The organism is Diaphorobacter sp. LI3 (assembly GCF_022807955.1).
Classification (GTDB): Bacteria; Pseudomonadota; Gammaproteobacteria; order Burkholderiales; family Burkholderiaceae_C; genus Diaphorobacter; species Diaphorobacter nitroreducens.
The window spans coordinates 4109158-4165409 of the sequence record NZ_CP094346.1 but is presented as its reverse complement, the minus strand read 5'-3'; the positions used below and the strand labels follow the sequence as shown (position 1 = coordinate 4165409).

The window sequence follows — 56252 nt, the reverse complement described above, 5'->3', positions numbered from 1 at the left end:
CTTGGCGTCGTCGAGCGCGGCCTGGCTCGCATACAGCACCAGCTTGCCGGTACGCGAAAAGTCGCAGGACAGCTGTTCAGTGGCCAGCATCTGCTCGAAGCCCTGGCGGCTGCGCGCCGCCAGGGCCAGCAGCGTGGCCGTGCCGTGCTCGGAGGTGCGGCGGTTGCAGGCGCGCAGGAAATCCAGCCCCCAGCGCCACTGATGTGGGTCCCACCGCGGGCGCAGCTTGAGCGGCGAGTCGGGCGCCAGCACCAGCTTGGGCAGCTGTGCCCAGATGCCGGGGTCGGCCAGGGGCTGTACGTAGCTGTAGCTCAGCTGCGCGCCATTGCCCCCGCTGGTCCCCGCGCCGGGATGGGCCTGATCGACGACTGTGACCTGAAATCCCCGGCGCTGGAGTTCGTAGGCCGTCGCCAGGCCCACGATGCCCGCGCCCATGACACATACATGCATTGCGAACTTTGGCAGATTGCGGATTGCCCCAATGTAGGGCGGGCGCCGGCAATTGAACAATGCCAATCCAGGCGCGGGACATGACGGAAAGTTATGCCCCGGCCCCGCCCCCGGTTCAGGGCTCGCGGCGGCAGTGCATGACTTTTGTGCATACCCCCTACCATGAACGGCATTGTTCAAGTGGCTGCATGCTTCCTACAGTAGCGCCGTGACCTGTCGTGACAAACCACTACCTCGATAAAGCAAAGGAGACACCATGAAACCCACCACCATCCTCGCCGCAGCACTGGCTGCCTGCGCACTGGCCGGTACCGCCGCCCAGGCCGACACCCTCAAGAAGGTCGCCGACATGGGCAAGATCACCGTGGCCTACCGCGAGGCCTCGGTGCCGTTCAGCTACCTCGCGGGCTCGGGCGGGCCCGTGGGCTTCTCGGTGGAGATCAGCAATGCCATCGTCGATGCCGTGAAGAAGGAGCTGAACAAGCCGGCCCTGAAGGTGGACCTGCAGGCCGTGACCTCGCAGAACCGCATACCGCTGCTGCAAAACGGCACCATAGACATTGAGTGCGGGTCGACCACGAACAACACGGTGCGCGGCAAGGACGTGCAATTCGCCATCAACTACTTCTACACCGGCACGCGCCTGCTGGTGAAGAAGAATGCCGGCATCAAGAACTGGGCCGACCTGGCGAAGAAGAAGGTCGCCAGCACCACCGGCACCACCAACGCCCAGGTGATACGCAAGTACAGCAAGGACAACAACCTGGACTTCGACATCGTGCTCGGCAAGGACCATGACGACGCCATGCTGCTCGTCGACGCCGGCCGCGCCGAGGCCTTCGCCATGGACGACATCCTGCAGTTCGGCCTGAAGAACAACGCGCGCAATCCGGCCGACTGGGACGTGGTGGGCGATGCGCTGCAGGTCGAGCCCTATGCCTGCATGATGCGCAAGGACGACCCGCAGTTCCAGAAGCTCGTCAACGGCGTGATCGGCGGCATGATGAAGTCGGGCGAGTTTGAAAGGCTGTATGCCAAGTGGTTCACCGCGCCCATCCCGCCGAAGAACCAGGTCATAGGCCTGCCCATGAGCCAGGAGCTCAGGGACAACCTCGCGGCGCAAAGCGACAGGCCTGCCATGTGAGTGCGCACGGGCTGCTGCGGGGCGGCCCAGCGTGAATAATGCGCGCTGCCCCTCTGTTGAAAGAACCGCCCATGCTCGCTCGCCACCAAGACCCCATCGCCGCCATCGCCACCGCCCCCGGGCGCGGGGCCGTGGGCATCGTGCGCGTGTCGGGCCGGGGTCTGGCCGCCTTCGTGCAGGGCCTGCTGGGGCGCACCCTGCAGCCGCGCCAGGCACATTACCTGCCCTTTCCCGACGCCGCCGGCCAACCCATAGACCAGGGCCTGGCGCTGTACTTTCCCGCGCCGCACAGCTACACCGGCGAGGACGTGCTGGAGCTGCAGGCCCATGGCGGCCCCGTGGTGCTGCAGCTGCTGCTGGCGCGCTGCCTGGAGGCGGCCACGGGCGGCGTGCTGGACCGCCTGCGGCTGGCCGAGCCCGGCGAGTTCACCGAGCGCGCCTTCCTCAACAACAAGATCGACCTGGCCCAGGCCGAGGCGATCGCCGACCTGATCGACGCCAGCACCGAGGCGGCCGCGCGCGGCGCCAGCCGTTCGCTGTCGGGCGACTTCTCGCGCGAGATCCACACGCTGCGTGACGCGCTGGTGCACCTGCGCATGCTGGTGGAGGCCACCCTGGACTTTCCTGAAGAGGAAATCGACTTCCTGCGCAAGGCAGACGCGCGCGGGCAGCTATCGAATTTGCAGCAATCGCTGGCCCGCGTGATGCAGCGTGCCGGCCAAGGCGCGTTGCTGCGCGAGGGCATTAAGGTGGTGATCGCCGGGCAGCCTAACGCGGGCAAGAGCTCGCTGCTGAACGCGCTGGCAGGGGCGGAACTGGCCATCGTCACGCCGATCGCCGGCACCACGCGCGACAAGGTGCAGCAGACCATCCAGATCGAGGGCGTGCCGCTGCACGTGATCGACACGGCGGGCCTGCGCGAAAGCGACGACGAGGTCGAGCGCATCGGCATCGCCCGCGCCTGGGACGAGATCGCGGGCGCCGACGCGGTGCTGTTCCTGCACGACCTCACGCGCTGGGGCAGTGCGCAATACCAGGACGACGACGCCGCCATTGCGCACACGCTCTCCAACCGGCTGCCCGCGGGCGTGCCGGTGGTCGACGTCTGGAACAAGGCCGACGCCGCCCCGCAGGCGGCGGCGCCTGCGCGCGAGGGTGAGAGCCAGGCGGTGCTGCTGTCCGCGCGCACCGGCCAGGGGCTGGATACGCTGCGGCGGCAATTGCTGCAAATCGCGGGTTGGCAGTCGGCTGCGGAGGGCGTGTACATCGCCCGCGCGCGCCACATCGAAGCCTTGCGCGCCGTGGACGCCCACCTCATGGAGGCGGCCGCGCAGCTGGAAAGCGACGGGCCGGCGCTGGACCTGCTGGCCGAGGAGCTGCGCCTGGCGCAAAACGCCCTCAACACCATCACGGGCGAGTTCACGTCCGACGATCTGCTCGGTGTCATCTTCTCCAGCTTCTGCATCGGCAAATAGCCGGCGCGGCGGGCGCGCAACGCCATGTGTAAGTAAGGGTAATGAGTGCTTGTGCAGATGACGGCGGCGCGTTACCGTTCGCGCCCGATGAATGCCATCACCGCTCCCTCCTCTAAAGTCGACCTTTCGGGTCTGATCCAGGCCATCACCCACGCGACGGCGGACGACAGCATGAACAACGTGCTCACCGCCGAGCAGTGGGATTGGCTGTCCGCCTACCTGTTGCCCATCAGCATCCCCTCGGGACAGGTGCTGTTTGCCAAGGGCACCAACGACCGCACCTTGTACCTGGTGGAAAGCGGCTCGCTCAGCGTGCACTTCGAGGACGAGAAGCAGCGGCTGCGCCTGGCCATCGTCGGCCCCGGCTCGATGGTGGGCGAGGGGGCGTTCTTTTCCCATCAGCCCCGCAGCGCCACGGTGCAGGCGGGCGCACCGAGCAAGCTGTGGAGCCTGCCGGCTCTGCGCTTTACGGAACTTTGCAATCGCCAACCGGCGGTAGCGCTGCACTTGGCGATGGCGGCCGGCGCCGTGCTGGCCAAGCGCCTGGGCAACCGCCGCCGCCGCATCGCGGCGACCTGAGCGCGGCGCGCGAGCGCCACGCTTTGTGACCACAGCGCCCATCGCGGCGCGGCCGATCCTGCAACTGTCACGCCTCGGCCGAGGCGCGCGCAGTACACTTGCCGACGTTTTTTAAGCGCTTCTTCGCGAAGGCAAGCATGTCATTGTTCAGCTGGTTCACCCGCAAATCCAAGCCTCCGGTCGCGCGTGCGCGCCCGGCACCCGCCGCTGCTGCCCAGACCAACGGCGCGGCCCCGGCGCGCGCAGGCAAACCCCTGCTGGAGCCCCAACCCGCCGCGGCCCCCGAGCCCGCCACAGGCCGCAAGAACGAACGCATGGAGCGCCGCGAGCTGCTGTACACCGTGGTGCGTGACGCCATGGTGCGTGCCGGCGTGCTGTCGGCGGGGTACAAGTTCAAGGTGCTGTCGCTGGACCAGCGTGGGGCGCAGTTCCTGGTGATGATGGACTTGGCGCCGGAGTACGGGCGGGACATGGCGCGGCTGGGCGAAATCGAAACCCTGGTGACGCAGACCGCCCGTTCTCGTTTCGACATCCTGGTGACTGCCGTGTATTGGCGCACCAACGACCAGATCAGCACGGGCGTGCAGGTGCGCACCCCGGCCCAGGCGCCCGCGCCGCAGGCTTCTGCCGCCCCCGCATCGCCCATCATTTCGGGGACGCCCCGGCCCGCGGCTGCCGCGTCGCAGGGAGCGGCACTACCCTCGCGTCCAGCGCCGCTGGTGCCACCCGCGCCCGCGCGCGCGGCGCCGCGGTTCGAGCCCATCGAGGCCGACGAGGTGGCGGCGTTCAAGCAGGCGCACACCAGCGCTGTGGCGCGTGCACCCGCGGCCGCGCCGGCTCTGGGTGTTACCACGCGCAGCGGCCCGCTGCTGCCGCCAAGCCCCGCGCCCACGGGGTTCGAGGACACTGTCATGCCGGGGCAGGACGGCCGGTCGTCCGACCTCAGCTCCACGCAATACGGCGACCTGCGCTGAAGAACCGGCTGCGGGGACTGCAGCAGCCCAGCGGTCTAGTGGCCGCTGAAGTCCACCAGCGTGTACAGCGGCAGTCCGCTGGCACGCAGGCGTGCCGAGCCGCCGAGTTCCGGCAAATCCACGATGGCGGCGCCCTCCATGACGGTCGCGCCCAGTTTTTCCAGCAGTTTCTTGCCGGCCATCATCGTGCCGCCGGTGGCGATCAGGTCGTCGATCAGCAGCACCCGGTCGCCGGGCTGGACCGCGTCCGCGTGCAGCTCCACGGTCGCGCTGCCGTACTCGAGTTCGTAGGTTTCCTCGACGGTGGTGAAAGGCAGCTTGCCCTTCTTGCGGATGGGAACGAAGCCCACATTCAACTCATAGGCCACCACCGCGCCCAGGATGAAGCCGCGGGCGTCCAGTCCGGCCACCACGTCGGGGCGCAGCACGCGGTCCATGTAGCGGTGCACGAAGGCGTCGATCAGCACGCGGAACACTTTGGGGTTTTGTAGCAGGGGCGTGATGTCGCGGAACTGCACCCCCGGCGCCGGCCAGTCAGGGACGGTGCGGATGTGCTGGCGCAGGTAGTCGTTGACGCTAAGGGCTGTCATGGGTGGGGCAAAAGAGAGAACGATTCGGATGTGCAGACCCTGCCGGGCACCGCCAGGGCGCACAGTGTAATCAGCCGCGCAGCAGCTTCTCCTCTGCCAGGCCCAGGGCGGTGGGATGGCCGGACAGCACCAGCGTGTCGCCTTCGGCCAGGGGCGTGCGGTCGTCGGGCGGGGACATGGCGCCGCTGGCGCGACGCACGTTGACCAGACGCACGCCGATGGCATGCAGGGGCAGGTCGGCCAGCGGCTTCCCCACCACGGCGGCGCCCGCGGGCAGGGACAGGGAGTACAGCCGCTCCTGGTCGCGTTCGGACGGCGTGTCGTCGTCCGCCCCGTGGAAGTAGCCGCGCAGCAGGCCGTAACGTGCATCGCGCTGGTCTTGCACCAGGCGCAGCACGCGGCGCATGGGCACGCCCACCAACGCCAGTGCGTGGCTGGCCAGCATCAGCGAGCCCTCGATGGCCTCGGGCACCACCTCGGTGGCGCCGGCCTCCTGCAATTTCTCCAGTTGAGAGTCGTCCTGGGTGCGCACGACCACGGGGAGCTGTGGCGCGTGGGTGCGCGCATGGTGAATCACCTTGAGCGCGGCGGGAGTGTCCAGGTAGGTGACGACCAGGGCGGCCGCACGCGCCAGGCCCGCTGCCTTGAGCGCCTGCAGGCGCGTGGCGTCGCCGAACACGACCGAGTTGCCCGCGGCGGCGGCCTGCCGCACGCGGTCGGGGTCCAGGTCCAGCGCCATGTAGGCGATGCCTTCGCGCTCCAGCATGCGTGCCAGATTCTGCCCCGAGCGGCCGTAGCCGCAGATCAGCACGTGCCCGCTGGTGTTGATGGCCTGGCGCGCGATGGTGGTCACCTGCAGCGACTGCTGCAGCCAGTCGCTGGCCACCAGCTTCATGACGATGCGGTTGCTGTACTGGATGAGGAATGGCGTAGCCAGCATGGACAGCACCATGGCCGCCAGCACCGGGTTCATCAGTGCGGGCTGCAGCAGGCCGTGGACCTGCATGAGCGACAGCAGCACGAAGCTGAACTCCCCTGCCTGCGCCACGTACAGCGCGGTGCGCAGCGATACGCCCGTTGTCGTCCCCAACCCGCGGGCCAGCGCGACGATGATGGCCGTCTTGATCAGCAGCGGCGCGGCCAGCAACACGAGCACCAGCGACCAACGCTCCACCAGCACGTGCCAGTCGAGCATCATGCCCACCGTGATGAAGAACAACCCCAGCAGCACGTCGTGGAAGGGGCGGATGTCGGTACCCACCTGGTGCCGGTATTCGGTCTCGGACACCAGCACGCCGGCGATGAAGGCGCCCAGGGCCAGCGAGAGGCCTGCCAGTTCGGTCAGCCAGGCCAGCCCCAGCGTGACCAGCAGCAGGTTGAGCATGAACAGTTCGTCGCTCTTGCGCCGCGCCACCTGCGTGAGCCACCAGCGCATCACGCGCTGGCCGCCAACCAGCAGTACCGCCACGAGTACTGTGGCCTTCAGCAGGGCGACCGCCAGCGCCGTCAGCAGTTGCTCGGGCTCGGACCCCAGCGCAGGCACCAGCACCAGCATGGGAACCACGGCCAAATCCTGGAACAGCAAAATACCCAACACCCTGCGCCCATGCTCGCTCTCCAGCTCGCCGCGCTCGGACATCAGCTTCACGACGATCGCTGTACTGCTCATTGCCAGCGTTCCGCCCAGCGCCAGTGCGGTCTGCCAGCCCATGTCCCACACGCCGCCGGTCAGCCGCGCCAGCAGCAGCAACCATGCGGAGAAGGCCGCCATGCACGCCAGCACCTGCAGCAGGCCCAGGCCGAACACGTGGCGGCGCATGGCACGCAGCTTGGGCAGGTTGAATTCCAGGCCGATGGTGAACATGAGGAACACCACTCCGAATTCGCCCAGGTGGCGCACGCCTTCGGAGTTCTGCGTCAAGGCCAGGGCATGCGGGCCGATGAGGATGCCCGCCGCCAGATAGCCCATCATCGGCGGCAACCGCAGGCTGCGGCATGCCACCACGCCCAGCACGGCGGCCAGCAGGTAAAGCAGGGTCAGGGCGAGAGAGGACATGTTTCATCGTAGCCGAGCCGCAGGTGGGCCGACCGATAGAATTCATCCATGCCTGTCGCTCCTGCCGCTTCCTCGTCTTTCAATGCCGAACAGGCCCTGCGCCTGGGACGCGAGACCGTCCGCACGGAGGCCGAGGCGCTGCATGCCATGGGCGAACGCCTGGGCGGCGGCTTCGTGCAGGTGGTGCAGCGCGTGTTGGCAACCACGGGCCGCGTGGTGGTCATGGGCATGGGCAAGAGCGGCCACGTGGGGCGCAAGATCGCCGCCACCTTGGCCTCCACCGGCACGCCCGCGTTCTTCGTGCACCCTGCCGAGGCCAGCCATGGCGACCTGGGCATGGTGACCAACGGCGACTTGGTGCTGGCGCTCTCCAACAGCGGCGAAAGCAGCGAGATCACCGTGCTGCTACCGGTGCTCAAGCGCCTGGGCGTCCCGCTGATCGCGATGACGGGCGGGCTGCAGTCCACCCTGGCGCGCCACGCGGACCTGGTGCTGGACTGCAGCGTGCAGCGCGAGGCCTGCCCGCTGAACCTGGCGCCTACCACCAGCACCACGGCGCAGCTGGCCATGGGCGACGCGCTGGCGGTGGCGCTGCTCGACGCGCGCGGCTTTCGCCCCGAGGATTTCGCGCGGTCGCACCCCGGCGGTGCGCTGGGCCGCAAGATGCTGACCCATGTGCGCGACGTCATGCGCGCGGGCGCCGACGTGCCGCACGTACCGCCCGATGCCAATTTCAGCACCCTGATGCGCGAGATGAGCGCCAAGGGCGTGGGCGCCACCGCGGTGGTAGACGATGCGGGCCGGCCCGTGGGTATCTTCACGGACGGCGACCTGCGCCGGCGCATCGAGGCCGGCGTGGACCTGCGCGAGACGCGCGCCCAGGACGTCATGCATGCCAGCCCGCGCACCATTGCAGCCGATGCCCTGGCGGCCGATGCGGCGCAGGCCATGGAGCATCACTCGATCACCAGCGTGCTGGTCACGGACGACGACGGCGTGCTGGTGGGCGTGGTGCACATCGGCGACCTGATGCGAGCCAAGGTGATCTGATGTCCCCGTCCAACGCCACGCCGCTGCCCCCCCTGCAACCGGCCCTGCAGTTCGATCCGCAACTCCTGCTGCTGGCGCAGCCGGTGCGCGTCGCCTTCTTCGACGTGGATGGTGTGTTGACCGACGGCGGCCTGTATTTCTCTGAAGTGGGCGAGACCCTCAAGCGTTTTCATACGCTTGACGGACACGGCATCAAGCTGCTGCAGCAGGCGGGCATCACGCCCGCGGTGGTCACGGGGCGTGATTCACCGGCGCTGCGGCTGCGCCTGAAGGCGCTGGGGGTGATGCATGCGCGTTTCGGCACCGAGGACAAGCGCCCGGCGGCTGAGTCCATCCTGGCCGAGCTGGGCCTGTCGTGGCCGCAGGCCGCCGCCATCGGAGACGACTGGCCCGACCTGCCGGTGATGCGCCGTGTGGCCTTCGCCTGCGCGCCCGCACAGGCCCACATCGAGGCCCGCGCCGTCGCCCACCATGTCACCGCCGCGCCGGGTGGTGCGGGTGCGGCGCGGGAGTTCTGCGACCTGCTGCTGGTCGCCAGTGGCCGTTACGCCGGTCTGTTGGCCGCGCATGCCGCATGACCTCACGCCTACACCTGGCGTGGGAACGCCTTTCGCTCTACCTGCCCGTGCTGCTCATGGGGCTGCTGGCGCTGGGCTCCTGGTGGCTGGTGCGCAACGCGCCGCGGCCGCAGCAGCCGGCGCAGGAGCGCCCCGTGAGCCACGAGCCCGACTACTACATGCGCGACTTCGCGGTCAAAAGCTTTGATGCCACGGGCCGACTGCAGAGCGAGATCCGCGGCACCCTGGCGCGCCACTACGCGGACAACGACACGCTGGAGATCGACCAGGCGCGCATGCGCTCGGTGAACGAGGAGGGGCGCGTCGTCACCGCCCGTGCGAATCGTGCCCTGTCCAACGGGGACGGCAGCGAGGTTCAGCTCTACGGCAATGCCATCGTTACGCGCGAGGCGTCTGCCCCCGAAGGCCGCGCTCCGGTGCCGCGGCTGGAGTTCCAGGGGGAGTTCCTGCATGCATGGGTGAATGAAGAGCGCGTGCGCTCCGACCAGCCCGTGACACTCAAGCGCGGCGCCGACACGTTCACCGCCGACAGCATGGATTACGACAACCTGGAGCAGGTCATGCAACTGCGCGGCCGCGTGCGCGGCACGCTGATGCCGGCACCCGTGCGCCGTTGACCGAGATGGCGCGTTCGGCTTCGCAAGACCGCCCACTGGTGTTGATCACTGGAGCCTCCAGCGGCATCGGCCAGGCGCTGGCCGAGCGCTACCACCGGGCAGGGTGGCGGTTGGCCCTTGTGGCGCGGCGCGTCGATATGATCGAATCTTGGGCTAGGGCAGTAGGGATAAGCGCGAACAGCTATGAAACATATAGCGCAGATGTAGCACAGCCTGACAGCGTCATCGCGGCGTGCCACGCTTGCCTGGAGCGTCAAGGGCTGCCCGATGTGGTGGTGGCCAACGCGGGAATCAGCGTCGGGGTGGACACGGCGCAGCGCGGCGACCTCGATGTCATGGCGCAGACCTTTGCGACCAACAACCTGGGCATGGCGGCCACCTTTCATCCGTTCATCGATGCGATGGTCCGCCGCGGCAGCGGGCGGCTGGTGGGAATCGGCAGCGTGGCGGGTGTCCGGGGCCTGCCTGGCCATGGAGCTTATTGCGCGAGCAAGGCGGCGGTGATCAGCTACTGCGAGAGCCTGCGGGGGGAGTTGCGCGGCACCGGCGTGCAGGTGGTGACGATCTGCCCGGGCTATGTGGATACGCCGCTGACGCGGGAGAACCGGTATGCCATGCCCTTCCTGTTGCCGCCGCAGGCTTTTGCGGACCGCGCGTTCCGTGCCATTGAGGCGGGGGCGACGTACCGGGTGATTCCCTGGCAGATGGGCGTAGTGGCCAAACTGCTGCGCATATTGCCGGATGCGTGGTTCGACCGGCTGCTGGCGGGACGGCCACGCAAGCATCGCGCGGGCCAGGGCCGATCTTCCAATCCCTGAGGCCTGGAAGGACAAAAGGCTCCCGAGGGAGCCTTGTGATGGTGGAGCGCACTTTTACCCGCGCCTGCCAAAATCAATATCCGTTGTTGCCGCCACCGCCGTAGCCGCCACGGCCACCGCCGCCGCCACGTGGACCGGAGCCGTAGGGGCTGCGAAAGCCGCCTTCGCTGCGGCCACCACCACCGCCGCCGTAGCCGCCACCACCGCCGCCGTAGCCGCCACCACCGCCACTGCGGCCGCCGCCGTAGCCGCCACCCCCACCAAAGCCGCCGCCACCGCTGCGGGGGGGGCGCGCTTCCATGGGACGGGCTTCATTCACGACAATGCTGCGGCCGCCGAGGGACTGGCCGTTCATGCCATTGATGGCCTCTTGGGCCTCGGCATCGCTGCCCATTTCCACGAAGCCAAAGCCTTTGGAGCGGCCGGTGTCGCGCTCCATCATGACCTTGGCGCTGGTCACCGCACCGAACTGGCTGAAGGCTTGCTCCAGATCTTGGTCACGCACCGAGTACGGCAGATTGCCGACGTACAGTTTGTTGCCCATTAAGGGACTCCTCAAAAACAATGGAATGAGCGACGGAGTCCCGAACCCGCAGCCAGTTAATCACAATGACGCCCTATGCGCGAAAACTGACGGATCACCGCAACCTCTACGAGGCAATACCCTCGTCAAAACATTATGCGCCAGAACCTTTGTAAAGATGCAAGGGGTTTTCAACGCACGTGTCGTCAATCTGACGCAAAAAAAAGGAGCCCTAAGGCCTAGCCGTTCCGTTAAGGTGTTGCTAAGCCCTTGATTCAAGCCCCTCTGCTTCGGCACGAGGGGCTTCGTTTCTTTGGTCGCTATAAGGGACATGCTGAATTTCAAGCCCCTTTCCCTAGGCGTCGCGCTCGTGTGTGCCGCCAGCTTCCTCACTGCCTGCAACGACGAGCCCGCTCCGGACTTCAGGGGCAGCACTCCCGTGGCATACGGCAATCGGACTGTCTCTCTGAGCGTTGAGGCTTGGCGAGACAATGGCAGCCAGCCTTGTCGTGTCCTTATCAGAGGCGCTGAAGTAACAAATTGGGTCAAACCAACCGGTATTCTGCCGCGGATGACCCTAGCCCCGGCAGTAGTGCTGGCCTGCACAGGGCGGAGCCCGTACCTTTCCTCGGTGAGCGGCGAGGGTGAAGGGGGTGTAGCCGAATGGGAAGAGTCCTCGGGGCCTGAATCGGGAGCCCCCCTCTCTGTCTACCAAGTGCGAGTGAGCTCCCTGACTGCGGACCAAGCTCACCTCGAACTACGGGTCCTACGCGGCAAGTGACTCGCTTGCGTGAGCCACGGGGCCGGAGGGCTTGAGCGACCGAGCGGCAGGCGCGCGGCGTCTTTCGGGCGGTTCGGGAGTGAAATAGATGATGTCTTCGGGCGCTATGGGTCCGCGCGCCAGCCCCAGCCGCATTGCCGGCGTTTTCCCGTCCCGGCCAACCTCGCAGTAGTTGAAGTACGTCCGGAAGATGCCGAGCACCTTCACCAGGACTTCGGGGTTGTAGGCGCTCTTCCCGAACCAGAGACGTCGGTCGGTGTTGGCGCTGGCCACCGCGCGTTCTGCCAGCGTGAGGCCTCGCCGGACCTGCATAAAGAAGCGGTCGACAGCGGTAAGGGTGGCTTTCAGGTGCAGTAGCGCCTGGTGGCTAAGCTGGAGCCGACGCTTGTCCGGTTCGGTTTCGACCGGGTCGATATCGGTCAGCCAGCAAACGGATTTCTCAGGCTCACGCATCTCCGATATGGGATGGCGGAACCAGCGGTCCCCCCACTTGCCGATGGCAACCATGCGCGCCAGTTCTTCCTCGGCAGCCAGAAGTTCTGCAGCCTCAGGGGTTACCCCGTATTTCTCCGCTAAGCGCGCCAGACGCCGCTTGGTTGCACCAACCAGCGCGCGCTTCATGTCCACTGACATATCTTTGAGCACCTTGACATAGAAAGCGTCAGCCGTCCGGTCCAGAACCCTTTTCGGCACGGCCGTCAGAATGGCCGCACGTATGCCCGACTCCTGGTCTGTGAAGAAGCGAATCTTCTTGGCACGGCAGAGCAGTCGAGTGACAAGCTGGATGTGGGCGTACATCACCACTTGCTCATGCAGCAGCATGCCCTTTACGGGGGCACGGGATGAGTTCGCGGGGCCTTCACCATCTTCTATATCGGGGCGACCTAAGGCTGCGTCGTACGTCTCTTCGATGACCGATTCCATAGGCTTTCGGGAGGTACCTCCGCGAGGCGCCGCCCTCTCAGCCGCAGCATTCCAATCAGCCGGTAGCCAGACTCTCGCGTAGCGGCGAAACGCTCTGGCAAGTGCATGGTCGCCAAAGCGAACCATGTCCTTCTCTACGTCAGCAGAGTCCAGCGCAGGGTCAAAGTTGACGTTGACCCCGAACACATAGCCCGTAGCCTGGTCGGCCGTTGCAATGGACAGCAAAAGTGTGTTCTTTCGCACCTTCTTAGAGTGCCAGTTCACCACCAGCTTTTGCCGGTCAACCGACAGATATCTTGAGCCTAGGTCGTCGCGTCCCATGAGGGTTCGCTCACGCTCGCCGGCGAACATCTGGGCCTGCTCATAGAGGAAGTCGATGCGGTCGTATAGCTGGCTGGGGGAGATATCGAGGACCTTGATGATGCGCCGCAGCGGCATGGCGTTCATCAGATGCACCAAGATATCGCGATTGGAGTGACTGCGACGTTGGCGCTTGGTTGACCGGCCGCCGAAGGAGAACGCCTTCTTGCAGCCGACACACTTGAACCGGGGAGTTCCGTGGGCGTTGGTGCCGAAGCGAGTCACATTCTCAAGGGATGGCGCCCCCTCCGATAGAGAGCAGGCCTCGTTCGGACACTGCGGGAGTACTGGTTCAAGGTACTCCGACATGCGCATAAGCTCCTCGGCAATCGCCAAGTTGCTCTGCATAGGGGTGATTTCCTCGCACAGGCGGCACTTCAGTGCCGGCTGGTCCTTACCGGTAGCGACCACGGTGTAGTCGCCTGGGCCAACGGAAGAAGCTGGAGTACCGGCCCCGCCTCGGGCAACCGCAAGCTTGGGCGGTACGCCGAAGTTACCGCACTTGGGGTTCTTGCAGTGATTGACTTGAATACCCGCCGCGGCCGGCGGAAATCTAGGCGGCCACTTAGTCGGCTTTACTGAAGTTGGATGAGATTTTTCCTTGGACAAAGAAACGCCCTAGTCGTTGACTAGGGCGGAATTTTGAGCCATTACAGCTTTCTTAGCAACACTTTAACAGAACGGCTAGGCCCTAAGGCTCCTTTTTTGACTCAGCGGAATATCAATAGCTGGAGCGGCCGCCACCGTAGCCGCCGCCATAACCACCGCCACCGCCGCTGCGGCCACCGCCGTAGCCACCACCGCCACCAAAGCCGCCGCCGCTGCGGGGCGGGCGGGGTTCCATCGGACGGGCTTCGTTGACCACGAGGTCGCGGCCGCCGTAGTTCTGGCCATGCGCGCCCTGGATGGCGGCCTGGGCTTCAGCGTCGCTGCCCATTTCGACAAAGCCGAAACCCTTGGAGCGGCCGGTGTCGCGCTCCATCATGACCTTGGCGCTTTGCACGGCGCCGAATTGGCTGAAGGTCTGCTCCAGATCCTGGTCGCGGAAGGTATAGGGCAGGTTGCCCACGTAGAGTTTGTTGCCCATGATCGGACTCCTAGAAAAAACATGAAATGCGATGGAGCCCGACGCAATCAACAAACCTGTGACGACTTCAAAGACGCGAAACTGACCAGACACCGCAGCGTGCACTTCCGCATGGCAGAACTGCACGGCCATTATCAAGCATTGCCATAACCCCAAAGATGTCGTAATTGCGCGCCTGCAACACTTTCCAGGGTAACTACTGTGTCTAGCTGGGCAAAAAGGTGCCTTCTTCGACCGGATACAATCCTCCGCTGTCTTTGGGGAGTAGCCTGCCCCGCGCGAGTCCGCTGCGACTGCGACGCGAGAGGATGCATGCATCAACAGACTTGGGGCCCTTGGGCGCCATGGTGCATGGGACCCGCTGCCACAGCGGGTCGGGCGAGACCATTGACCGCGTACCGATCCATCAGGCCGGAGTCGGAGCGTGGTCAATGCTGTCCGATGTACTTCCGGCCGGAATCCTATTACGACCGCCCCATGGAAGCCTTCCTCGTCTCCACCGCCATCGTCACCCTTGCCGAGATGGGTGACAAGACCCAGCTGCTGTCGCTGGTGCTCGCCGCACGCTTTCGCAAGCCCTGGCCCATCGTGCTGGGCATTTTCGTGGCCACGCTGGCCAACCACGCGCTGGCAGGCGCGGTGGGGTCGTGGGTGACCACCGTGCTGGGGCCGCAGGTGCTGCGCTGGGTGCTGGGTCTTTCCTTCATTGCGATGGCGGTGTGGATGCTGATTCCCGACAAGCTGGACGACGACGGTGACGGTGCGGCGCCGCGCTTCGGCGTGTTCGGCACGACGCTGGTGGCGTTCTTCCTGGCCGAGATGGGCGACAAGACGCAGGTCGCCACCGTCATGTTGGCTGCGCAGTACAGCGCCTACCTCTGGGTCGTGGCGGGTACTACGCTGGGCATGATGCTGGCCAATGCGCCCGTGGTCTGGCTGGGGGATCGGCTGGTGAAGAAGGTGCCGATCCGCGTGGTGCACTTGGTGTCTGCGTTGATCTTCCTGGTCTTGGGCCTGCTGGCGCTGTTTGCGGGAGATGCGACGCCTTTGGCATAATGGCCCGCAGACGCGCCGATTTGCACCGCTTGCGGGCGCTTTACAAATCCAGCTAAAGACGTGACCGATCGACACGCCTGCCACCCCAGCACGCACCCGGACCCGGCCTCGTTGTTTAGCGAAGCCGGGTTTTTTCATGTCGTTCATCGCCACACCGCAAACCATGCACTTCGCCGAGCCCCTGCCGCTGCAGTCGGGGGCCTCGATCCGCGACTACACCTTGGCCTACGAGACCTACGGCACGCTCAACGCCGACCGCTCCAACGCCGTACTGGTATGCCATGCGCTCAATGCCTCACACCACGTCGCAGGCAGCTACGCAGGCCAGCCCAGGAGCGAGGGCTGGTGGGACAACATGATTGGGCCGGGCAAGTCTGTCGATACCAACCAGTTCTTCGTCATCGGCGTCAACAACCTGGGCTCGTGCTTCGGGTCCACGGGGCCCATGCACCGCCACCCGGACACGGGCGAGGTCTACGGTGCGGACTTCCCCGTCGTCACGGTGGAGGACTGGGTCGATGCGCAGGCGCGCCTGCTGGACCGCCTGGGCATCGCGCAACTGGCGGCAGTAATGGGCGGCAGCCTGGGCGGCATGCAAGCGCTTTCCTGGACGCTGCAGTACCCCGAACGCATGCGCCACGCCGTGGTCGTGGCCAGCGCCCCCAACCTCACGGCCGAGAACATCGCCTTCAACGAAGTGGCGCGCCGGGCCATCGTCACTGACCCGGACTTTCACGGCGGGCACTTCTACCGCCACGGCGTGATCCCCAAGCGCGGGCTGCGCATCGCGCGCATGATCGGCCACATCACCTACCTGAGCGACGACGTGATGAACGAGAAGTTCGGGCGCCAGTTGCGCGAGGGCATGGACCTGAAATACAGCACGCAGGACATCGAGTTCCAGATCGAGAGCTACCTGCGCTACCAGGGCGACAAGTTCAGCGACTATTTCGACGCCAACACCTACCTGCTCATCACGCGCGCGCTCGACTACTTCGACCCCGCGCGCCAGCATGGCGGCAATCTGGCGCAGGCGCTGGCCGTGGCGCGTGCCAAGTTCCTGCTGGTGAGTTTCACCACCGACTGGCGCTTCTCGCCCCAGCGCAGCCGCGAGATCGTGCACGCGCTGCTGGAGAACCGCCGCGACGTGAGCTACGCCGAGATCGACGCCCCGCACGGGCATGATGCGTTCTTGCTTGATGACCCGCGCTACATGAGCGTGGTGCGCTCTTATTTCGATAGTGTTGCCAAGGGGCTGCAGGGAGGACAACCATGAGCGACCACGCCACCATGCAAGCCATTGCGCGCCTGGTGCCCGAAGGCGCGCGCGTGCTCGACCTGGGGTGCGGTGATGGCGCGATGCTGGACTACCTGCAGCGCGAACGCGGCTGCAGCGGCTACGGCATCGAGATCGCCGACGCCAACGTGCTCGCCTGCGTGCGCCGCGGCGTGAACGTGATCCAGCTCAACCTCGACGAGGGGCTGGCGATGTTCGGCGATAACAGCTTCGACGTGGTGCTGCAGATCGATACGCTGCAGCACCTGCGCAATGCCGAGGTGATGCTGCGCGAGACTGCGCGCGTGGGCAAGAGCGGCATCGTCGCCTTCCCCAATTTCGCGCATTGGCCCAACCGCGTGTCGGTGCTGCGCGGGCGCATGCCCGTCACCCGGCGCCTGCCCTACCAGTGGTACGACACGCCCAATATCCGCGTGGGCACGTTCAAGGACTTCGAGGTGCTGGCGCACAAGAACAAGCTGCGCATCCTGGACGCCTTCGGCCTGCAGGACGGGCGCGAGGTGCGCTGGCTGCCCAATGCGCGTGCGGGTACGGCAGTGTTCCGTTTCGAGCACGACTGAGTAACCGTCTTCGAAGTCAAGCGCAATGAAGCGACTTGTCCCAAGGTTTTCCAGTGCGCACCATGGCGTTGAGCGTGGTGAGCAACTTGCGCATGCAAGCGACCAGGGCGACCTTGGGCAACTTGCCAGCGGCCTTCAGACGCTCGTAGAAGGCCTTGATGGCCGGGTTGTAGCGGGTGGCCGTGAGCGTTGCCATGTACAGCACGCGGCGGATCTCGAAGCGCCCGCCTTGTACGCGCCGCCTGCCCTTGCTGCCGCCGGAGTCATTGGCCATGGGCGCCACGCCCACCAATGCAGCGATCTCGCGCCGGTTCAGCCGGCCCAGCTCTGGCAGCTCGGCAATCATCGTGGCACTGGCCACCGGGCCGACTCCCGCAGCCGACTGCAGCAGCGTGTCGAGCTCCCCAAAGTGCTCGCGCACATGCGTGACCATCTGCTCTTCGATCTCATCGAGCTGCGCCTTGATCGCCGCCTCGATGGCCTCGATGCTGGCGTGCAGCTTCTTGGGCGTGATCTGCAGCCGTTGGCGCTCCGAATGGAGCATGGTCAGCAACTGGCGCCTGCGCGTGACCAGGGCCGCGAGCCACTGCTGGCGCTCATCGGCCAGGGGGCGCAAGAAGCGCTGCAGATCGTCGCGGCGCAGCAGCACCGCTGCCAGCTCGGCCAGCGTGCGCGCATCCACCGCGTCGGTCTTGGCCAGGCGTCCCATGGATTTGGCGAAGTCGCGCGCCTGGCGCGGGTTGATGACCGCCACGGGCAGGCCTGTGGCCTGCAGGGCACACGCTAACGCGGCCTCGTAGCCGCCGGTGGCCTCCATCACCACCAGACCCACGTCCAGGGGCTGCAGGGCAGCCGCCAGCGCCGAGTGGCCTTCGGCATCGTTGTCAAACCGCTGGGCGCTGCTCTTGGCACCCAGCACACAGACATCCACGTGCGCCTTGGCCACGTCGATGCCCACCGTCACTGAGGTAACAGACATGATCTTCAGATCCCTTGCTTGTGCATGCGCGCTCAATCAAGGCGCGCGTAACCGTTCGGGCTTCACGAAGACCAGCGCGGCGGCCATGCGTTCTGTACTCAGTCACGGGCTCTATCACCCCAGCGCCTACCAAACTGCACGGGCCGGTCTGGCCGCCTCAACGGCGTTCAGACTCTACCGCGCTGGTCTGGTTTAAAGATACAAGCGCACCGTCCAGCCCGGCGCGCAGGGGACATTTCTCGCTGGTGGGGTTTGTTGCTATTGAAAATGTAGCTATCAGCGCTTGATGGGCAAGCGCTAGAGGCTAAATTCCTCGGTTTCCGATGCCGGGCCTCTGGGCGGGATGCGTGGTACGTGAGACCGCGTAAGGGATATTGTGAATAGATGTAACGGCAGGCCTGCCGTAGATTTCCAGACAGACCGGGACGACCCGGCGCACCCTTTTTCTGGAGACATGCATGGCCGCCGTTTCGCTTGCCCACCATTCCGTTGCCCGCCGGGTCACGCTGACCGCCCTGGGGCTTGTGGCCCTGGTGCTGGTGGGCGTGGGGCTGGCCCTGGCGGTTCTGACCGAACGCAGCACGCGGGCGCAGTTGGTGCAGAGCATTGGCGGCACCACCCAGGCCGTCGCCCATTCGCTGGATGCGGCGGACAACACCAACCGTGAGCTGGTCCAGGCCACCATGCGCGGCTTTCGCCGCTACTTCGAGGCCACCATGCAGCTCGACGAGGGCGCGGGGGAGCTGCGCAGCTTCGGCGCGCTGGTCAACGAGGACTACAGTGCGGTGGACAAGTTTGCCAACGAGACCGGCGGCGTGGCCACGGTGTTTGCGCGCAAGGGCGACGACTTCGTGCGCATCACCACCTCGGTGAAAGATGCGCAAGGCCAGCGCCAGCAGGGCACGCCGCTGGACCGTGCCGATCCTGCCTACGCGGCAGTCGCCAAGGGCGAGCCCTACACCGGCATCACCGTGGTCGCAGGCAAGCCCTACATGGGCCACTACCTGCCGGTCAAGGACACGGCAGGCAAGGTGGTGGCGCTGCTGTTCATCGGCAATGACGTCAGCATCTTCCACGCCATGCTGCAAAAGCAGGTGGAGCAGACGCGCTTTTTCGAGCACGGCGGCGTGTACGTGATCAACCCCGGCGCCGGGCTGGAGCAGGCCGGCTTCGTGTACCACCCCACGGCGCGGGGCCAGCGGGTGCTGGAGGCCTTCCCCCAGTCACGGGCGTTCTTCGAGGCGTTGGTGGCTGCGCCAGAGGGCTTCGTGCGCGACGCGGCGGCGGTGTATTCGCCCGGCGCGCAGGACCCTTGGGCGCTGCTGCGCAAGACACAGGGCGGATGGTGGGTGGTTGCCGAGGTGCCGGACGCCGAGGCCATGGCCGGCCAGCGCCACGTCACCTGGGCCGTGTGGGGATTGATGGCATTGGCCGTTGGCTTGCTGGGCGTGGGTCTGTTCGTGATGCTGCGCCGCGGCGTTAGCCAGCCGCTGACCGGGCTCACGCAGGCCATCACGCTCGTCGCGCAGGGCGACCTGACGCAGAGCTTCGAGACCACGCGGCGCGACGAGATCGGCACGCTGGTGCGGGAAGTGGAAGGCATGCGCCTGCGCTACGTGCAGATGCTGCAAGAGGTGCGCACGGCTGTGGACAGCATCGACACAGCCAGCGCCGAGATCGCCAGCGGCAACCAGGACCTGTCGGCACGCACGGAGGCCACTGCCGGCAGCCTGGCGCAGACGGCGCAGAGCATGGACCAGCTCACGGCCACCGTGCGCCAGTCCGCCGATGCGGCCCACCAGGCCAACCAGCTCGCGGCCTCCGCCGCGCAGGTGGCGGCCCGCGGCGGTCAGGTGGTGGGCGAGGTGGTGACCACCATGGACGACATCAACCAGAGCTCGCGCAAGATCGCCGACATCATCGGCGTGATCGACGGCATTGCCTTCCAGACCAACATCCTGGCGCTGAACGCCGCCGTGGAGGCCGCACGCGCCGGCGAACAGGGCCGCGGCTTTGCCGTGGTGGCGGGCGAGGTGCGCAGTCTGGCGGGCCGCAGCGCCGAGGCGGCGCGCGAGATCAAGCAGCTCATCCAGGCCTCGGTGGAGAAGGTGGAGACGGGCGCGCGCCTGGTGCAGGACGCCGGCAGCACCATGGGCGAGATCGTGGGCAGCGTGCAGCGCGTGGGCGACATCATTGGCGAGATCACGGCCGCAGCGTCTGAGCAGGCCGGCGGCATTGGCCAGGTCAACCAGGCCGTGGGCCAGCTGGACCAGATGACGCAGCAGAACGCCGCGCTGGTGGAGGAGTCCGCCGCCGCCGCGCACAGCCTGCGCGAGCAGGCGGCGCGCCTGGCCGCGGCCGTGCAGGTGTTCAGACTGGGGCCGGCCCTGGGCGACGCGTCCCTGATTGGGGCACCTGCGCATGCACCCGCGCCAATGGCTGAGGTGGCCGACCTGCGCGTGGGGGCCCTCGCGCTTACCTGAGTGCGGGCCTCGCCGGGGCGGGGCGGTTATCCTCGCGCGCTGCGCGCCTGGCCCGGGGCTCGCCCACCCTTGCCGTTTCCATGCCGTTCCTCGATGTGCCCACCATGCTGCTGATGACCGCGGCGGCTTCCCTCACCATGGCGGCATCCCTGGGCGCGGTGCGGCCGGGGCGCCGCGAGGGCATCAGCCTGTGGGCGCTGGGGCTGATGATGCACACCTCCACGTACGTGCTGTACGCCCTGCGCGGCCTGGTGTCCGACTGGGCCAGCATCGTCCTGGCCAACACGCTGCTGTCGGGCACGTTCGCCATGGTGCTGGCCGCCGTGCACCAGTTCCAGGGGCGGGCGTTGCCGTGGCGCCGCATGGCGGTGCCGGTCGCGGCGACAGCGCTGTTGTTTGCGTTCTTCATTGACGACTACCGCGCACGCATCGTCACGGCGGGCGTGGTGCCACCGCTGCAGCTGGGCATGGTGCTGTGGTCCCTGTGGCGCGAGCGGCCGGCTGCGTCCCTGCGCGGCGCGACGCTGCTCAGCGTGGGCCTGGTGATGGAGGTACTGCTGCTGGGGGTGCGCGGAATGCTCGCCGCCACGCGCGACATACCGGCCGAGGGGCTGATGCAGGGCAACGCCATGCAGTCCATCACCTTCATGGCGGCCTTCGTGGTGGTGATCCTGAGTTCGCTGGGCTTCATCCTCATGGGCAAGGACCGCTCCGATGCCGACAACCGCTATTTCGCCGCGCACGATGCGCTCACGGGGCTGGTCAACCGCCGTTCGCTCATCATGGCGCTGGAGCGCGATGTGGCACGCGCCGTGCGCCTGCGCGAGCCTTACGCGGTGATGCTGGTGGACATCGATCACTTCAAGTTCGTCAACGACAGCCATGGCCACCTGGCGGGCGACAGCGTGCTGCGCCATGTGGCGGACCTGCTGCGCACGCGCCTGCGGGCGCAGGACCTGGTGGGTCGCTACGGGGGTGAAGAATTCATGGTCCTGTTGCCGCACACCCCGCTCGGCGGGGCCCTGGAGCTTGCCGAGACGCTGCGCCGCGCCGTGGAGCGCTTGCCCTGTGTGGGCGGCGGCAAGGAGATACCGGTGACCGTGAGCATCGGCGTGTGCGGCGGGCCCCTGCAGCCCGCGGATGGCTGGGACAGGCTCGTTCAGGGGGCCGACGAGGCGCTGTATGCAGCCAAGCTCGCCGGGCGCAACCGGGTGGAGTCCACGGCGCTGGCGGCACCGCGCCCCGCGCCCGTACCGGCGGTGGACTAGGGCCTGTTCACACTATTTTTGCCAGATGCGTTGCGATCAAAAAGGGCCAGGCGCAAGGCGCCAAACGAAGCTGGGGTGCTACCCCAGCGAGGCTTGGCAACGCCGCGAATGGCCCTTTTTGATCGCAACCCGGAGGGAACGGAGTGAAAACCGCGCCACGCGTCGTTGCCCTCCTAGCCAAGGCCCCGGCCTTGGCGTCGTCACGCGCCTAGATTGGCGCGGTTTTCACGCCATTCGCACTGGCAAAAATAGTGTGAACAGGCCCTAATAGGGCGCCGTGCAGATCGCCGTCGCCGGGCGGCGGGTGTTGGCGTATCCTGCGCCTTTTGCGCACCGACAGAGGTTCCGCCATGAACGACCGCCTGCCCGCCGCCGCCCTGGATGCCGCACTCGCGCTGGAACGCGTGGGGCGGGTGTGGGACGAAGACATCCTGCGGCAGCTCACCGACTACATCCGCATTCCCGCCAAGTCGCCGGGCTTTGCGCCCGACTGGCGCGAACAGGGCCACCTGGAGACTGTGCTGCGCAACGCCGCGCAGTGGGTCGAGGCGCAAAAGGTGGCCGGCCTGCAGTTGGAGATCGTGCGCCTGCCGGGGCGCACTCCGGTGCTGTTCTTCGAGGTGGCGGCCACCCAGCCGCGGTCCACGCAGACCGTGCTGATGTATGGCCACTTGGACAAGCAGCCCGAATTCGAGGGTTGGCGCAGCGACCTGGGCCCGTGGACACCCAAGTACGAGGACGGCAAGCTCTACGGCCGGGGCGGCGCCGACGACGGCTACGCGGTCTACGCCAGCGTGGCCGCGGTGCAGGAGCTCAAGCGCCAGAACGTGCCGCACCCGCGCATCGTGGGCCTGATCGAGACCTGCGAGGAGAGCGGCTCCGCCGACCTGCTGCCTTACATCGACGCGCTGAAGACCCGCTTGGGCGACGTGGCGCTGGTAATCTGCCTGGACTCGGGCGCGGGCAACTACGACCAGCTGTGGCTCACCACCAGCCTGCGCGGCATGGCCAGCGGCACGCTCAAGGTCCAGATCCTCACCGAGGGGGTGCACTCGGGCGACTCATCGGGTCTGGTGCCGTCGTCGTTTCGCATCATGCGCCAGGTGCTCGACCGGCTGGAGGACTCGGCCACGGGCCGCCTGTTGCCTGCGCACTTCCACTGCGAGGTGCCACCCGACCGCCTGGCGCAGGCGCGGGCCACCGCCGCCATCCTGGGCGAGGAGGTCTACAAGCGTTTCCCCTGGGCGCATGCCGATTGCGGTGGCAGCACGGTGTTTGCCCTGCCCACCACCACCGACCCGGTACAGGCGCTGCTCAAGCGCACCTGGGAGCCCACGCTCAGCGTGACGGGCGCCGAGGGCTTCCCCGCCCTCAAGGATGCGGGCAACGTGCTGCGCCCCTACACGGCCTTCAAGCTGTCGTTGCGTCTGCCGCCGCTGGTGGACGCCGCCGCCTGCCTGCAGGAGATGAAGGCCGTGCTGGAGGACAACGCACCCTACCAGGCCAAGGTCACCTTCGCCCCCGATGGCGCGGCCAGCGGCTGGAACGCCCCGGCCATCACGCCGTGGTTCGAGCAGGCGCTCAACGCCGCGAGCCAGGCGCACTTCGGCGCGCCTTGCGGCTACATCGGCCAGGGCGGCACGATTCCGCTCATGAACATGCTGAGCCGCGGTTTCCCGACGGCGCAGATGATGGTCTGCGGCGTGCTCGGCCCCAAGAGCAATGCCCACGGCCCCAACGAGTTCCTGCACGTGCCCTACGCCAAGAAGCTCACCGCGGCCGTGGCGCAGGTGATCGCCAGCATGCCGGCCTGAAAACGCGCACGGCCATGGAGGAACTGAGCGAACCCACGCTGCGCCCCTTCACCGCCAGCGACGGTGAAAACCTCGCCGTACAGGACTGGCCGCTGCCCGCGCAGGAGCGCCGCGGCGCCGTGCTGCTGGTGCACGGCCTGGGCGAGCACGCGGGGCGCTACGAGGCTCTGGCCCAGCGCATGAACGGCTGGGGCTTCAGCGTGCGCGGCTACGACCACTACGGCCACGGCGACTCCGGCGGGCCGCGAGGCGGCCTCACCAGCGACCTGCGCCTGCTGGCCGACCTGGCGGACCTGGTGGACGCCACGCGCACGCGGCTGCGGCCCGGCGAGCCGCTGGTGCTGCTGGGCCACAGCATGGGCGGGCTGGTGGCGGCGAGCTTCGTGGCGCGGGGCGTGCGCCCCGTGGATGCGCTGGTGCTCTCGTCGCCCGCGCTGGCCACTTTCATGAACCCGCTGCAAAAGCTGCTGCTGGCCACGCTGCCCCGGCTGGTGCCCAACCTGCGCGTGGGCAACGGCCTGAACCCTGAACACCTGTCGCACGACCCGGCCGTGGTGGCCGCCTACCGGGCCGACCGGCGTTGCCACGACCGCATCAGCGCGCGGTTGGCTCGCTTCATTGCCGATGCCGGCCCCGCCACGCTGGCGCGCGCCGCGCGCTGGACGGTTCCTACGCTGCTGCTGTGGGGTGAGGACGACCGCATCGTCAATCCCGCGGGCAGCCGTGCCTTCGCGGCAGCGGCGCCCCCGGCCGTGGTGCATGCCCAGGGCTTTGCGGGGCTGTACCACGAGATCTTCAACGAGCGCGACGCGGCGCCCGTGTTCGCGCAACTGGAGTCGTGGCTGGAGCAGCGCTGCCCGGTGCGCCGGGCGCAGCCCGTGGCGGCTTGAGCCAAATCGGCCTGCGGCGCTTGTGTAGCAAGCGCTAGCAGCTACTTTTTTAGGAGCAAACCCGCCCTCAGTGCGCGAGCAGCACGCGGTTGCGCCCCAGGCGCTTGGCGCCGTAGAGGGCCGCGTCCGCGCGCTGCAGCAGCGCGGCGGTGCTCTCGCCGTGGGCCAGTTCCGCCAGCCCGACCGACACCGTCAGAGACAGCTGCATGCCGCCTGGCAGGGCCACGGGCGTGGCGGCCACGGTGGCGCGCACGCGCTCCAGCAGACGCGTGCCGTCCGCCGGGTGGGTATTGGCCATGAGCAGCAGGAACTCCTCGCCGCCCCAGCGCGCCAGGAGGTCGCTGGCCCGCACGCAGCCGTGCACCGTCTGCGCGAACGACTGCAGCGCCACGTCGCCGGCCGCATGGCCGTGCGTGTCGTTCACCGCCTTGAAATGGTCCAGGTCCAGCTGCGCCAGCAGCAGGGGCTGCCGGCTGCGCTGCGCGCGCGCATGCTCCAGCCGCATCATCTCCAGCATGCAGCGGCGGTTGGGCAGGCCTGTGAGCTCGTCGCGGATGGCCAGTTCGCGGATCTGCTCCACGGCGGCGGCCAGCTCGCGCTGTTGGCTGCGCAGACGGGCCCGCGCGCTGTGTACGCGCTTGGTGAGGAAGGTGCTGCTGGCCAACACCATCGCAATCATGACCAGGTAGGCCGCCGACAGCGCCGGGGGCTGGCTGTCGGGCGGCAGCCAACGCGGATGCCACCACTGCACCACGGCGCCCGCTGCACCAAAGGCCACCAGCCCGTAGAGCGCCACGCCCACCATCTGGCGGGGGGTGAGCCCGAAGACGCCGAACATCATGATGACCGCGAGAATGGGTGGCGCAATGCCGCGCGCGGGGCCGGCGATCACATAGGCCGCCGCGTTGCAGGCAATCGCATAGACGATCTGGAACAGCGTGAGCGACGGGTCGGCAAAGCGCCGGCTGGCGCCGCTGCGGATGAGCACGAACACCGTGGTGATGCCCGCGCCGCACGCCAGGGTCCACCAGTACACCGGCACGGGATCGGTCAGGCCTGCGGCGGCCACCAGGTGCATCGCCCCGATGCAGCCCAGCATCAGCAGCGCCGACACCCCCGCCATAGCCAGGCGGATGCGCTGATGGGGATCGGTCGTGATGAGTGCATCCAGCGTCCGCAGGGCGAGGCCGCGGCGGCCCGTGGCCTCCTGGTTCACGCAAGCTCCTTTTCTCAGAGGCGCGGGGCTGCGGACCGCGCACGCTGTGTGCACTGTAGGCGGCCCGCGCGCGGTCTGAGAATAGGTAGTTGCCGTGAGCTGTAGGTCTGGCCTGCCAGGGGGGGCGATGAGTTGTCCCGATGCCCTGTCGTGGGACGATGTTGCAGCCACTGCATCGCCTCCCGCCAGCTCTGCGGCGGCTGGCCGGGCAGCTACACCACGCAAGGGCCGGGCGCGGCCGCCAATGCCTGGCGCTCGAAGCTCGCGCGGTTCTCGACCAGCCAGTAGCGGCGGGGCGCCCGCACCTGAGCCGGCGCGCCAAACAGGCGCGTGGGCAGGCTGCACAGGTCGGCAGCCGCTACGTCGATGCAGCCCCCGGGGCATTCAGAGTGAGCGAGCCGCCCAGCCACAACAGCGGCGCGAAGCGGGCGTTGCCCAGCGCTTCCAGCCGCTGTGCGCGCGCAATGTCCAGCAGGGACTGCCATTGGCGTTCTGCCGCGTCGGCGCGCAGCCAGTCGCACAAAAGGGCCTGTTGGGCGGGGCGCAACGTTGGCAGGCTCGTCCACGGTGCGCCGTGCCGCGTACGGCGCCTGTGCCCGTTGGGTTGCGTGCGCGGGGCGGTCATGCGCTGAGGGGTTTGAGCTCCGGCACGCCGCGCCGCTTGGCCACGGCGATGGGCGGCGCCCAGCGGCTGCCGGCGGGCTTCTTGCTGGTCACGAGGGTGATCTCGGCGGGCTCGAACACCTCCAGGTTGTGCGTGATGGGCGTGGTCAGCACGTACTGCGCGCGCGTGCTGCGCAGGAAGTGGCCCACGAGCTGGATGTTGCGCACGTCCAGGTGGGCGAAGGGCTCGTCGATGAAGACGAAGCCGCCCGAGCCGCTTTCCTCGTCTTTCAGCAGGCCCACCAGCAGGATCAGCGACTTGATGACCTGCTGCCCGCCCGAGGCCTCGCCGTCGTTCAGCCCGATGCTGCCCTTGCCGTCGAAGGCGAAATGCACCTTCAGGCCCGCCTGGGCGAGCACGGTGTCGTCGTTCTCCAGCAGGGGGAGGTCGGCCGCCACTTCCACACCGGCCAGCTGGCCCAGCTCCTGGATGTTCTTGCGGTAGCGGCGCACCGTGCTGCGCAGCACCTCGATGTAGCTCTCGCGCGCGTTCAGCACCGCCGTGGCGGCCTGGGCGTTCTTGACCTGGTGGTCCGACAGGCTGGCCGCCTGCTCGCGCACCGTCACGTCCATGCGGCGGTGGCGTTCTTCCACGGTGGCGTCCTGCTCCCAGGTGCCTTGCTCCAGCTCCTGCTCCACGGCATGCAGGCGCAGCTTGGCCTGGGTGTCGTTCACGTATTCGTCGACCAGCGCGCCCATGGCGGCGGGCGTGATCCAGCGCGCCGGGAACTGCGCGCGCTGGGCCTGGCTGCGGGCCACGGCCCCCTGTTGCTGGCGGCGGCGCGCGCTCCACTCCTGCGCGGCGCGCTCGCTGTCGCCGCGCGCGCGCTGCAGCTGCGCCTCCAGGCGCTTGTGCTCGTCGTTGAAGGCGCGGTGGCGGTCGTGGGCGCGGGCGGATTCCTGCTCCAGGCGCTGCCACAGCTGGGCGGCGGCCACGCGCGCCTGCTTGGCGGCGGGCAACTGTTCGCGCGCCTGGCCAAACTCTTCGCAGCGGCGCGCCAGCTCCTCGGCGGCGCTGTGGCCTTCCAGGGCGCGGCGGGTGTCGGTGATCTGGCGCTTGAGGGCCATGAGCTGGTCCAGCACGGGTGCCAGCTGCGCATCGATGCGGGCCAGGTCGCGCTCGGCCGCGCTGCGGCGTGCCTGCACGGCGCTGGCGCCGAACTGGTGCTCATGCGCCTCCACCCACATGGAGCGCGCGCCGCGCCCGTCGTGCATGTAGGCCTGGGGCGTGATCCAGGTGCCGCCCAGCTTCTTGCCCTCGCGCGGGTCGGCCACGCAGCGCAGGTTCTGCAGTTGCTGCACCAGCCAGCGCGGCACGGGCGCGGTGAAGCGCACATGCTCCAGTAGCGTGCCGCTCTCGCCCTTCAGCGCCACGCTGCCCGGCTCGACGATGTAGTGGCGGTAGCGCTCGCGCTCGCCCAGCTCCCAGGCCTCGGCCAGGTCGTTGGCCTGGTCCAGCAGCACCACCCAGCGGTGGCCGCGCAGCACGCCCTCGATGGCGGCGCGCCAGCGCTCGTCCTGCACTTCCACGGTTTCGGCAACGAAGCGGTGGCCGATGCCGGCGTTGGCCAGTTGTTTGCGAAAGCGCAGCACCTCGGGCGGCAGCGGCGGCAGGCTCTGGCCTTCGAGCGCGGCGAGCTGCGCGGCGGCCAGCTTGCGCCGCTGGGTGAGTTGGCTGCGCTCGTCCTGCAGGGCCGATTCCTGGTCCTGCAACTGGGCCAGGTGGGCCTGCAATTCGTCGGCATTGCTGCCCTTGTCCACCAGCGCCAGCAGCTCCTGCTCGCGCTGGGCCAGCTTTTCCAGCGGGGCTTCGTGGCGTGTGGCCTCGTCCAGCTGCGTGCGCGCCTGGTCGCGCTCTGCGCGCAGCTGCTCGGCTTGCTGTTGCGCGCGCGTGCCTTCCTCCAGCAGGTGCAGCAGGCGCTTGTTCTGCACCGCCTGCTCCGCCAGGGCCGCGCGGTGCTGGGCCTTCTGGCGGCGCAACTCGCGCAATTGTTTGGTGAGCTGTTCGCGCTCGCCCCACCAGCCGAGCACGGGCAGCACCTCGGTGGCCAGGCGCTCGCGCTCGGCCAGGCGCATCTGCCAGGTCTTGTAGTTGGTCACGCGGTTGTGCAGTTCGGAGAGCTGCGCGCGGCTGTGGTCCAGCTCGCGCTCGGCCTGCGCCATCTCGCGCGCCAGCTGCTGCTGGTGCTCGCGCGCCTGGTCGTAGGCGTCCAGCACCTGCTGGTCGCCGAACACGTCGAACACCAGGCGCAGCAGCTCGCGCGGGCTGAATTCGCACAGCCGGTCGGTCTGGCCCTGCTCCAGCGAGAGCACGCGCGCAATCGCCGGCGACAGGCCGGCGGCGGCCAGCACGCGGCCCCAGGCCTCCACGCCCATGAAGCCCAGGTCCTTCTCGGGCATGTCCAGCAGCTGCTCGATGGAGACATCGCCCTCCACCAGGCAGTAGCGGCGCTGCCAGTCGCCCCCGTTCTTGTCGATGCGGCAGGCCAGCGTGACCTGGTCGCTGTAGAGCAGGCGGCGCGCAAACGGGCGGCTGGAGCTTTGCCGGCCCTGCGGCCGGTTGTCCACCACGGCGCGCAGCCAGGCGGTCTGCGCGCCGGCGTGGCGCGCATAGGTGCGGTAGTCGCGCGGGGCCGAGCAGCGCAGGCCCAGCAGGGTGCGCATGGCGTCCAGCAGCGTGGTCTTGCCCGAGCCGTTGGGGCCGGCAATCGTGATGATGGAGCCGTCCAGCGGCAGCGACACGCGCTGGCAGTAGTCCCAGTGAACGAGTTCCAGGGTTTGCAGGTGGAACATGGCGGTCAGTTCTCCTGCACCGTGGATGCTTCGTTATTCATAGCTGCTGGCGCTTGCTGTTCGGGCGTTAGAGGCTGATTTGGCTCGGATTCCGGCGCAGCCGCGCGCTCGCGCAGCAGTACGTCGGCCAGCGCACCGTCCAGGATGCGCGGGGCGAGCACGTCGTAGTCCAGCAGCACGTCCAGCAGCGGCCCCTCGGCGATCTCGTCCTGGCGGCGCAGGATGAAGCCATGGCGCTCCAGCAGCTTGAGGTTGGCGTCCAGGCGCAGCTTCTTGCCCAGCTGCGGGCCGTAGTCTTCCAGCAGCGCCTTGTACGACAGCACGGGGCTGGCCACGCTGGCCTGGGGCAGGGGCTTGGCGCCGGGGAAGAAGTCGTTCTGCCCCGCGTCGGCCTCCTGCACGCGGCTGGTCTGGCGCTCGCGCTTCGGTAAAACGATGAGCGCCCACAGCACGATGAGCAGCGCCTGCGCGTCGCGCGGCAGCTCCAGGTTGTTGTTGGCGTTCAGGCCGGACTCGCCCATCACTCCGTTCTGCGCGGCGCTCAAGAGGGCCACGCTCACGTGGTCGGCGTAGATGCTGTCCATCCAGCGCAGGCCGGATTGGGCCAGGCGCTGCTCCACCTGGGCAAAGAGTTCGGCATCGACCAGCGCGCGCTTCACACGCGGGTGGCTGCGGGGCAGCCAGCGGCGCGTGAGCAGCTCGGCGATCAGCAGGGCGGCGTCATCCATTCTTCACTTCCTCGGTGCCCTGGGGGCTGTCGGGTTCGGCCGGCACCAGCCGGCCACGGCTGAGCAGCTCCACCTGGTGGTGGTCCAGCGGCTCGGCCTGCGGCTGCCATTCGATGCGCCACGGCTGGCGCGCCAGCTCGCCCGTCAGGCCCGGCAGCACGGCGGCCTGCGGATCGCCCAGCAGGGGCATGAGCTGGGCCTTGTAGGCCAGCTGCGCGTAGCGCGTGGCGCCGGGGCGCGGGCCCAGCAGGGCCTCGGCCGCGGTGCGGGCGGTATCGGCATGGCCGCCGACGCGGGCCCATTCGGCGAGCAGCGCATTCAGGTCGCCCAGCTCGCGCGGCAGGGCCACGGCGGTCAGCGTGCCGGTCGGGGCGCTCTGCGCGCTGGGCAGGGCCTCGGCTAGCGCGGGCTGGGGGCGGTCGCGTTCGAACTCGGCCTCCACCACGTCCAGCAGCTCGTGCGGGGCCAGCGTGGCCAGTTGCGTGGGCTGGGCCACGGCGCCGTCCAGCAGGCGGTGCAACTGCGGCGCGGCCTGCAGCCAGCGCTTCACGTCGGTGCTGGTGATGCCGGTGGTGCCCAGCGTCACGCGCTGGCGGTCCACCTGCTGCAGCGCACGGTTGAACTGGCTGGCCATGGCCAGCAGGCGCGACTGCGCCTGGCCCAGGCCGCGCGCCGCGCGCTCCAGCAGCAGGTGGCCGTGGCTGTTGCCGATGATGGCGGTGATGGCGTCGGAGGCGCGGTCGATGAGCTGGGCTGCGCGGTCGTAGCGCTTGCGCGCCTCGCGCAGGCGGAACTCGGACCCGCTGGCGATGGCGTCGGCAAACTCGCCGTGCAGGCGCGCCAGCTGCGCCTGCAGCAGCTGCACCTGGCCGGCATCCACGCTGCCCAACTGGTTGGCGCCCACCACCTGGCCCAGCAGGGCGGCCAGTTCGCCGCCGTCGGCGTGGTCGTCCTCGGGCGCGGGGCTGGTCAGCGGTGCCAGCAGGCCGGCCACGCGCTGGGCCAGCGCGGGCAGGTGGTAGCTGCGCTGGGTCTCGTCCCAGGCCAGCAGGCCCACGTCGCGCAGGCGCTTGAGCACCGTCTCCAGCGCTTCGGGGCGCAGCGCGTGAAAGAGTTCGTCGATGCGTTCGCGCGGCAGTTGCGCGTCGCCCTGCGCCGCCAGTTGCAGGAACACCCACACGCGCAGCTGCACCAGCGCCGCGGGGCCGTGGAACAGGCCGCTCAGCGCCTGCGTGAGCGGCTGCTGGCGCGACAGGTGCCACAGCAGCGGGGAGTCCTGCGCGGTATCGTCAAAACTGTAGGCGTCGCGAAAGAAATCCGCGATGGCGCCCATGCCTAGGCCCATGCCTGCACTCACGCCGTTGTCCAGCGCGTCATCGCCGACCTGCGGCGCCAGGTCGTCCGGGGCCAGTGCGCGCATCAGGCCAGCCCCAGCAGCGCCAGCGCCGCCACCGAGGCAGTTTCCGCCCGCAGCACGCGCGCGCCCAGGCTGGCCGGCGCAAAGCCCTGGGCCAGCGCGGCGTCTTCCTCCTGCGCGGTCAGGCCGCCCTCGGGGCCGTGCAGCACCCAGACGGCGCCGCCCTGGGCCGCGGCTTCCCGCAGCGGGCGGCTGCCGCTGCGCAGCGACAGCAGCAGGCGCGCCGCGTCGGGGGCGAGTGCGTCGGCAGGGGGCTGGCGCAGCCAGTCGGCCAGGGACAGCGGCGCGTGCACGGAGGGCACGCGGTTGCGCCCGCATTGCTCGCAGGCCGCCACGGCAATCGCCTGCCAGTGCTGCTGGCGCTTGGCGGCGCGCTCGCCGGACAGCTTGAGCACGCTGCGTGCCGCGGCAATCGGCTGGATGCTCGCGGCACCCAGCTCGGTGGCCTTTTCCACCAGCCAGTCCATGCGCTCGTTGGCGGGCATGCCCACCACCAGGTGCACGGCGCGCGCGGCCTCGCGCTCCACGGCGCTGTGGCTGCCGACCTGCACCTGCACATCGCTGCGGCCCATGTGGGTGACGGTGGCGCTCCACTCGCCGCCCTCGCCGTTGAACAGCGTGACCGCGTCGCCCGGCTGCAGGCGCAGCACCTGCACATGGCGCGCGGCCGTCGGCGGCAGCGTGAGCTGCGCATCAGCGGCCAGGGGCAGGGGGCAGTGAAAACGGGGCATATCTTTCAAAAATAGTAGCTGCCAGCGCTTGATGGACAAGCGCTGGAGGCCGATTTGGCTTGTAAACCTAGACGCGCCCGAAGGCGTAGCCCATGGCGGCCTGAGTGCCTTCCAGTTCGTCCACCAGCCGCAGCAGCGGCGACAGCTCGCGGTAGCGGCCGGCCGTCTGGCGGATGTAGGCGATAAAGCGCGGCGCGTCGGCCAGGTACTTGGGCTTGCCGTCGCGCAGCGTCAGGCGCGCGAAGATGCCGGCCACCTTCAGGTGGCGCTGCAGCGCCATGAAGTCCACCGCGCGGTAGAAGTCGCCGAAGTCCGCACCCCAGCCGCTGCCGCTCGCGGCGCCGAGAATGCCCGCACGCCGGGCCTTCTCCCAGTAACGCACGGTAATGTCGATGACGAAGTCTTCTTCCCAGCTGATGAAGGCGTCGCGCATCAGGCTGGCGATGTCATAGGTCACGGGGCCGTAGACCGCGTCCTGGAAGTCCAGCACGCCCAGGCGCTCGTCCGCACCCACCATCAGGTTGCGCATCATGAAGTCGCGGTGCACGTACACGCTGGGGGCCGCCAGGTTCTGCGCCACGATGGCGTCGAAGGCGCGGGCCAGCGTGGTTTGCTGAGCGTCGGTCAGCGTGGCCTGGCGGTGGCGGGCGATGTACCAGTCGGGAAAGAGCTGCAGCTCGCGGCGCAGCAGCGGCTCGTCGTAGGCCGGCAGCACGCCGGGGCGCGAGGCGCGCTGCCAGTCGATGAGCAGGTCCACGGCCTGCAGGTACCAGGCGTGCGCGGCGGCCGGGTTGGCAGGGTCCAGGCGCTCGATGGCGGTCTGCGCGCCCAGGTCGGACAGCAGCATGAAGCCGTGCGCTTCGTCCCAGGCCAGGATCTGCGGCACGCGCAGGCCGGCGGCCTGCAGCAGCGCCTGCACCTGCACGAACGGGCGGCAGTCTTCCTTGTCGGGAGGCGCGTCCATGACGATGCAGCTGGTGCCATCAACGGCGTCCAGACGCAGGTAGCGGCGAAAGCTCGCGTCCGCCGACGCCGGGCGCAGGGACTCGCGCCGCAACTGGAGCGAGGCGGCCAGCGGGGCCAGCCAGGCGTTGAAGGCGGCTTGGCGGGCCGGGTCGGTCCAGTGCACGGCGCCCGTATGCACGGCGCCCGTATGCACGGCGCCCGTGGCCGGCTCGGATGTGCCCGCCGGAGTGGGGGAAGAGGGGTGGCTCATGGATAATCGGATTCTACAAACCCGGCCTTCCCCGGCGGGGTGGCCCGCGGTGCCCGTGCCTAGCGGCCCGCCGTCCGTCGCAATCCATGGATCGTCTCCCCTTGCCCCACGCCCTGCACGTCCCGACGCACCGCCCATTCGCCGCGCACCTGCCTCCGCGCAGCATGCTGGCGCGGCTGGCGGCCCTGATGCTGTGCGGCGTGCCACTGGCCGTGCTGGCCCAGGCACAGCCCGCGGCGGACGCTGTCCCGACCGAGCCTGCGCCGGCGCTGCGCTCCAGCCCGCGCCTGCAGGAGGTGCTGCCCTACGGCATCCGCCAGCAACTGCCGGTGTTCGTGCGCGGAGACCGCGTGACGGGCCAACCGGACATCCAGGCCACGATCGAGGGCAACGCCGAGCTGCGCCGCGGCGACACGGTGGTGCATGCCGACCGCATGCAATACGACGTGGCCGATGACCGCGCGCGCGCCAGTGGCAACGTGCTCATCAACCGCGCGGGCAACCGGTATGAAGGCTCGCAGCTGGACCTGCGCGTGGAGGCCTTCACCGGCTTCTTCAGCGACGCGCGCTACCGCTTCCTGGAGACCGCGGCGCATGGCGAGGCCTCGCGCGTGGACTTCCTCGACCGCGACCGTTCCGTGGTGCACAACGCCACCTACACCACCTGCGAGCGCACCGACGAGGCCAGTTGGCAGCCCGACTGGATCCTGCGCGCCGAGCGCATCCACCTGGACCGCGTGGAGGACGTCGGCACGGCCGAGAATGGCGTGCTGGAGTTCAAGGGCGTGCCGGTGCTGCCGATTCCGCGCATCACCTTCCCGCTGTCGGACCGGCGCAAGTCCGGCCTGCTGCCGCCCACGCTCGGGCTGGACAGCGTCAGCGGCTTCGAATACGCGCAGCCGTACTACTGGAACATCGCGCCCAACCGCGACGCCACCATCACGCCTACGGTCATGACGCGGCGCGGCGTGGCCCTGGGCACGGAGTTCCGTTACCTGGAGCCGCGCTACAGCGGCGAGTTGACGGCCGACTACATGCCCAACGACCGGCTGCGCGACCGCGACCGCTGGGCCTACGGCATCAAGCACCGCGCTACCTTTGATACGCCCGCAGGCGGCGTGGGACTGGGCATCGACATCAAGCGCGTGAGCGACGACAACTATTGGCGCGACTTCTCCCGGCGCAACAGTGGCCGCAGCGGCGTGAACGACCAGCTCACCCAGCGCCTGCTGCCGGGCGACGCGACGCTGAACTGGGCGCGCGGCGAGCATTCGCTGCTGCTGCGCACCCTCAAGTGGCAAACGCTGCAGGACGTGAACGCGCCCATCATCCCGCCCTACGACCGCATGCCGCAGCTGCGCTGGGAGTACCGGCCGCTGCAGCTGGCCGGCGGGCTGGATGCGAGTGTCGAGGCCGACTACACCAGCTTTCACGCCGACCGCGCCTACACCGGCCAGCCCAATGCCAAGCGCAGCTACACCATGGCGCAGGTCAGCCGGCCGTTCCTGGCGCCGGCGGGTTTCATCACACCGCGCGTGCAGTTGCACAGCACGCACTACGAGTTCGATGCGCCGCTGGCCAACGGCCAGCGCACCGCCAGCCGCACGCTGCCCACGTTCAGCCTGGACAGCGGCCTGGTGTTCGAGCGCGACGCCCGCTATTTCGGCCGCGACTTCCTGCAGACCCTGGAGCCGCGCGCCTTCTATACCTACACCCCGTACCGCGACCAGCGCCTGCTGCCGATCTACGACACCGCGGTGAACGACTTCAACTTCGCGTCGATCTACACCGAGAACGCCTTTGGCGGACAGGACCGGCTGGCCGACAACAACCTGCTCACGCTGGGCGTGACCACGCGCCTGCTCGACCCCGACACCGGCGCCGAGGCCGCGCGCTTCGGCGTGGCACAGCGCGTGCGCTTTTCCGACCAGGAAGTCACCATGCCCGGCGGCTCGCCGGTGAACGAGCGGCTGTCGGACGTGCTGCTGGGCGCGGGCATCAACTGGACGCCGCAGTGGGGCTTCGACTCCACGGTGCAATACAACCCCAAGACCGGCCGGTCCCTGCGCACCACGGTGGGGGCGCGCTATTCGCCCGGCAACTACCGCACGGTGAGCGCGGCCTACCGCATGCAGAAGGTCACCGGCCTGATCACCGAGCCCAGCGAGCAGATCGACGTGGGCTGGCAGTGGCCGCTCAACGACCTGTGGGGCGACCGCGGCGACAAGCCTTCCTCTGCCGGGGGGCGCTGGTACAGCGTGGGGCGGCTGAACTACAGCCTGCAGGACCGCAAACTGGTGGACACCGTGGTGGGCCTGGAGTACGAGAGCTGCTGCTGGATCGGCCGCGTGGTGCTGGAGCGCCTGCAGCGCAGCGTCACGTCCTCCAACACCCGGCTCATGTTCCAGATCGAGTTCATCGGCTTCTCGCGCCTGTCGCTGGGCTCCAACCCGCTGTCCAGCCTCAAGCAGAATGTGCCGCGCTACCAGTTCCTGCGCGAAAGCGTGTCCACCCCCAGCCGCTTCACCCAGTACGATTGATCGCCTTGCGCGCCGCCCCGCTTGGGCGACGCGCCGCCTTGCACCATGAATTTGCACCACGCCATGAAACACCGTGCCTTGACCCTGGGCCTGGTCTGCCTGACCGCCGTCGCACCGCTGGTGCCCATGAGCGCCCATGCGCAGGGGCTGCGCCCGTCGGCCACCGGCCAGCCGCGGCTGCCCTCCGCAGCGACGCTGCTGCCGCCGGCCGGGGCGACGGCCTCCAATGCGCCGCGGCAGGCGGATTACATCGTCGCCGTGGTCAATTCCGAGCCCATCACCAACAACGAGGTGCGCCAGCGCACCGAGCGCGTGGTGCAGCAGATCGCCAGCCAGGGCGGCAAGGTTCCGCCGCAGGAGCTGCTGGCCAAGGAGGTGCTGGAGCGCCTGATCCTGGAGAAGATCCAGGTGCAGCAGGCCAAGGAGACCGGCATCAAGGTGGACGACTATGCCGTCAGCCAGGCCGAGCAGTCGGTGGCGCGGCAGAACAGCATCAGCGTGGACGAAATGCACCGGCGCCTGGCCGCCGATGGCATCAGCAAGGAGCGCTTTCGCGAAGAGCTGCGCAACCAGCTGCTGGCGCTGCGCCTGCGCGAGCGCGACGTGGAGTCGCGCGTGCGTGTGAGCGACCTGGAGGTGGACCAGTACCTGCGCGAGCAGCGGCAGGCCGTCGGCCCGGGCAAGCTGGAACTCAACCTGGGCCACATCCTGGTGAAAGTGCCTGAGAACGCCGGCCCGGACGAGGTGGCCCAGCGCTCGGCGCGCGCACAGGAGGCGCTGGCCAAGGTGCAGGCGGGTGGCGACTTTGGCGCCGTGGCGCGCGAGTATTCCGATGCGCCCGAAGGCGCCAACGGCGGACTGCTGGGCCTGCGCCCGGCCGACCGCTATCCCGAGTTGTTCGTGAACGCCACGCAGCAAGCCAGCGTGGGCAGCGTGGTCGGCCCGGTGCGCTCGCCCGCGGGCTTTCACATCCTGAAGGTGGTGGACAAGACCCAGAGCGGCGTGCCCACCACGGCCGTGCAGAGCCACGCGCGCCACATTCTGCTGCGCACCAATGCCAACCTGTCGGAACGCCAGGCGGCCGAGCGGCTGGAGGATCTGCGCGATCGCATCGCGCGCGGCGGCGCCGACTTCGCGGCGCTGGCACGCGAGTATTCGCAGGACGGCAGCGCCAAGGACGGCGGCGACCTGGGCTGGGCATCGCCCGGGCGCTACGTGCCCGAATTCGAAGAGGCGCTCAATGCCCTGCGCCCTGGCGAGATCAGCCGCCCCGTGGTGTCGCGCTTTGGGGTGCACCTGATCCAGCTGCTGGAGCGCCGCGAGGCCAAGCTCACCCAGCGCGAGCAGCGTGACATGGTGCGCGACACCGTGCGCGAAAAGAAGCTCGACAAGGCCTTCGCCACCTGGATCCAGGAAGCTAGGGGCCGGGCCTACGTGGAATACCGCGACGCTCCGCAATGAAGCACATCCCGCGCAAGCGCTTCGGCCAGCACTTCCTGAGCGACTCGGGCATCATCGATGCGATCGTGCGCGCCATCGCGCCCGAGCCCGGGCAGCCCATGGTGGAGATCGGCCCGGGGCTGGCGGCGCTGACCCAGCCGCTGGTCGAACGCCTGGGCCGGCTCACGGTGGTCGAACTGGACCGCGACCTGGCCGCGCGGCTGCGTCAGCACGGGCAGCTCGATGTCATCGAGTCCGATGTGCTGAAAGTGGACTTTGCGCAGGTAGCGCAAGCGCTGAATGCTCCCAAAATAAGAGTGGTCGGCAACCTGCCCTACAACATCTCCACGCCCATCCTGTTCCATCTGCTGGCGCACGTGCGGGTCATTGCGGACCAGCATTTCATGCTGCAAAAGGAAGTCATCGACCGCATGGTGGCCGCGCCGGCGACCAGCGCCTATGGCCGGCTGTCGGTGATGCTGCAATGGCGCTACGCCATGGAGAACGTGCTGTTCGTGCCGCCCGAGAGCTTCGATCCGCCGCCGCGCGTGGACAGTGCGGTGGTGCGCATGGTGCCGCACGAAGCGCCCGAGGCGCTGTCGATGCCCGTGCTGGAGGAGTTGGTGCAGGTGGCCTTCAGTCAGCGGCGCAAGCTGTTGCGCCACACGCTGGGCCGCTGGCTCGAAGCGCGGCAGTTTGCCGGCACGTTCGACACCCAGCGCCGGGCCGAGGAGGTGCCAGTGAGCGAGTACGTCGCATTGGCGCAGGAATGCTCCTGAAATAGGAGCTGCTCGCGCTTATTGGTAGGGTGCTAGCGCCCGATTTGATTCAAAGCGCAAAACCGTGACCGGCCGGAGCAGGGCTGCGGCCGGTCATGCTTCATCACGCGGCCGTGAGCCAGTAGCCAGCGTTGAAGGGGCTGCTCATGCGCAGCGCCATGGGGGAGACGTCCACCAGCTTGTCGGTGGGCATCTTCTCGCCCACGGGATCGATCGCGATCTCTATGGCCTGGGAGGCGGCACTGCCGTGCTCCTCCTGCGCCCGTTCCGCCTGGCCGGCGGTTGCAGAACGGGCTACAGAAAAGAATAGAAGCAACGGAACGGGATCTTGCGGTCGCCCCAGTAGTCGGCGGCATCGCGGAAGATGTCCAGCAATTGCTCGCGGGCTTCCTTGTCGAACTTGGCCGTGATCGGGATCTGCTCCAGCACCACGATGAAGCCCGGCTGCGGGCCCGACTTGTGCAGTGGATCGGTCATGCAGTCGTACAGCGCGTCGAAGTTCTTGCCGAAGTGCGCCGGGAAGGTGAACTGCGTGGCGATCAGGTCCAGGATGTCCTGCTTGGACTGCGCATGTGCCAGGTTGGCATACAGGAAGTGGTGGCCCATGGCGCGCGCCGTGTCCTGCAGGTCGTGCACCCGGAAGGCACGGATCGACTGCACGATATTGGGGCGCACACCGCGCAGAAGCGTTTCCTGGTCTTTACGAAGTGGCGTTTCCATCTCCGTTGCTCTTTCTTTTAGAGGTCCACGAATAGAAGTATCCGACAGCCTGGCGAAGGCGGCTAGCGGAAGAAAAACCGTTGGTGCGATGCATCAGGGGCCTTGCCAGGGGATTTGCCGCAAGGGGCATTCCTGGCGTTCATTCCCTGATTTCTCGAAAGCTCGCGTAATGGTCGCTGGTGAAATAGCAGGCGTCCGGTGTGCGGGGAGCGCCCCCGCACACGATGCGCCGCGCTCCCCGGTGGCGCACGCCGGGCGTGCGCACCGTGTATTCGCGGTAATAGCCGCGTTTCTTCAGGGGGAGCAGACGCTCACGGTTGCCGAATACTGAACCATCCTTGTCGTACGGGAACGGCCCACCCTCATGGATCAGCGCATAGGTGGCCCGCCCCTGCGGGGGGAGCTCAGCCAGCGAGATGGGAGGATTGGCGGCAGTGTCAGGGAGCTGCCGCGCGGACACCACCACGGGCGCAAGCGTGACCGCAGCACCCAGAACGCACGCCCCCATTGCCTTGTACGCCCGGATGGCGACAGCCTGCAACATCCACTACACCTTTCAGAAACTACGGGTTAACCCGAAATTTCGACCCGCTAGTGTGACAAAAAGGCGCACATAAGGCAAGCGCCTGCCCAAAAAATGGGCAGGAACGAAGGGCAATTGTCAGCGCCCACTCGTAGAGCGGCGCTTGTCATGGCCGTTATCGGGCCGCGTTGGCATCCGCCACGGTGAGGGCGGTCATATTGACGATGCGGCGCACCGTGGCGCTGGCGGTGAGAATGTGCACCGGCTCAGCCGCGCCCAGCAGCACCGGGCCAATGGCGATATTGCCGCCAGCGGCGGTCTTGAGCAGGTTGTAGGAGATGTTGGCCGCGTCGATGTTGGGCATGACCAGCAGGTTGGCGTCGCCCGCCAGCGTGCCATGGGGCATGAGGGCCGAGCGGGCCTTGCCGTCCAGCGCCACGTCGCCGTGCATTTCGCCGTCCACCTCCAGCCAGGGCGCCTGCACGCGCAGCAGGTCCAGCGTCTGGCGCATCTTCACCGCGCTGGGTTGGTTGCTGGATCCGAAGTTGGAGTGCGACAGCAACGCTGCCTTGGGCTTGATGCCGAAGCGCATCATCTCCTCGGCCGCCATGATGGTGATCTCGGCGAGCTGCTCGGCCGTGGGGTCGTAGTTCACATGGGTGTCCACCACGAACACCTGGCGATCGGGCAGCAGCAGGCCGTTCATGCAGGCGTAGGTGTTCACGCCGGCGCGCTTGCCGATCACCTGGTCGATGTACTGCAGATGGTGCGATGTGTGGCCCCAGGTGCCGCAGATCAGGCCGTCCACCTCGCCCTTGTGCAACAGCATCGAGCCGATCAGCGTCAGGCGCCGGCGCATCTCGATCTTGGCGATGGGCACCGTCACGCCCTTGCGCTCGGTCATGCGGTGGTAGGTTTGCCAGAAGTCGCGGTAGCGGTGGTCCTGCTCCACGTTGACCACGTCGTAGTCCTGGCCCTCTTTCAGGCGCAAGCCGAATTTCTCGATGCGCTGGGCGATGATGGCCGGGCGGCCGATGAGCGTGGGGCGCGCGATCTTCTCGTCCACCACGATCTGCGCGGCGCGCAGCACGCGCTCTTCCTCGCCCTCGGAGAAGGCTACGCGCTTCTTGGGAGCCACCTTGGCCGCCGTGAAGATCGGCTTCATCGTGGTGCCGGACGCGTAGACGAAGGTCTGCAGATGGTCGCGGTAGGCGTCCATGTCGGCCACGGGGCGCTGGGCCACGCCGCTGTCGGCCGCGGCCTGCGCCACCGCCGGTGCGATCTTCATCATCAGGCGCGGGTCGAACGGCTTGGGAATCAGGTAGTCCGGGCCGAAGGCCAGCGGCTCGCCGACATAGGCGGCAGCCACCACTTCGCTTTGCTCGGCCTGGGCCAGCTCGGCGATGGCATGAACGGCGGCGATCTCCATCTCGGTGGTGATCGTCGTGGCGCCGCAGTCCAGCGCGCCGCGGAAGATGTACGGGAAGCACAGGACGTTGTTGACCTGGTTCGGATAGTCGGTGCGGCCGGTGGCGATGATGGCGTCGTCGCGGACCGCCTTCACGTCTTCGGGCGAGATCTCGGGGTTGGGGTTGGCCAGCGCGAAGATCAGCGGGCGCGCGTTCATCTTGCGGACCATGTCTTGCTTGAGCACGCCGCCGGCCGACAGGCCGAGGAACACGTCGGCACCTTCGATCACCTCCGCCAGCGTGCGGGCGGACGTCTTCTGGGCGTATTGCACCTTGTCCTCGTCCATGAGCTCGGTGCGTCCTTCGTAGACCACGCCGGCCAGGTCGGTCACCCAGATGTTCTCCCGTGGAATGCCCAGCTTGACCAGCAGGCCCAGGCAGGCCAACGCGGCCGCGCCGGCCCCCGAGGTCACGAGCTTGATCTTCTTGGGGTCCTTGCCGGCCACCTTCAGGCCGTTGAGGATGGCGGCGCCCACGACGATGGCCGTGCCGTGCTGATCGTCATGGAACACCGGAATGTTCATGCGCTCGCGCAGCTTGCGCTCGATGTAGAAGCAGTCCGGGGCCTTGATGTCTTCCAGGTTGATGCCGCCGAACGTGGGTTCCAGCGAGGCAATGATCTCGATGAGCTTGTCCGGGTCCTTCTCGTTGATCTCGATGTCGAACACATCGATGCCCGAGAACTTCTTGAACAGGACGCCCTTGCCTTCCATCACCGGCTTGCCGGCCAGCGGGCCGATATCGCCCAGGCCCAGCACGGCCGTGCCGTTGGTCACCACGCCGACCAGGTTGCCGCGGGCGGTGTAGCGAAAGGCAGCGGCGGGGTCCTTGACGATCTCTTCGCAGGGCGCGGCCACGCCGGGGGAATAGGCCAGTGCCAAGTCATGCTGATTGACCATCTGCTTGGTCGCAGCAATCGTGATCTTGCCGGGCTGGGGAAACTCGTGATATTCGAGTGCGGCACGACGCAGCAGGGCACGCTTGTCGGACGTGGGGGGGGCCGCGGGGGTATCGGGCATTGAGGCGTCTCCAGCTCAAAAGTCAGGGGGCTGACGCCGCGCCCGAACCGCCGGGGCGGGTTGTCAGCTGATCGCGAGCCTGCCGCGATCGCCTGCCGGCCTTCAAGGGCTGCGAAGCAGGAAAGGAGCGCAAACAGGCTCTGAGGGACCGCGATTGTAGGGGAGGCTTGCGTGGAAACCCTGGTACGCAGACATGCGTATGTGGGTGAAACAGTTTTACCGCAGGTTGCGATCGGACCTTGTATGCCCGACGGCTCAGGCCATCAACGTGCTGTCCGCCGTTTGCTCGGTGGGAGGCCTGGCACTACTGGTCACGCGATTGCGGCCGGCCTGTTGGGCGGCGTACATCGCCTGGTCGGCGCAAGCGATGAGCGCCTGGGGCGTATCGCCTTGGTCCGGGAAGGCCGCCACGCTGCAGGACAGGGTGGCAGTCAATTCCGCGCTTGGAGCACGGATACGCTGCGCTTCGAAAGCCCGCCGCAGTTCCTGTGCGCGCTCGATCGCCACGGCCGGCGGGGTGTTGTCGAGCACCACCACGAACTCCTCGCCTCCCAGGCGGCAGGCTGCGTCCTCGGGGCGCACATGCTGCAGCAGCAACTGCGCCATTGCCTGCAGCACCAGGTCGCCGGTGCTATGGCCATGTGCATCGTTGATGCTCTTGAAATGGTCGATGTCGAGCAGCAACAGCGACAGCGGCTGTCCTTCGCTGCGGCAGCGTTCCAGCGTGGCCGCCAACACGGTGTCCAGATGGCGGCGGTTGGACAGCCCGGTCAGTGGGTCGCGCAGGGCTTGTTCGCTCAACTGGACCTGCAGCGACTGGATTTCCTCGAACTGTTTGCGCAACTGCGCATGCACCCTGTGCTGGGCTATGGCGCGGTGATAGCCATCGCTGGCGAATGCGAACAGATACAGCCCCATGGCCGTTATGCAGAGCAGGGAGGTGCGCAGGTCCGTGTCGGGCTTCCACGTCAGCGGGGCCACTATCGTCGCCAGTGCAACGCCGGTGGCAATTCCCACAACGAGGCGAATACCCCCTCGGGCGCCGTGGAAGACCACGACGTTGATGCAGCCCGATGCGACCAGCATGAAGGTGATCCACAGCGGGAAGCCAGGATGCCAGCCCACAGGCCAAACAGGACGACGTCGGTGTCCAGGTTCTGCATTTCTGCGCGCAGCGGGTCGACCGCGTGTCGTGCCCGCCAGTAGGCGGCCTGGGGAAAGACCAGGTAGTTCAAGGCCAGCAACACCCACGTCCATCCTGGCGCGTCGGTGACGAGCAGATGCGAACCCAGCGCCAGAAAAAGCAACGGGTAGAAGATCGTGCGATCGCGCCGGTTCATGCGCACGGTCCAATGCACGCTGCTGCGGGAAGAGGGATCGGGGGCCAGCTTGGGCAGACAAATTGTTGTGAACAACTGTAATAGCGATGCCGACGCCTGCCCAGCAGCCGCATTTCTCAACCCCCGCCGTGCCGTCAGCGGCTGCTCGGGAAGCTGAACACCGCCCCCTCGCGCACGCCCGCCGAGGGCCAGCGCTGGGTGATCGTCTTGCGCTTGGTGTAGAAGCGCACGGCGTCGGGGCCGTAGGCGTGCAGGTCGCCGAACAGGCTGCGCTTCCAGCCGCCGAACGAGTGGTAGGCCACCGGCACAGGCAGGGGCACGTTCACGCCCACCATGCCGACCTGGATGTGGTCGGTGAAGTAGCGGGCGGCCTCGCCGTCGCGCGTGAAGATGCAGGTGCCGTTGCCGTATTCGTGGTCGTTGATGAGCTGCATGGCTTCCTGCAGCGTTTTCACGCGCACCACGCCAAGCACGGGGCCGAAGATTTCTTCTTGGTAGATCTTCATGCCGGGCTTGACGTTGTCGAACAGGCAGGCGCCCAGGAAGTAGCCTTCTTCATGGCCCGCCACCTGCACGCCACGGCCATCCACCACCAGCGTGGCGCCCTCCTGCACGCCGCTGTCCACATACGCCTTCACCTTCTCGAAGTGCGGCTTGGTCACCAGCGGGCCCATGTCGTTGCTGTTGTCGGTGCCGGGGCCGACCTTCATCTTGGCGATCTCGGCCTTCAGGCCCGCAATCACGGCGTCGCCCACTTCGTCGCCCACGGCCACCAGCAGCGGGATCGCCATGCAGCGTTCGCCGCACGATCCATAAGCGGCACCCATCAGCGCGCTCACGGCGTTGTCCACGTCCGCGTCGGGCATGAGCACCGCATGGTTCTTGGCGCCGCCCAGGGCCTGCACGCGCTTGCCGTGCTTGCAGCCTTCGGCGTAGATGTACTCGGCGATGGGGGTGGAGCCCACAAAGCTCACGGCTTTCACGCGCGGGTCTTGCAGCAGCGTGTCCACGGCCAGCTTGTCGCCGTTGACCACGTTGAGCACGCCGGGCGGCAGGCCCGCTTCCAGCGCCAGCTGGGCGATGAACAGCGTGCTGCTGGGGTCACGCTCAGAGGGCTTGAGCACGAAGGTGTTGCCGCAGGCCACGGCCATGGGCCACATCCACAGCGGCACCATGGCCGGGAAGTTGAAGGGCGTGATGCCGGCGGTGACGCCCAGCGCCTGGAATTCGCTCCACGAGTCAATGCCGGGGCCCACGTTGCGGCTGTGCTCGCCCTTGAGCAGCTCGGGCGCGTAGCTGGCGTATTCCACGTTCTCGATGCCGCGCTGCAGCTCGCCGTGCGCGTCGGCCAGCACCTTGCCGTGCTCGGCGGTGATCAGGGCGGCGATCTTGTCGGCGTTCTCTTCGAGTAGCACTTTGAGCTTGCTCATCACGCGGGCGCGCTTCAAGGGCGGCGTGTTGCGCCAGGCGGGGAAGGCGGCTTCGGCCGAAGCAATGGCGGCTTCCACCGTGGCCTGGCTCGCCAGCGCCACGCTGGTGGTCGATTGGCCGGTGGCGGGATTGAACACGGGCTGCGTGCGCTCGGTGTCGGCAACAAGCTTGCCATCGATCAGGTGGCCGACGGTGGTGGTGACGTTCTTGTCGTGGTGCATGATGTTCTAAGCTAAAACGGGCTCTAGCGCTTATCCATCAAGCGCTAACAGCTATCAAAACAGGAGTTCAAGCGGTCTCGTGCAGAGCGTCGCCCAGGGCGCTGACCAGTCGGTCGATCTCGGCCTGGGTGCTGATGAACGGGGGCGCAAGCTGGATGGTGTCGCCACCGTAGCGCACGTAGAAGCCCTTGTCCCAGCACTTCATGGCGATCTCGTAGGGGCGCTTGGCGGGTTCGCCGGGCAGGGCGCTGATGGTGATGCCGGCGGCCAGGCCGTAGTTGCGGATGTCGGCCACGTGCTTGGCGCCTTTCAGGCCGTGTACGGCGTTCTCGAAGTAGGGCGCCAGCGCCTTCACGCGGCCGGGCATGTCTTCCTTTTGCAGTATGTCGAGCACCGCGTTGCCCGCCGCACAGGCCACGGGGTGGGCCGAGTAGGTGTAGCCGTGCGGGAACTCCAGCATGTACTCGGGGCCGCCCTGCGCCATGAAGGTGTCGTAAATCTCCTTGGTGGCGATCACGCCGCCCAGCGGCTGCGCACCGTTGGTCACCTGCTTGGCGAAGTTCAGGATGTCGGGCGTCACGCCAAAGGCCTCCGCCCCGGTCCAGGTGCCGCAGCGGCCAAAGCCGGTGATGACCTCGTCAAAAATCAGCAGGATGTTGTTCTGCGTGCAGATCTCGCGGATGCGCTCCAGGTAGCCCTTCGGGGGAATCACCACGCCGGCCGAGCCCGAGAAGGGCTCAACGATCACCGCAGCGATGTTGCTCGCGTCGTGCAGCGCGATCACGTCGAGCAGTCTGTCAGCCAACGCGCGGCCGCCGTCTTCGGCCATGCCCTTCTGAAAGGTGCCGGCCGGCGGCTGGGTGTGGGGAATGTGGTCCGCCTCCACGCCCTGGCCGAACAGCTTGCGGTTGCCAGCGATGCCACCCACCGAGATGCCGCCGTAGTTCACGCCGTGGTAGCCCTTCTCGCGGCCGATCAGGCGCGTCTTGGTGCCCTGGCCCTTGGCGCGCCAGTAGGCGCGCGCCATCTTGAGCGACGTGTCGGCCGACTCGGAGCCCGAGCCGGTAAAAAACACGTAGTCCAGCCCGGCGGGCGTCAGTTCCTTGATCTTATTGGCCAGCGCGAACGACGCGGGGTGGCCGAACTGGAAGGCCGGTGCGTAGTCCAGCGTGGCGGCGGCGCGGCCGATGGCCTGGGCCACCTCCGTGCGGCCGTGGCCGAGGCCCGAGCACCACAGGCCCGAGAGGCCGTCGAAGATCTTGCGGCCGTCGGCGTCGGTGTAGTAGGCGCCCTGGGCGCCCACGATCATGCGCGGCTTGGCCTTGAAGTCGCGGTTGCCGGTGAACGGCATCCAGTGCGCGTCGAGCCAGGCGGCATCCATGCGCGGGGCGGCGGTGGTTTCGTCAATGACGGCGAAGGACATGGCGGTCTCCTTGAACAAGAGGGAATGCGCGATTGTTGGCAGCGGCCATAATCCCTTGAAGCAACAAATATCCACGTTCACTTGCCAGTTCATGCAAGTAAAAACCGCTCCCCGCCAGCGCGCCGTGCTGGGCCAGCTCTCCGACATGGACCTGCGCCTCTTGCAGGTCTTCAAGGCCGTGGTCGAGTGCGGCGGCATGGCGGCGGCCGAGTTGGAACTGAACATCGGCACTAGCACCGTGAGCCGCCACGTGAAGGACCTGGAGACGCGCCTGGGCCTCACGCTGTGCCGGCGCGGGCGCGCGGGCTTCGCGCTCACGCCCGAGGGGCAGCGCGTGTACGAGGAGACGCTGCGCCTGCTGGCCTCGGTGCGCGGCTTTCTGGGCAGCATCGACGACATCCACGCGCGCATGGGCGGGCAGCTCGCCGTGGCGGTGTTCGACAAGACGGCCAGCAACCCGGCCGCGCGCATCGGCCAGGCGATCGCCGCGTTCACCGGCCAGGCGCCGCACGTGCAGCTGCAGCTGCACGTGGGCTCGATCAACGCCATCGAGCGCGGGGTGATCGACGGGAGCTTCCAGGTGGGCGTCATCCCCGCGCACCGCAGCTCGCAGAGCCTGGTCTATACCGACCTGTTCGGCGAGACCATGCTGCTCTACTGCGGCGCGGGCCATGCGCTGTTCGATGCGCCCCACGGCGCGCTGGACTGGGACGCCGTGCGCGCATACCCCTTCGCGGGCCTGGGCTACCACTCGCCCAACATGGAGCTGAGCCACGAGGCGCGCCTGACGCGCAGCGCCACGGGGTTCGACCAGGAATCGATCGCCACGCTGGTGCTGTCGGGGCGCTTCCTGGGCTTTCTGCCCGACCACTACGCCGAGGGCTTCGAGCGCCAGGGGCGCATGCGTGCCGTGCGGCCCGACCTGTTCCGCTACGACTGCCGCTTCGTGAGCCTGGTGCGCCGCTCGCCCGAGCCCAGCCGCGCGGCGCAGCTGTTCGGGCGCTGTCTGCTGGATGCGCACCAAAACGGGCTCTAGCGCTTTCCAGTAAAGCGCTTGCAGCTATGAAAAACAAAGCGCCATTCAAGTGCCCGCGTGAATGGCCGATACCATCGGAACCATGACCGCGCTCGCTTCCATCGCCCGATCCGGCCTCCAGGCCGCGCAGCTGCGCCTGGGCACCAGCGCGCACAACGTCGCCAACCTGAACACGCCGGGCTTCACGCGCCAGGTGGTGGACCAGCAGGCCGCGCCCGCCCAGGGTGGCGTGCAGGCGCGGACGGGGCGGTCCGGGCAGCCCGGCGTCGCCCTGGAGGCCGAGGCCGTGGAGCAGATGGCGGCCACCTACGCCTTCAAGGCCAGCCTGCTGGTGCTGCGCACGGCCGACGAAATGGCCGGTGCGCTGCTCGACGTGCGCGCCTGACGGCGGCGCTCGCACCGGCTCAGTCGTCGAACTTCACCTCGGAGGCCAGCAGCGTCGCGCCGTCGGGCGAGAGCCGGCCCTTGACCTCCACCTTCACGCCCACGGCGAGCTGGGCGGGCGTGCCGCCCTCGAAGCGCGTGGCTGCGTCGTAGCCGACCGTCACGCCGCGCAGCACGAAGGTGTTCGCGGCAGGGGCCACGCTGGCGATGCGGCCCTCGATCTCGATGCCGTCGCTCTCGCCGTCGTCGTCCTCCAGCTCTACCTCGCGCGCGATGAGCACGCCGCCTTCGAGCACGCCCTCGACCTCCACGCGCCGGCCCAGCGCCAGGCCCGCGGGCAGGCGGGTCGCGCCGCTGGCGTCCACGTCCACGCCGTTCACGGCGAAGCGCGCGCTGCTCGTGAACGCGGTGATGTAGCCCTCCAGCTCGGCGTTCACGCGGCCCGTGGCGGGCAGGCTGCCCGCGCTGGTGGGCGTGGCCTGCAGGCGGGTGGCGGCCCAGACGCCGGCGGCATCGGGCACGGTGTGCAGTTCCACGCGGGCGTACTGGCCGTTGGCAAGGCCCGCCGGCGGCGTACCCAGGCCCGCGTAGGAGATGACGGCGGCGCCGATGCGGAAGGTGCGCGCGGCGGTGTCCAGGCCGCTCACCGGGCCGCGCAGCTTGTAGCGGCGGGCATCGTCCTCGTCGTCGATGCGGGTGGCGGTGTACTGGCCCGCGGCGTTCATCAGGCCGTAGATCTCCACCATCTGCCCCACGCGCAGGCTGGCGAGGCCGCCGCGCAGGTCGTCGTCGAACACGGTGGCGGGGGTGACGCGCACCTGCTGGCCCAGCACGGCGAGGGTGCCGGCGGCGGGGTCGATGGCGCTGATGGGGCCTTCGATCTCGCTGCGCACGCCGATGGTGCTGGCCACGGCGCGGCGCTGGCCGGTGGCGGGGTCGGTGGCGATGTCGCCGCCGTTCACCTCGACCACCATGCCCAGGCGCAGGTCGGCGCTGCTGGCGGCGGCGCCCGCGTCGGTGGCGATGCGGGCGGCGCTCTCGTCGTAGCGCACGCCGCCCACGATGATGGAGCCGAAGCCGTGGATCGGCCCGCTGGCGAACGAGCCGGTGCCGCCGCTGCCCACGCCGGCCATGCTGTCGCCGCCGCCCCCTCCGCAGCCGAACAGGGCCAGCGCGGCCGATGCGGCGCCACCGGCGAGCAGGCGGCGGCGGGTGGGGGACGTGGCGGGGGAGGTAGGTTGCATGGTCATGCTCCGTGAGGGGGTTGATGGATGGGGGGCTGCGCCATGGGTTCGGCGTAGGAATAGAAGCCGATGCGCACGCGCTGGTCCTGCGGCCGGGCGGCGGCCTTGTCGTCGGCGATGTGCCGCTCCAGCAGGGGCACGAGGCGGCCGAACAGCTCGGCCCACTGCGCGGCGATCACCGGACGCAGGGCGCGCACCGATTCCTGCGACAGCTCGTCGGCGTAGACGGCCTGCTCGAAGTGCGCGTCGCCGCTGCCGCCGAGCACGTTGTCCACGGCCGCATGCAGGTGGTCGCCCACGTTGTCGGCCAGCAGGGCCAGCATGCGCGTGAAGTCGGCGCAGGGCACGAAGGCGTTGCGCTGCAGGGCCACGGTGTCGTCCGCGGCGTCCCATTCGGCCAGGCCCAGGCGGCACAGCTCGTCGAGCAGGGTGCGCGGGTGCACGTCGCGGGTCACGGACTGGGCCAGCGCCTCGAAGCTGGGGGCGGCGCCCTGGCGCGGCAGGCGGCGGGGCTGGCCGCCGTGGCAGCAGGCGGGGTCGGTCATCCAGCGCGCGAAGACCTCGCCGGCCAGCCAGCGCCGGGGCGCGGGCCCGGCCTCGGCGCCGTCGGCGGCGCGGGCCTGCAGGAGCCGGCCGGCCTCGCGCCGGCTCAGGCCGGTGGCGGTGCTCACGCGGCTCACCAGGCCGTGCGCGGGCGCGTCGGCATGCAGGCGGCGCGCTTCTTCGACCAGGGCGGCCTGCAGCAGTTCGTCCAGTGCGGGATAGGGCAGTCCGCGCGAGAGGGCCAGCCGCGCCAGCGGCCGCAGGAGCTGCCCGAAGGCGGAGAGCAGGGCGGTCTGATCCGGGGTGTGGGACATGGTGTGACAGGGCGGGCCTGCGGCCCGGCAAAACCATCGATGTCCCGGATTCTAGTGCAAATGTGCAAAATGCACATTTGCACCGTGCGCGGGCCGGCTACGGCACGGGCACGGGCTCCGCCCGCGGATGCGCTGCGTCGCTGCGCCTGCGCAGCGCGCGCTCCCACGCCTTCTCGTGGAAGAAGAAAGCCACAGCCTGCACCGTGGGCTCCAGCAGGCTGAGGGTGAGCGACGCAATCAGATTGCCCGTGACGGCATACGCCACCAGGGCGGCCACGCAGATGTGGATCACGTAATAGCTGCCGGTCTTGGCCAGCGTGGGCAGGTTATGGCGGGCGGCGATGCGGATGCGGGACATGGTGCTCTCCTGTAGCGGCATGTGGAGAATGCTAGTCATTCGCATTTGGTTTGGCCAATTGTTCCTGGCTAAGTTGCAGATAGAAACTGTCGAATCGCCGCGGATATGATGGCCGCTCTCTTTTTTCAACCTCTCAACCGACCCGAACGGGAGCACCGCATGGCCCTCATGGACTTCATCAAGAAGCAGTTCATCGACATCCTCCAGTGGACCGAGGACGGCGATGGCACGCTGGCCTGGCGCTTCCCGATGGAGGGGATGGAAATCCAGAACGGCGGCACGCTGGTGGTGCGCGAGTCGCAGATGGCCGTGTTCGTCAACGAAGGCCAGGTGGCCGACGTGTTCGGCCCCGGCACCTACAAGCTGACCACGCAGACACTGCCGGTGCTGACCTACCTGAAGAACTGGGACAAGCTGTTCCAGTCGCCGTTCAAGAGCGACGTGTACTTCTTCAGCACGCGCCAGCAGGTGGACCAGAAGTGGGGCACGCCCCAGCCCATCACCATCCGCGACAAGGATTTCGGCGCCGTGCGCCTGCGCGCCTTCGGCAACTATGCGTACCGCATCGCGGACCCGAAGCTGTTCCACACCGAGATCTCGGGCACGCGCGAGTCCTACTCCTCGGCGGACCTGGAGGGCCAGCTGCGCGGCCTGGTGCTGCAGAACATCAGCAACGCCATCGCGGGCAGCGGCCTGCCGTTCCTCGACCTCGCGGCCAACCAGGTGATGTTTGCCGACGCGCTGGCGCACGAACTGCAGCCCGCGTTCGCCAAGATAGGCCTGAAGCTCGAATCGATGACGGTGCAGAACGTCTCGCTGCCCGAAGAGCTGCAGAAGATCCTCGACCAGAAGATCGGCATGGGCATGGTCGGCAACGACATGGGCAAGTTCATGCAGTACCAGACGGCGCAGGCGATCCCGAAGTTCGCCGAAGGCGCGGCGGGTGGTGGAAACGGTGGCGGCAGCGTGGCGGGCGACGCCATGGGCCTGGGCGCCGGCGTGGCGCTGGGCCAGGTGCTGGCGCAGAACCTGCAACAGGGCCTGCAGGGCGGCGCTGCGCCATCGGCCCCGCAGGCCGCGCCTGCCGCCGCGCCGGTGGGTGTGCGGCCCGAGGAAGTGATGGCCACGCTGGAGAAGCTGGGCGAGCTCAAGTCCAAGGGCATCCTCACGCAGGAGGAGTTCGACGCGAAGAAGGCGGAGCTGCTGAAGAAGCTCATCTGACGCGCGTACACTCTCTTTTTAGTAGCTGCCAGCGCTTGCCACACAAGCGCTGGAGGCCAAAAACACCTTAGATCCACGACGCATGGCCGACAGCGGCACCCAGCGGACCTACCGCGCGCCCTGCCCGGGCTGCGGCGCGCCGGTCGAATTCAAGAGCGCGCAATCCACCCATGCCATCTGCGCCTACTGCCACAGCACCGTGGTGCGCAGCGGCGAGGTGCTGCAGCGCCTGGGCCGCATGGCCGAGGTCTTCGACGACCACAGCCCGCTGCAGCTCATGGCCAGCGGACGCATCGCGCTGGACGGCCAGACGCTGCCTTTCACGCTGATCGGCCGCCTGCAATACCAGGGCGAGGAAGGCCGCTGGACCGAGTGGGTTGCCTTCCTGCAGGACGGCAGCACCGCCACGCTCAGCGAGGACAACGGCGCCTATGTCTTCACCCGCCCGGCCACGCTGGGGCGGGAATTGCCCGAAGCCGAGCGCTTTCGCGTCGGCATGACCACGGCCGTGGCCGGCCAGCCGTTCAGCGTGGCGGCCAATGTGCGCGTACAACTCGTCGCGGCCGAGGGCGAGGTGCCGAAGCTGCCGCCGCTGGGCACGCCGTTCCAGGTGGTGGAGCTGCGCTCGGCCGACGGCGAGGTGCTCTCCATCGACTACGGCACCCAGCCGCCCCAGGTGCAGCGCGGCCGGGCGGTGCGGCTGGAGGATCTGCAGTTCCAGGGCCTGAAGGACGAGTCCGCCAAGGAGGAAAAGGGCCGCCAGTTCAGTTGCCCCCATTGCGGCGCGCCGGTGCAGGTGCAGCTGTCCAGCACCAAAAGCTGTACCTGCCCGTCGTGCCACAGCCTGATCGACTTGAGCGCGGGTTTGGGTGGCGAGCTGCGCCACGCCGCACAGTACGAACCGGTGCAGCCGCTGATCCCGCTGGGCAGCGTGGGCCAGTTCGAGGGCGCGCCATGGCAGGTGGTGGGCTTTCAGCACCGCACGGGCGTGGAGCCCGGGGATGACGAGCACTTCGGCTGGGAGGAATACCTGCTGTACCACCGCCAGCGGGGCTTCCTGTTCCTGGTGGACGCCAGCGATGGCTGGAGCCTGGTGCGCCCCGCCACTGGCGCGCCGCAGCACAAGCCGGGCGCGCCCACCGCCACCTACCTGGGCACGCAGTACCGCCTGACCTCCACCTACCAGGCCGAGACCAACTATGTGGCGGGCGAGTTCTACTGGCCCGTGGAGCGCGGCCAAAAGACCAGCAACAGCGACTTTGCCGCCGTGAACGGCAAGGGCCTGCTGTCGCGCGAGCAGTCGCGCAGCGAGGTCACCTGGTCGCACGGCCAGCGCATGGACTCCAGCGCCGTCGCCCAGGCCTTCAAGCTGGGCGACAAGGCGGCGCTTTTCCGCCGCCAGGACGCGGGGCCCGTTGCCGCGGGCTCTGGCATCGGCTGCGGCACGGTGATCGTGATCCTCATCGTGCTGATCATTCTGCTGGTGCTCATGAGCAACTGCTCGGGCTCTTCAGGCGGGTACTACCGCAGCTCGGGCGGCTCGTTCGGTGGCTACAGCACGGGCGGCGGCCACAAGTGACGACTTTTGTGACACCTTCTTCTCTCAACCCTTCCAAGGAGCAAACGCCATGATGGGAATCGAATGGCTTCGGCCCGCGGCCTTCCTCGGGTCCATCCTCTACGCGCTGATCGGCGTGGTCATCTTCTGGCTGTGCTTCTGGCTGATCGACAAGATCACGCCCACCGACCTGTGGGCCGAGATCGTGGAAAAGCAGAACCGCGCCCTGGCGATGGTGGTGGCCGCCATGTGCCTGGGCATTAGCATCATCGTGGCGGCGGCGATCCATTGAAACACCCCCTTGAGCGGTTGCGCCGCTTCCCCCCGCTCTCGCATCGCTGCGCGATACGGGCAGGGGGACGACGCCAGCGCGGCGGGGCGGCGCAGCCGGCCCAGGCCCTCGCGCGGCGTCTGCTGGCGTCGGTCACGCCCACGGCTCGCGCACTCCCATGAAGGACACCAGCACCTCCGCCCCGCGCCCCATCGACGTCGCCCTGCTGGCCAGCGTGTTCGTGATCGCCGCTTGCGGGCTGCTGTACGAGCTGGCGGCCGGGGCGCTGGCGTCGTATGTGCTGGGCGACTCGGTGCTGCAGTTCTCCACCGTCATCGGCACCTATCTGTTCGCCATGGGCGTGGGCTCGTGGCTGTCGCGCTACTTCGAACGGCAGCTGCCCGCGCATTTCCTGCGCATCGAGCTGCTGGTGGCGCTCATCGGGGGTGCTCTGCCGGCTGTGCTGTTCCTGGCCAATGCCTATGTGCCCAGCGCGTTCCGCGTGCTGCTGTACGGCATGGTGCTGCTGGTGGGCACGCTGGTGGGCTTGGAGATTCCGCTGGTCATGCGCATCCTGAAGCGCAACGTGCAGCTCAAGGACCTGGTGAGCCAGGTGCTCACCTTCGACTACCTGGGCGCGCTGGCGGTGTCGATGGCGTTTCCGCTGCTGCTGGTGCCGCAACTGGGGCTGGTGCGCACGGGGCTGCTGTTCGGCTTCATGAACGCGGCCGTGGCCGTGTGGGCGCTGTGGCTGTTCCGGCATGAGCTGCGGCGCTTTGGCGCGCACGCGCTGGCCTGTGCGCTGGTGCTGGCGGCCCTGCTGGCGGGGCTGCTGGGGGCCGAGCACATCACCCGCTTCGCCGAGGACAAGTTCTACCAGGACCGCATCGTGCTCAGTAGCGCCTCGCCCTACCAGCGCATCGTGGTCACGCACGGGCGCGCGGGGCATCGCCTGTACCTGAACGGCAACCTGCAGTTCGCCGAGCGCGACGAATACCGCTACCACGAGGCCCTGGTGCACCCCGTGATGGCCGCGCACGGTCATCCGAAGCGCGTGGCCGTGCTGGGCGGCGGCGACGGCATGGCCGTGCGCGAGGTGCTCAAGTACCCCTCGGTGGAATCGGTCACGCTGGTCGAGCTGGACCCGGCGATGACGCAGCTCTTCGGCAGCCACCCCACGCTGCGGCAGCTGAACGGCGATGCGCTGGCGTCACGCAAGCTCACCATCGTCAACACCGATGCCTTCCAGTGGCTGCAACAGGGAGATGACACCTATGACGTGATCGTGGTGGACTTTCCCGACCCCACCAACTTCGCCATCGGCAAGCTCTACACCAACAGCTTCTACGCCCTGCTAGACCAGCGCCTGGCCGCCAGCGGCTACGCGGTGGTGCAGACGACCTCGCCGCTGGTGGCGCGCAGAAGCTTCTGGACGGTGGTCACGACCATCGAGTCCGTGGGCCTGCAGGCGCGGCCCTACCACGCGCATGTGCCGAGCTTTGGCGAATGGGGCTTCGTCATCGCCAGCCGCCGCCCCTGGCGCGTGCCGGCCGAGCTGCCCGCGGGGCTGCGCTTCCTGGACGCGGCCGCGCTGCCCCTGCTGTTCGACTTCCCGCGGGACATGGCGCGCGTGCCCGCCGAGGTCAACCGCCTGTCCAACCAAGTGCTGGTGCATACCTACGAACAGGAGTGGGGCCAGGTCGCCCACTGATCCCTGGGCCGATGCTGCGGGACGACCCCGCCCCCGCCCCTGCCCCTGCCGGCGGTGTCTGACGAGCCCGGCCGGGGCCGATGCCGTACAGTGGGCGGCCCATGTCCCACCCCGCCCACACTCCTTTCTCTCCCCGCCGGCGCCAGTTGCTGCAGGCCGGCGCCGCCCTGGCCGCGGGGCTCGGCCTGTCCGGCTGCGACAAGCCTGCGCCGGCCGACGTGCTGGGCGGTTACACCGGCATCGACATGGCGCGCGGCCATGCGCTGCGCGACCGGCTGGCCGAGGGCGCGCCCTACACGCCCGACATCGTGCGCCGCACCCAGGTGGTGATCGCCGGTGGCGGCGTGGCCGGGCTGGCGGCCGCACGCGCGCTGCGCTTGGCGGGTGTGGATGATTTCCAGTGCCTGGAGATGGAGGACCAGCCCGGCGGCAACAGCCGCGCCGGCAGCGTGAACGGCATTGCCTGCCCGCTGGGCGCGCATTACCTGCCCGTGCCCGGCGAGCATGCGCGTGAGGTGCAGGACCTGCTGGAAGAGCTGGGCCTGCGCCAGCGCGTGGCCGGCCGCTGGCGGTATGACGAACGCCACCTGAGTCACAGCCCGCAGGAGCGCCTCTACTTCCAGGGCCACTGGCAGGAGGGCCTGCTGCCCGTCGCCGGGGTGGGGGAGTCCACGCTGGCGCAGTACCGGCGCTTTGCCGAGCAGGTGGCCGCGCTTTCGCGCGGCGTGCGCTTCACTATGCCGGTGCTCAAGAGTTGGGCGCCCAATAAGCCGTTGGCGCCCGCCCATCAAGCGCTGGATGCTATGACTTTCGATGCGTGGCTGGCGCAGCAGGGCCTGGACGACGCCCACCTGCGCTGGTACCTGGACTACTGCTGCCGCGACGACTATGGCGCCGGCACGGCGCGCGTCTCGGCCTGGGCGGGCATCCACTATTTCGCCAGCCGCCACGGCTTCCATGCCCCGGGCCTGGAGGCCGATGCCGGCGATGAGCGCGAGGGCGTGCTCACCTGGCCCGAGGGCAACGGCTGGCTCACCCAGCGCCTGGCCGCGCCGCTGGTGCAGGGCGGTCAGCTGCGCACCGGTGCCAGCGTGCTGCGCATCGCCGAGACGCGCCGCGGCGTGGAGGTGGATGTGTACCTGCATGCCACCGACAGCATCGAGCGCTGGCAGGCGCGCCGCTGCATCGTGGCGCTGCCGGTGTACGTCGCCGCGCGCGTGGTGCAGCCTGCGCCGGACTTCCTTGCCCAGGCCGCGCGCCGCCTGCAGTGGGCGCCGTGGCTGGTGGCCAATATCCATGTGAGCGCGCCGCTGGCCGACCGCGAGGGCGCCGCGCCCGCGTGGGACAACGTGCTCTACGCCGACCCCGTGCCCGGCGGGCTGGGTTACGTGCATGCCGGCCACCAGCGCCTGGACCCGCGCGCCGCCGCCAGCGGCCCCACGGTGCTTACCTACTACCAGGCGCTGGGCGACGTGCCGGGCGCCCGCCAGCAGCTGGCAGAGCAACCCTGGACGCACTGGCGCAGCGCCATCCTGGCGGCCCTGGCCGTGCCCCACCCGGACCTGCCCGAGCGCGCCACGCGCATGGAGA

The 56252-nt window shown here is 68.3% G+C and carries 50 protein-coding genes (2 of these 50 only partly in view); 25 read left to right on the top strand and 25 right to left on the bottom strand.

The window, feature by feature from the left end; all coding sequences use genetic code 11:
- Window positions 1-450: the 5' portion of a D-amino acid dehydrogenase gene (locus tag MRB47_RS19405; RefSeq protein WP_252101522.1), read on the bottom strand. Its footprint begins 756 nt before the window's first position; only the first 450 of its 1206 coding nucleotides appear in the window; its start codon is at window positions 448-450; its stop codon lies beyond the left edge, outside the window.
- A gap of 256 nt (window positions 451-706) precedes the next feature.
- Here MRB47_RS19405 and MRB47_RS19400 point away from each other — a divergent pair, with 256 nt between their 5' ends.
- From MRB47_RS19400 to MRB47_RS19385, 4 genes are all read left to right on the top strand, one after another.
- Complete coding sequence (locus MRB47_RS19400; RefSeq protein WP_252101521.1) at window positions 707-1594, top strand: amino acid ABC transporter substrate-binding protein; 888 nt, start codon at window positions 707-709, stop codon at window positions 1592-1594.
- Between the two features lie 71 nt (window positions 1595-1665).
- Window positions 1666-3069: a tRNA uridine-5-carboxymethylaminomethyl(34) synthesis GTPase MnmE gene (mnmE, locus tag MRB47_RS19395; RefSeq protein ID WP_252101520.1), complete on the top strand. Its 1404-nt coding sequence runs from the start codon at window positions 1666-1668 to the stop codon at window positions 3067-3069.
- 87 nt (window positions 3070-3156) lie between these two features.
- Entirely contained in the window at window positions 3157-3648 is a 492-nt protein-coding gene (locus MRB47_RS19390; RefSeq protein ID WP_041839105.1) for a Crp/Fnr family transcriptional regulator, read from the top strand.
- A gap of 137 nt (window positions 3649-3785) precedes the next feature.
- On the top strand, window positions 3786-4622 hold the full coding sequence (locus tag MRB47_RS19385; protein ID WP_252101519.1) for a hypothetical protein: 837 nt from the start codon (window positions 3786-3788) through the stop codon (window positions 4620-4622).
- Window positions 4623-4657: 35 nt separating this feature from the next.
- Here MRB47_RS19385 and MRB47_RS19380 read toward each other — a convergent pair whose 3' ends face one another.
- Window positions 4658-5212, bottom strand: a complete 555-nt coding sequence (locus MRB47_RS19380) for an adenine phosphoribosyltransferase (protein WP_252101518.1) — start codon at window positions 5210-5212, stop codon at window positions 4658-4660.
- Window positions 5213-5282: 70 nt separating this feature from the next.
- Window positions 5283-7268 carry a monovalent cation:proton antiporter family protein gene (locus MRB47_RS19375; RefSeq protein ID WP_252101517.1) on the bottom strand — a complete coding sequence of 662 codons (1986 nt, stop codon included), beginning with the start codon at window positions 7266-7268 and terminating at the stop codon, window positions 5283-5285.
- A 48-nt stretch (window positions 7269-7316) separates the two neighbouring features.
- On the opposite strand from MRB47_RS19375, the gene MRB47_RS19370 reads away from it, so the two are divergent.
- From MRB47_RS19370 to MRB47_RS19355, 4 genes are read left to right on the top strand one after another with little or no spacing between them, the layout of a single operon-like run.
- A complete protein-coding gene (locus tag MRB47_RS19370; RefSeq protein WP_252101516.1) occupies window positions 7317-8318 on the top strand; it encodes an SIS domain-containing protein in 1002 nt (333 codons plus the stop codon).
- On the top strand, window positions 8318-8896 hold the full coding sequence (locus tag MRB47_RS19365) for a KdsC family phosphatase (RefSeq protein WP_196994728.1): 579 nt from the start codon (window positions 8318-8320) through the stop codon (window positions 8894-8896). The genes MRB47_RS19370 and MRB47_RS19365 overlap by 1 nt, the downstream gene beginning before the upstream one ends.
- Window positions 8893-9513: an LPS export ABC transporter periplasmic protein LptC gene (gene lptC, locus MRB47_RS19360; protein WP_088888014.1), complete on the top strand. Its 621-nt coding sequence runs from the start codon at window positions 8893-8895 to the stop codon at window positions 9511-9513. Before MRB47_RS19365 ends, lptC begins: the two co-directional genes overlap by 4 nt.
- 5 nt (window positions 9514-9518) lie before the next feature.
- Window positions 9519-10331: an SDR family oxidoreductase gene (locus tag MRB47_RS19355; protein WP_252102655.1), complete on the top strand. Its 813-nt coding sequence runs from the start codon at window positions 9519-9521 to the stop codon at window positions 10329-10331.
- Window positions 10332-10404: 73 nt separating this feature from the next.
- Here the strand turns inward: MRB47_RS19355 and MRB47_RS19350 are convergent, their stop codons facing one another.
- The 3 genes from MRB47_RS19350 to MRB47_RS19340 form a co-directional block, all read right to left on the bottom strand.
- Window positions 10405-10875 carry an RNA recognition motif domain-containing protein gene (locus MRB47_RS19350; protein WP_252101515.1) on the bottom strand — a complete coding sequence of 157 codons (471 nt, stop codon included), beginning with the start codon at window positions 10873-10875 and terminating at the stop codon, window positions 10405-10407.
- Between the two features lie 745 nt (window positions 10876-11620).
- Window positions 11621-13528 (bottom strand): hypothetical protein, encoded by a 1908-nt coding sequence (locus tag MRB47_RS19345; RefSeq protein WP_252100595.1) that lies wholly within the window; start codon window positions 13526-13528, stop codon window positions 11621-11623.
- A 112-nt stretch (window positions 13529-13640) separates the two neighbouring features.
- On the bottom strand, window positions 13641-14006 hold the full coding sequence (locus MRB47_RS19340) for an RNA recognition motif domain-containing protein (RefSeq protein ID WP_015914690.1): 366 nt from the start codon (window positions 14004-14006) through the stop codon (window positions 13641-13643).
- 477 nt (window positions 14007-14483) lie between these two features.
- On the opposite strand from MRB47_RS19340, the gene MRB47_RS19335 reads away from it, so the two are divergent.
- From MRB47_RS19335 to metW, 3 genes are all read left to right on the top strand, one after another.
- A complete protein-coding gene (locus MRB47_RS19335) occupies window positions 14484-15062 on the top strand; it encodes a TMEM165/GDT1 family protein (protein ID WP_252101514.1) in 579 nt (192 codons plus the stop codon).
- Window positions 15063-15198: 136 nt separating this feature from the next.
- Entirely contained in the window at window positions 15199-16338 is a 1140-nt protein-coding gene (locus MRB47_RS19330; RefSeq protein ID WP_252101513.1) for a homoserine O-succinyltransferase MetX, read from the top strand.
- A complete protein-coding gene (gene metW / locus MRB47_RS19325) occupies window positions 16335-16919 on the top strand; it encodes a methionine biosynthesis protein MetW (RefSeq protein WP_011807201.1) in 585 nt (194 codons plus the stop codon). Before MRB47_RS19330 ends, metW begins: the two co-directional genes overlap by 4 nt.
- A 16-nt stretch (window positions 16920-16935) precedes the next feature.
- Here the strand turns inward: metW and MRB47_RS19320 are convergent, their stop codons facing one another.
- Window positions 16936-17898, bottom strand: coding sequence for an IS110 family transposase (locus tag MRB47_RS19320; protein WP_011804582.1), 963 nt, complete (start codon window positions 17896-17898; stop codon window positions 16936-16938).
- A gap of 458 nt (window positions 17899-18356) precedes the next feature.
- Between MRB47_RS19320 and MRB47_RS19315 the strand changes: the two genes are divergently transcribed.
- The 4 genes from MRB47_RS19315 to MRB47_RS19300 all read left to right on the top strand — a co-directional run bounded on the left by MRB47_RS19315 (window position 18357) and on the right by MRB47_RS19300 (window position 24353).
- Complete coding sequence (locus tag MRB47_RS19315) at window positions 18357-20381, top strand: methyl-accepting chemotaxis protein (RefSeq protein WP_252101512.1); 2025 nt, start codon at window positions 18357-18359, stop codon at window positions 20379-20381.
- An 80-nt stretch (window positions 20382-20461) separates the two neighbouring features.
- Window positions 20462-21649 (top strand): sensor domain-containing diguanylate cyclase, encoded by a 1188-nt coding sequence (locus MRB47_RS19310; protein WP_252101511.1) that lies wholly within the window; start codon window positions 20462-20464, stop codon window positions 21647-21649.
- A 350-nt stretch (window positions 21650-21999) separates the two neighbouring features.
- Window positions 22000-23463 carry a M20 family metallopeptidase gene (locus MRB47_RS19305; RefSeq protein ID WP_015914685.1) on the top strand — a complete coding sequence of 488 codons (1464 nt, stop codon included), beginning with the start codon at window positions 22000-22002 and terminating at the stop codon, window positions 23461-23463.
- Between the two features lie 14 nt (window positions 23464-23477).
- Window positions 23478-24353, top strand: a complete 876-nt coding sequence (locus tag MRB47_RS19300; protein ID WP_252101510.1) for an alpha/beta hydrolase — start codon at window positions 23478-23480, stop codon at window positions 24351-24353.
- Between the two features lie 67 nt (window positions 24354-24420).
- On the opposite strand, the gene MRB47_RS19295 is transcribed toward MRB47_RS19300, so the two are convergent.
- The 7 genes from MRB47_RS19295 to MRB47_RS19265 all read right to left on the bottom strand — a co-directional run bounded on the left by MRB47_RS19295 (window position 24421) and on the right by MRB47_RS19265 (window position 33117).
- A complete protein-coding gene (locus MRB47_RS19295; protein WP_252101509.1) occupies window positions 24421-25569 on the bottom strand; it encodes a GGDEF domain-containing protein in 1149 nt (382 codons plus the stop codon).
- Window positions 25570-25927: 358 nt separating this feature from the next.
- Window positions 25928-26116, bottom strand: a complete 189-nt coding sequence (locus MRB47_RS19290; RefSeq protein WP_252101508.1) for a hypothetical protein — start codon at window positions 26114-26116, stop codon at window positions 25928-25930.
- A 74-nt stretch (window positions 26117-26190) separates the two neighbouring features.
- Complete coding sequence (locus tag MRB47_RS19285; protein WP_252101507.1) at window positions 26191-29025, bottom strand: ATP-binding protein; 2835 nt, start codon at window positions 29023-29025, stop codon at window positions 26191-26193.
- A 5-nt stretch (window positions 29026-29030) separates the two neighbouring features.
- Window positions 29031-29753: a hypothetical protein gene (locus MRB47_RS19280; RefSeq protein WP_011807193.1), complete on the bottom strand. Its 723-nt coding sequence runs from the start codon at window positions 29751-29753 to the stop codon at window positions 29031-29033.
- Window positions 29746-31173, bottom strand: coding sequence for a hypothetical protein (locus tag MRB47_RS19275; protein ID WP_252101506.1), 1428 nt, complete (start codon window positions 31171-31173; stop codon window positions 29746-29748). Before MRB47_RS19275 ends, MRB47_RS19280 begins: the two co-directional genes overlap by 8 nt.
- Window positions 31173-31901 carry a 16S rRNA (uracil(1498)-N(3))-methyltransferase gene (locus tag MRB47_RS19270; protein ID WP_172209066.1) on the bottom strand — a complete coding sequence of 243 codons (729 nt, stop codon included), beginning with the start codon at window positions 31899-31901 and terminating at the stop codon, window positions 31173-31175. The genes MRB47_RS19275 and MRB47_RS19270 overlap by 1 nt, the downstream gene beginning before the upstream one ends.
- A 67-nt stretch (window positions 31902-31968) precedes the next feature.
- Window positions 31969-33117 carry an aminoglycoside phosphotransferase family protein gene (locus MRB47_RS19265; RefSeq protein ID WP_252101505.1) on the bottom strand — a complete coding sequence of 383 codons (1149 nt, stop codon included), beginning with the start codon at window positions 33115-33117 and terminating at the stop codon, window positions 31969-31971.
- Between the two features lie 86 nt (window positions 33118-33203).
- Between MRB47_RS19265 and MRB47_RS19260 the strand changes: the two genes are divergently transcribed.
- The 3 genes from MRB47_RS19260 to rsmA all read left to right on the top strand — a co-directional run bounded on the left by MRB47_RS19260 (window position 33204) and on the right by rsmA (window position 37876).
- Complete coding sequence (locus tag MRB47_RS19260; RefSeq protein ID WP_252101504.1) at window positions 33204-35657, top strand: LPS-assembly protein LptD; 2454 nt, start codon at window positions 33204-33206, stop codon at window positions 35655-35657.
- Window positions 35658-35720: 63 nt separating this feature from the next.
- Window positions 35721-37118 (top strand): peptidylprolyl isomerase, encoded by a 1398-nt coding sequence (locus MRB47_RS19255; RefSeq protein ID WP_252101503.1) that lies wholly within the window; start codon window positions 35721-35723, stop codon window positions 37116-37118.
- Window positions 37115-37876, top strand: a complete 762-nt coding sequence (rsmA, locus tag MRB47_RS19250) for a 16S rRNA (adenine(1518)-N(6)/adenine(1519)-N(6))-dimethyltransferase RsmA (RefSeq protein ID WP_252101502.1) — start codon at window positions 37115-37117, stop codon at window positions 37874-37876. Before MRB47_RS19255 ends, rsmA begins: the two co-directional genes overlap by 4 nt.
- A 103-nt stretch (window positions 37877-37979) precedes the next feature.
- Here the strand turns inward: rsmA and MRB47_RS19245 are convergent, their stop codons facing one another.
- The 8 genes from MRB47_RS19245 to MRB47_RS19210 form a co-directional block, all read right to left on the bottom strand.
- Window positions 37980-38192, bottom strand: coding sequence for a hypothetical protein (locus MRB47_RS19245; protein WP_194291201.1), 213 nt, complete (start codon window positions 38190-38192; stop codon window positions 37980-37982).
- Window positions 38171-38596, bottom strand: a complete 426-nt coding sequence (locus MRB47_RS19240) for a barstar family protein (RefSeq protein WP_011807186.1) — start codon at window positions 38594-38596, stop codon at window positions 38171-38173. Before MRB47_RS19240 ends, MRB47_RS19245 begins: the two co-directional genes overlap by 22 nt.
- A 139-nt stretch (window positions 38597-38735) precedes the next feature.
- Window positions 38736-39140 (bottom strand): ribonuclease domain-containing protein, encoded by a 405-nt coding sequence (locus tag MRB47_RS19235; RefSeq protein ID WP_011807185.1) that lies wholly within the window; start codon window positions 39138-39140, stop codon window positions 38736-38738.
- Between the two features lie 154 nt (window positions 39141-39294).
- The gene (locus tag MRB47_RS19230; RefSeq protein WP_011807184.1) at window positions 39295-41607 is read right to left on the bottom strand and encodes an NADP-dependent malic enzyme; all 2313 of its coding nucleotides are present in this window, start codon (window positions 41605-41607) and stop codon (window positions 39295-39297) included.
- Window positions 41608-41862: 255 nt separating this feature from the next.
- The gene (locus MRB47_RS19225) at window positions 41863-42588 is read right to left on the bottom strand and encodes a GGDEF domain-containing protein (RefSeq protein ID WP_252101501.1); all 726 of its coding nucleotides are present in this window, start codon (window positions 42586-42588) and stop codon (window positions 41863-41865) included.
- Window positions 42588-42947 carry an MASE2 domain-containing protein gene (locus MRB47_RS19220; protein ID WP_252101500.1) on the bottom strand — a complete coding sequence of 120 codons (360 nt, stop codon included), beginning with the start codon at window positions 42945-42947 and terminating at the stop codon, window positions 42588-42590. The genes MRB47_RS19225 and MRB47_RS19220 overlap by 1 nt, the downstream gene beginning before the upstream one ends.
- A gap of 134 nt (window positions 42948-43081) precedes the next feature.
- Window positions 43082-44599 carry a CoA-acylating methylmalonate-semialdehyde dehydrogenase gene (locus MRB47_RS19215; RefSeq protein ID WP_252101499.1) on the bottom strand — a complete coding sequence of 506 codons (1518 nt, stop codon included), beginning with the start codon at window positions 44597-44599 and terminating at the stop codon, window positions 43082-43084.
- Between the two features lie 67 nt (window positions 44600-44666).
- Window positions 44667-46022 (bottom strand): aspartate aminotransferase family protein, encoded by a 1356-nt coding sequence (locus MRB47_RS19210; protein WP_252101498.1) that lies wholly within the window; start codon window positions 46020-46022, stop codon window positions 44667-44669.
- 91 nt (window positions 46023-46113) lie between these two features.
- Here MRB47_RS19210 and MRB47_RS19205 point away from each other — a divergent pair, with 91 nt between their 5' ends.
- Both MRB47_RS19205 and MRB47_RS19200 read left to right on the top strand, forming a co-directional pair.
- The gene (locus MRB47_RS19205; RefSeq protein WP_252101497.1) at window positions 46114-47058 is read left to right on the top strand and encodes a LysR family transcriptional regulator; all 945 of its coding nucleotides are present in this window, start codon (window positions 46114-46116) and stop codon (window positions 47056-47058) included.
- Between the two features lie 82 nt (window positions 47059-47140).
- Window positions 47141-47443 carry a flagellar basal body protein gene (locus tag MRB47_RS19200; RefSeq protein WP_187148590.1) on the top strand — a complete coding sequence of 101 codons (303 nt, stop codon included), beginning with the start codon at window positions 47141-47143 and terminating at the stop codon, window positions 47441-47443.
- Window positions 47444-47462: 19 nt separating this feature from the next.
- Here MRB47_RS19200 and MRB47_RS19195 read toward each other — a convergent pair whose 3' ends face one another.
- From MRB47_RS19195 to MRB47_RS19185, 3 genes are all read right to left on the bottom strand, one after another.
- On the bottom strand, window positions 47463-48686 hold the full coding sequence (locus MRB47_RS19195; protein ID WP_015914661.1) for a DUF5666 domain-containing protein: 1224 nt from the start codon (window positions 48684-48686) through the stop codon (window positions 47463-47465).
- A 2-nt stretch (window positions 48687-48688) separates the two neighbouring features.
- Entirely contained in the window at window positions 48689-49543 is an 855-nt protein-coding gene (locus tag MRB47_RS19190; protein WP_015914660.1) for a DUF6502 family protein, read from the bottom strand.
- A gap of 97 nt (window positions 49544-49640) precedes the next feature.
- Window positions 49641-49901 carry a DUF2061 domain-containing protein gene (locus tag MRB47_RS19185; protein ID WP_015914659.1) on the bottom strand — a complete coding sequence of 87 codons (261 nt, stop codon included), beginning with the start codon at window positions 49899-49901 and terminating at the stop codon, window positions 49641-49643.
- Between the two features lie 159 nt (window positions 49902-50060).
- Here MRB47_RS19185 and MRB47_RS19180 point away from each other — a divergent pair, with 159 nt between their 5' ends.
- The 5 genes from MRB47_RS19180 to MRB47_RS19160 form a co-directional block, all read left to right on the top strand.
- Window positions 50061-51122, top strand: coding sequence for an SPFH domain-containing protein (locus MRB47_RS19180; RefSeq protein ID WP_047349239.1), 1062 nt, complete (start codon window positions 50061-50063; stop codon window positions 51120-51122).
- Window positions 51123-51204: 82 nt separating this feature from the next.
- On the top strand, window positions 51205-52701 hold the full coding sequence (locus MRB47_RS19175; RefSeq protein WP_252101496.1) for a DUF4178 domain-containing protein: 1497 nt from the start codon (window positions 51205-51207) through the stop codon (window positions 52699-52701).
- A 49-nt stretch (window positions 52702-52750) separates the two neighbouring features.
- Entirely contained in the window at window positions 52751-52972 is a 222-nt protein-coding gene (locus tag MRB47_RS19170) for a DUF350 domain-containing protein (protein WP_015914656.1), read from the top strand.
- Between the two features lie 157 nt (window positions 52973-53129).
- Complete coding sequence (locus MRB47_RS19165) at window positions 53130-54662, top strand: polyamine aminopropyltransferase (protein ID WP_015914655.1); 1533 nt, start codon at window positions 53130-53132, stop codon at window positions 54660-54662.
- Between the two features lie 101 nt (window positions 54663-54763).
- Window positions 54764-56252, top strand: partial view of an FAD-dependent oxidoreductase gene (locus tag MRB47_RS19160; protein WP_252101495.1) — the 5' portion only. 242 nt of this gene lie beyond the right edge of the window; only the first 1489 of its 1731 coding nucleotides appear in the window; it begins with the start codon at window positions 54764-54766; its stop codon lies beyond the right edge, outside the window.

What these genes read in the sequence shown, in the direction of transcription:
- rsmA (WP_252101502.1), top strand. Translation starts at nt 37,115, where the DNA reads ATGAAGCACATCCCGCGCAAGCGCTTCGGCCAGCACTTCCTGAGCGAC.
- MRB47_RS19195 (WP_015914661.1), bottom strand. Translation starts at nt 48,686, where the DNA reads ATGCAACCTACCTCCCCCGCCACGTCCCCCACCCGCCGCCGCCTGCTC.
- MRB47_RS19380 (WP_252101518.1), bottom strand. Translation starts at nt 5,212, where the DNA reads ATGACAGCCCTTAGCGTCAACGACTACCTGCGCCAGCACATCCGCACC.
- MRB47_RS19365 (WP_196994728.1), top strand. Translation starts at nt 8,318, where the DNA reads ATGTCCCCGTCCAACGCCACGCCGCTGCCCCCCCTGCAACCGGCCCTG.
- MRB47_RS19260 (WP_252101504.1), top strand. Translation starts at nt 33,204, where the DNA reads ATGGATCGTCTCCCCTTGCCCCACGCCCTGCACGTCCCGACGCACCGC.
- MRB47_RS19350 (WP_252101515.1), bottom strand. Translation starts at nt 10,875, where the DNA reads ATGGGCAACAAACTGTACGTCGGCAATCTGCCGTACTCGGTGCGTGAC.
- MRB47_RS19305 (WP_015914685.1), top strand. Translation starts at nt 22,000, where the DNA reads ATGAACGACCGCCTGCCCGCCGCCGCCCTGGATGCCGCACTCGCGCTG.
- MRB47_RS19340 (WP_015914690.1), bottom strand. Translation starts at nt 14,006, where the DNA reads ATGGGCAACAAACTCTACGTGGGCAACCTGCCCTATACCTTCCGCGAC.
- MRB47_RS19165 (WP_015914655.1), top strand. Translation starts at nt 53,130, where the DNA reads ATGAAGGACACCAGCACCTCCGCCCCGCGCCCCATCGACGTCGCCCTG.
- MRB47_RS19335 (WP_252101514.1), top strand. Translation starts at nt 14,484, where the DNA reads ATGGAAGCCTTCCTCGTCTCCACCGCCATCGTCACCCTTGCCGAGATG.
- mnmE (WP_252101520.1), top strand. Translation starts at nt 1,666, where the DNA reads ATGCTCGCTCGCCACCAAGACCCCATCGCCGCCATCGCCACCGCCCCC.
- MRB47_RS19285 (WP_252101507.1), bottom strand. Translation starts at nt 29,025, where the DNA reads ATGTTCCACCTGCAAACCCTGGAACTCGTTCACTGGGACTACTGCCAG.
- MRB47_RS19255 (WP_252101503.1), top strand. Translation starts at nt 35,721, where the DNA reads ATGAAACACCGTGCCTTGACCCTGGGCCTGGTCTGCCTGACCGCCGTC.
- metW (WP_011807201.1), top strand. Translation starts at nt 16,335, where the DNA reads ATGAGCGACCACGCCACCATGCAAGCCATTGCGCGCCTGGTGCCCGAA.
- MRB47_RS19280 (WP_011807193.1), bottom strand. Translation starts at nt 29,753, where the DNA reads ATGGATGACGCCGCCCTGCTGATCGCCGAGCTGCTCACGCGCCGCTGG.
- MRB47_RS19355 (WP_252102655.1), top strand. Translation starts at nt 9,519, where the DNA reads ATGGCGCGTTCGGCTTCGCAAGACCGCCCACTGGTGTTGATCACTGGA.
- MRB47_RS19390 (WP_041839105.1), top strand. Translation starts at nt 3,157, where the DNA reads ATGAATGCCATCACCGCTCCCTCCTCTAAAGTCGACCTTTCGGGTCTG.
- MRB47_RS19330 (WP_252101513.1), top strand. Translation starts at nt 15,199, where the DNA reads ATGTCGTTCATCGCCACACCGCAAACCATGCACTTCGCCGAGCCCCTG.
- MRB47_RS19385 (WP_252101519.1), top strand. Translation starts at nt 3,786, where the DNA reads ATGTCATTGTTCAGCTGGTTCACCCGCAAATCCAAGCCTCCGGTCGCG.
- lptC (WP_088888014.1), top strand. Translation starts at nt 8,893, where the DNA reads ATGACCTCACGCCTACACCTGGCGTGGGAACGCCTTTCGCTCTACCTG.
- MRB47_RS19205 (WP_252101497.1), top strand. Translation starts at nt 46,114, where the DNA reads ATGCAAGTAAAAACCGCTCCCCGCCAGCGCGCCGTGCTGGGCCAGCTC.
- MRB47_RS19215 (WP_252101499.1), bottom strand. Translation starts at nt 44,599, where the DNA reads ATGCACCACGACAAGAACGTCACCACCACCGTCGGCCACCTGATCGAT.
- MRB47_RS19270 (WP_172209066.1), bottom strand. Translation starts at nt 31,901, where the DNA reads ATGCCCCGTTTTCACTGCCCCCTGCCCCTGGCCGCTGATGCGCAGCTC.
- MRB47_RS19300 (WP_252101510.1), top strand. Translation starts at nt 23,478, where the DNA reads ATGGAGGAACTGAGCGAACCCACGCTGCGCCCCTTCACCGCCAGCGAC.
- MRB47_RS19370 (WP_252101516.1), top strand. Translation starts at nt 7,317, where the DNA reads ATGCCTGTCGCTCCTGCCGCTTCCTCGTCTTTCAATGCCGAACAGGCC.
- MRB47_RS19235 (WP_011807185.1), bottom strand. Translation starts at nt 39,140, where the DNA reads ATGTTGCAGGCTGTCGCCATCCGGGCGTACAAGGCAATGGGGGCGTGC.
- MRB47_RS19230 (WP_011807184.1), bottom strand. Translation starts at nt 41,607, where the DNA reads ATGCCCGATACCCCCGCGGCCCCCCCCACGTCCGACAAGCGTGCCCTG.
- MRB47_RS19220 (WP_252101500.1), bottom strand. Translation starts at nt 42,947, where the DNA reads ATGAACCGGCGCGATCGCACGATCTTCTACCCGTTGCTTTTTCTGGCG.
- MRB47_RS19320 (WP_011804582.1), bottom strand. Translation starts at nt 17,898, where the DNA reads ATGTCTGTTACCTCAGTGACGGTGGGCATCGACGTGGCCAAGGCGCAC.
- MRB47_RS19240 (WP_011807186.1), bottom strand. Translation starts at nt 38,596, where the DNA reads ATGGAAACGCCACTTCGTAAAGACCAGGAAACGCTTCTGCGCGGTGTG.
- MRB47_RS19185 (WP_015914659.1), bottom strand. Translation starts at nt 49,901, where the DNA reads ATGTCCCGCATCCGCATCGCCGCCCGCCATAACCTGCCCACGCTGGCC.
- MRB47_RS19400 (WP_252101521.1), top strand. Translation starts at nt 707, where the DNA reads ATGAAACCCACCACCATCCTCGCCGCAGCACTGGCTGCCTGCGCACTG.
- MRB47_RS19265 (WP_252101505.1), bottom strand. Translation starts at nt 33,117, where the DNA reads ATGAGCCACCCCTCTTCCCCCACTCCGGCGGGCACATCCGAGCCGGCC.
- MRB47_RS19375 (WP_252101517.1), bottom strand. Translation starts at nt 7,268, where the DNA reads ATGTCCTCTCTCGCCCTGACCCTGCTTTACCTGCTGGCCGCCGTGCTG.
- MRB47_RS19180 (WP_047349239.1), top strand. Translation starts at nt 50,061, where the DNA reads ATGGCCCTCATGGACTTCATCAAGAAGCAGTTCATCGACATCCTCCAG.
- MRB47_RS19210 (WP_252101498.1), bottom strand. Translation starts at nt 46,022, where the DNA reads ATGTCCTTCGCCGTCATTGACGAAACCACCGCCGCCCCGCGCATGGAT.
- MRB47_RS19190 (WP_015914660.1), bottom strand. Translation starts at nt 49,543, where the DNA reads ATGTCCCACACCCCGGATCAGACCGCCCTGCTCTCCGCCTTCGGGCAG.
- MRB47_RS19200 (WP_187148590.1), top strand. Translation starts at nt 47,141, where the DNA reads ATGACCGCGCTCGCTTCCATCGCCCGATCCGGCCTCCAGGCCGCGCAG.
- MRB47_RS19315 (WP_252101512.1), top strand. Translation starts at nt 18,357, where the DNA reads ATGGCCGCCGTTTCGCTTGCCCACCATTCCGTTGCCCGCCGGGTCACG.
- MRB47_RS19175 (WP_252101496.1), top strand. Translation starts at nt 51,205, where the DNA reads ATGGCCGACAGCGGCACCCAGCGGACCTACCGCGCGCCCTGCCCGGGC.
- MRB47_RS19170 (WP_015914656.1), top strand. Translation starts at nt 52,751, where the DNA reads ATGATGGGAATCGAATGGCTTCGGCCCGCGGCCTTCCTCGGGTCCATC.
- MRB47_RS19275 (WP_252101506.1), bottom strand. Translation starts at nt 31,173, where the DNA reads ATGCGCGCACTGGCCCCGGACGACCTGGCGCCGCAGGTCGGCGATGAC.
- MRB47_RS19310 (WP_252101511.1), top strand. Translation starts at nt 20,462, where the DNA reads ATGCCGTTCCTCGATGTGCCCACCATGCTGCTGATGACCGCGGCGGCT.